A 56,865-nucleotide genomic window follows, 5' to 3' on the forward strand; every position below is an offset into this window, starting at 1 on the left:
CATTTTGGTATCGTGATGGTGTGTAGCTTATCGATCGGTTTCTCAACGCCACCATTGGGAGAGAACCTGTTTGTGGCCTCCGGTATATCGGATACACCGCTAGAAGAAGTGACGGCGAAAGCCATGCCGTTTGCCTTGGTGTCCACACTGGCGGTGATCGTGATTGCTTATGTGCCGCAAATAGCCCTGACTTTACCCAGTTTATTAGGTTATTAATCGGGTAGAAACAAAAACGCCCTGCTTGAAAGAACAGGGCGTTTTTAGCATATAGAGAACGCTGTAGAGTTAAATTGCTAGAGAGTTAAATTACTCCCAATTCCACCAAACGCTCGTGCAAATAGCTTTTTGCCGTGTGACGCTTTGACAAAACCACCTCGGGTTTAGGGTGCAAAAATAAGGGCAAAGAAATACGCGACTTGGTTTTGTCCGCGCCTTCTGGGTTAACCACTCGGTGAGACGTCGACGGAAAATAACCACCAGACGCTTCTTGTAGCATGTCGCCAATATTGACTACCAAGGTGCCAAAATCACAAGGCACGTCCATCCATGAGCCATCTTTGGCTTTGACTTGCAAACCTGGCTCGTTGGCTGAAGGTAAGATCGTCAATAAGTTGATGTCTTCATGGGCACCCGCACGAATCGCGCCTAATTCTTCATCGCCTTTTAATGGCGGATAATGCAATACGCGTAACAAGGTCTGATCGCTGCCGTCGACCATGCTACAAAGCGGCTGAGAATAATGCTGCGCCACATCGGCAGGAGAATGCTTTTCGACCCACGCGAGCAGTTCCAACGCTAAGGTATTGGCTTCGGCGTAGTATTGCGCCAATAAGGCTTTTTTGTCGGCGGGGCATTGTCCCCACGGGTAATAATGGAAGTATTCTTTGATGTCTTTTTTGGTGTGACCTTTGGCGGTTTCAGACACGTCGGGTGGGAAAAAGCCATCTTGAGTGCCCACGTTATAGCGATAATCGTACTTGGTCTCGCTATCAAAAAAAGTCTGCCATTCTTGGTAAATCGCCGACACCAGTTGCTTTTGAATGGGATGGTTTTTGAGTACCCCAAAGCCGGTGTCACGCAGAGATTGAACGAAATCTTCTTGGGCGGTTGGGCTGGTGTAATCGATTGCTTGTAATGTCATCTTGGTTTCCTGTGTTGGCAAAAAATGGTCGTTAAAAAAGTGTTAAATAAGAACGACAATGAAAACCTAGGAAGACCAACCACTGTGGAAAAAGTAACGTAGATCGACGGTTTCGGCTTGGTAATGCTGCTGCCATTGGGTCAAACGTCCGGCAGCAAGACGATCGAATAACGCGGACTGAACCGATTCGATGTGCTCGTGTTGCCATGACGTAAGGGGCATGCTGCATCCTCAATGAAACAGGGTGATGATCTCAATCGAGATCCTTGTTTAATGGGGTTAGTTTACGGGTTAGCTGCAGGATTTTGAAGAGAATCGGCAGAAAATCTGTTTTAGGGGTAGGTAATTTTTCATTTTTCCTTATACTAAAAACAGTCGGTTACGTTTATTGGCCGTCTTCTATGTGTTCTTCTCTACCGGTTTCCATCGCTCCGAGCGAGCGAGTTTTCTCAAGTTCAAGTGCTTTTTCTATCTTACATTGGCGCGCTCTATTTATGCGCTGTTATCCATTAAAGAGGGCTCATGACTATGAATACATTTTTCGATTCGTTTAAAAACCACTTCTTAATCTCTATGCCACATTTAAACGATCCTCATTTTGAACACACGGTGATCTATCTTTGTGAACACACCAAAGAAGGCGCCATGGGGATCATTATTAATCGTCCTGCCAATGTGGAATTCAGTGAATTGGCGACGCATCTTGATATGCAGATTGATCAACCACAAATCGCTGCAGAACCGATTTATAACGGCGGGCCGGTCGAAGCGGAGCGCGGGTTTATTTTGCACACATCGGACAAGGTATGGGACAACAGTTTACGCGTGACCGACGAGGTGTCTTTGTCGGCGTCTTTGGAAGCCTTGCAAGACATCGCCCAAGGCACAGGCCCAGAGGCGTTTCGCATCACATTAGGTTGCGCCGGCTGGGATGCAGGTCAGCTCGAAGCGGAAATTACCAGTAATGATTGGCTGGTATGTGAAGCCGATTTAGACGTATTATTCCACACCCCAAGCGACATGCAATTTACCGCCGCGACTCAGGTGTTGGGAATTGATATGGCGAGACTTTCACCGGACATAGGACATGGTTAATGAGCGCAACAGCGTCTTCGAATGATCAACAAAAGCCCAATACTGTTCGTTCAGTATTGGGCTTTGATTTTGGTACTACTCGCATGGGTGTGGCTGTTGGCCAAAGCATCACCGGCACCGCCCAGCCACTCGACCCATTAAAAGCCAAAGATGGCATTCCCAACTGGGATGACATCGCCAAAGTCGTCGCCGAATGGCAGCCAGATGCCTTTGTGGTCGGCTTACCTTTGGACATGGACGGCACCGAAAACGAGATGTGTCAACGAGCGCGCAAATTTGCCAAACGATTGCATGGACGTTTTAACCTTCCTTACCATATGATGGACGAAAGATTGTCGTCCTACGAAGCCAAAGGGCAGGTGATTGCCCGCGGTGGTAACCGTAATTTCAAAGACAATTCCGTGGATGGCTTAGCGGCGCAAATGATAGTAGAAAGCTGGTTCGCTGAGGCTTACTAGGCCGCTGTTTATACGACACCGTGTTTATGACACACCAACAGTAAGGTTTGAAACAGAATGACGTTAGATTTAGACAAGGCGCTTGCGTCCATGCGGGCACAGCTGAGCGCCTACTGTGAGCAAAAAAGCATTAACGACGCCATCGTGGTGGGTATTCATACCGGCGGCGTTTGGGTGGCTGAGCAGGTGATGTCCGCTGTGCCGACCACAGAGCCTCTCGCCACCCTAGACATTACTTTTTATCGCGACGATTTCACCAAAGCGGGCTTAAACCCTAAAGTGAACCAAACATTGTTGCCGGCCATTGAAGATCGCCATGTGATCTTGGTCGACGATGTGTTGATGTCGGGCCGTACGATTCGCGCCGCCATGAACGAAATTTTTGACTTTGGTCGTCCGGCCAGCATTACCTTGGCGATTTTGTATGACCTAGGTCAGCACGAATTGCCCATCGCCGCCGATATTGTGGGCGAGCGAGTAACGCTTAATACCGATCAAAGAGTGAAATTGACTGGGCCACAGCCACTGGGTGTCTCTATAATAGACACGCATTAATTTTTAAGTATGAAGAAGACCGAGCGTCTTTGCAGTTTGAGGAAAGCAAACCATGATGCGATCCGAGCCACGGGCATTACAGCTAAATGAACACGGGCAGCTTAAGCATTTTTTAACACTGGATGGGTTAGACAACACCATTCTGACAGAGATTTTAGACCGCGCCGATTCTTTCCTTTCTATGGGTGAGCAATCGGTCAAAAAAGTCCCTTTATTGCGCGGTAAAACCGTCGTCAATTTATTCTTTGAAAACTCCACAAGAACACGAACAACATTCGAATTAGCGGCCAAACGCTTGTCGGCTGACGTGATCAATTTAAACATTGAAACCTCAGCCACCTCAAAAGGCGAATCTTTACTCGACACCCTAAAAAACCTCGAAGCCATGCAAAGCGATATGTTCATTGTGCGTCATTCCGACAGTGGTGCGGCGCATTTTATCGCGGAACATTGCACGCCTAACGTCGCCATTATTAACGCAGGGGATGGTCGCCATGCGCACCCAACCCAAGCCATGTTAGATATGCTGACCATTCGTCGTCATAAAGGCAGCTTTGACGGTTTAAAAGTCGCCATTGTAGGGGATATTTTGCATTCCCGTGTGGCACGTTCTCAGCTGCAAGCGCTTACTACCCTAGGGGTCAGCGATGTGCGTTTAGTCGGACCAAAAACCCTCGTGCCGAGCTTTTTCGCAGAAATGGGCGCGACTATTTGTCACGACCTAGAAGCGGGCTTAAACGACGTAGACGTGATCGTCATGTTGCGCTTGCAAAAAGAACGTATGAAGGGTGCCTTGCTACCTAGTGAAAGTGAATTCTACCGCTTGTACGGTTTGACCGAAGAGACACTTGCCTGGGCGAAACCAGACGCCATTGTGATGCACCCAGGGCCGATTAATCGCGGTGTGGAAATTTCGTCGGAAGTGGCCGATGGCAAACAATCCGTTATTTTGGACCAGGTGACTAATGGCATCGCGGTGCGTATGGCGGTGCTGTCCATGGCGATGAGCGGTCAGCTGCAAAGTGAAGATGGATCGGCGACAGGGGATGAGAAATAATATGAAACTACGTATTCAAAACGGTCGTTTAATAGATCCGAGCCAAGACATTGATGCGATCGCAGAACTCTTTATCGACAACCAAAAGATAGTGGCCATTGGCGACGCGCCCGAAGGCTTTGACGACGTCGAGATTGTCGATGCCGCCGGTTTATGGGTGTTGCCAGGCTTGGTGGATTTAGCGGTGGCGTTGCGCGAACCTGGGATGACACAAAAAGGCAGCATTGCTACTGAAGGCCGTGCCGCCGTGTCTGGCGGTGTGACCACCTTGGTGTGTCCGCCAAACACGCGACCCATTGTGGACACGCCAGCCGTGGCGGCATTGATTCAAGACAAAGCCGACGAAGCAGGTATGGCAAACGTTTTCCCGTTAGGTGCTTTGACCCAAGGGTTAGAAGGCGCGCAACTGAGCAACATGGTGTCTTTGACCGACGCGGGCTGCATTGCTTTGTCGAATCACAGGCACCCCATGGCGAGCACCAAGGTGTTGTCTCGTGCATTAGAATACGCTGCAACGCACGATTTGCTGGTGGTGTTTCACCCCGATGAACCCAGCTTGTCCGAAGGCGGCTGTGCTCACGAAGGCTTGATGTCGACTATGCACGGTTTAGCGGGCATTCCTGAAGAAGCGGAAACCATCGCCTTGATGCGAGATTTACTGTTGGTGGAAAAAACCGGCGTACGTGCGCACTTCGCCCGTTTGTCTTGCGCCAAATCGGTGGAAATGATCGCCGATGCCAAAGCCTCTGGCTTGGATGTCACCGCTGATGTGGCGTTGCACAACTTACTTTTGAACGACCAAGTCTTGAGTCGCTTCGACGGGCATTATCATGTGTTGCCGCCGCTGCGCAGCGAAGACGACCGTTTGACGCTGATCGAAGGCATTAAAGCGGGTGTGATTACGGCCATTTGTTCCGATCACCAGCCCCATGAAAAAATGGCAAAAATTGCCCCCTTTGCGGCCACAGACCCCGGCATGGCGAATGTGGAAATCTTGTTGCCATTGGCCATGCAGTTAATGGATGAAGGAGATTTAGACTTTTCCACCGTGCTGCAAGCCTTAACCTCTGGCCCAGCGGCGTGCTTTGGCCTAGAAGCTGGCTCGTTAGCGGTAGGCAGTTTTGCCGACTTTATTTTGTTCGACAGCACAGCACGATGGACATGGGATTACGACAAACGCAAAACCAAAGGTCACAATTCACCGTACTTTGGCGACGAGTTTGTAGGGCGAGTCATGTCGACGTATATCTCGGGTCAACGGGTATATCAGACAGTGTGAATGTGTTTTTAAAATAAACAGTAAGATCAATCAAAAATTGACCGATTGGTCTTACTAATTCTTTACTTTTTATGTCATGCCGTTACTCTTGTTTTAATCACATTGCCAAGGTGCTCACGTCTTCATGTCTATTGACTCATCAAACACGCTGCTCTCAGAGCATCAAGTTTTGCGATCGCGTATCGCTTACCTTGAAAAAGAACGGGATTTCATAAAGAGCTTGTACGGTGATATGCCCCACATTATTCATGCCATCTCCAAGGGCTCTTTGTTGAGTACCCTGTTAGACGAGTTCAAACACAAGCTGGAAGCGCAATTACCCAACGCCTACTGCTTGTTTCTTGTGTGCGATAAAAGCTGTTTACATTGGGATGTGCAATACAAAGACGCGACGAACACCCCCTTATTGAGTTCCCAAAGTAAGCTACGAGCGGTGCCACAAGGGCTGATCACCTTCGCTGCCAGCCCGTCTTGCCCTACACGATTTGACGATCACATCGCTCAAGACGCTGATTGGCAACCGTGGGCGGAATTTATTGCCGACAATGGCTTTGTGGATGTGTCCATGTCCAGTGTGTCGGACGGCCAAGGCTCGATTTATTTAGCCGTGGTGTTTCAACCAGAAACCAGTCGCATTGAAAGTGACTTAGTAACACTGGCGCTAGAATGCTATGTGTCTTGGTTGCGGGCGATATTTGAGCGCGAAAAAGCGGACCAGTTGTTGCTTGAAGACAGCCATCGTGACCCGACTACGGGATTGTTACGTCGTTTCAGTTTTGAAAACAGTTTCAACATTGTACTGAAAGATTCCCGTCGTCACTTTTTGCGTGCGGCTTTATTGTCTCTGCGAATCCTGTCTAGCGCTAAAATTCAAGAGAAAGAGTTGGTGGAACTGGCAGAAGTGATGCGCAAAACAGTGCGAGACAATGATCTCATTGCTTATTTCGATGAGCACGAGTTAGTGATGGGGATTCGCATTCAACACTTAGAAGACGCCGAAGTGGTTGCCTCGAAGCTTTTTGCCTCATTGGGTTCTCCTAAGTTTGCCAATAACCGCCTAATACAAGATGGCTTGTCTATCGGTATTGCGTTTTATCCAGAGCATTCGTCTCTTGATGGGCTTTATCGAGCGGCCAATGCGGCAGCAGAAGTATTGAACCGCTCCACAGGGGTTCGGTTGGAGTTTCATGGCGAATACTACCAATCCAGTGCGGATTTTTACACACAGTAACCCTTGAGATGATTTTTCATATCTTGCGAAAAGGAGCCTGACGACACCATGTCAATTGCAGCAAACGGCCAAGAAGCAGACGATATTACCCGCAATTTGGCCCACACTTCTGAACAAATAGCACAACTTGCCCAAGAGTATCAGCGCGATGCTGGCAGTGTGCGTTTATTGGCTGTGAGTAAAACCAAGCCAGTGTCAGCCTTGGTGGCGGCATACGAAGCGGGGCAACGAGCGTTCGGCGAAAACTATGTACAAGAAGCGGTTGAAAAGCGCCAAGCGTTAGCTCACCTAGCTGACATTGAGTGGCACTTTATTGGCCCAATTCAATCGAATAAATCTCGCCTTATTGCCGAAAATATGGATTGGGTGCACTCGGTTGACCGCGAAAAAATCGCCCGTCGATTGAGTGAGCAACGCCCAGATGATTTGCCGCCACTGAATGTGTGCATTCAGGTTAACATCAGTGGCGAAGACAGCAAAGCCGGTGTGACGCTGGAGCAGTTGGACGATATGGTTACGTTAATCGTCAGCTTGCCGAATTTACGTCTAAGAGGCTTGATGGCCATTCCGGCGCCCCAAGACAGCCATGAGTCGCAATGTGCTGTGTACCAGCCATTAGCGCAGGCTTTTGCCGCTTTGGCGTCGAATGATCATCATGTGGATACCTTATCGATTGGCATGTCGGGTGATTTACCCGCTGCAATTGCTTCAGGTAGCACCATGGTTCGTGTCGGCACGGCTATTTTTGGTGCGCGAGACTACTCTTTAAAACAGTAAAAAGAACGTATAAAACATTAAAACGAACATCAATGCATTCAACAGTAGGATATAAAATGACACCAAGTATCGCCTTTATCGGCGTGGGCAACATGGCAAGTGCTATTTTTAGTGGCATGTTGGCGAATGGTTACCCAGCAACAAGCATTATGGGCACCTCAAGAACCGAACAAAAGCGCACCCATTATCACGACCAATTCGGCATCAGCATGTTAGCAGACAATCGTTCTGCGGTTAGCCAGGCAGATGTGATCGTTTTATGTGTCAAACCGGCACAAATGCAAGCTGTGATTGAAGCCTTTGCCGATCAGGTGCGTGATGATCAGTTGTTTATTTCGGTAGCGGCGGGTGTTGAGCTGGGGTCGTTATCTTATTGGTTAAACTCTCCTGTGGCGGTGGTACGTTGTATGCCAAATACGCCATCCCAAGTGGGAGCAGGTATGACCGGCCTGATCGCCAACGAACACACCAGCGCCGAGCAAAAAAACTGGGTGACGGAATTGTTTGCTGGCATTGGTGATTCAGTGTGGGTGGAAGACGAAGCCCACATGCATACGGTAACCAGTTTATCTGGTAGTGCGCCCGCGTATTTTTTCCGATTCCTTGAAGCCATGATCAAAGATGGCCAGCAACAAGGTTTGGATGAAGCCACTTGTCGTAAATTGGCCAGCTATACCATGCTAGGTGCGGCTCGCATGGCCACAGAACTTGATGAGCCTATTGCTCAATTGCGCAAAAACATTACCTCGCCCAATGGAACAACAGAGCAAGCCTTGTTGTCTTTTGAAGCGTCGAACATCGACAAAATAGTGGCCGATGCCATGACAGCGTGTGTTAATCGATCTAAAGAAATGTCGAATGATTTTTCTGCGAAGAAAACTGATTAAGGACCGAACCCAATGAATTCTGATCCATTTGTTATGCTCATAAAGGTTATTTGTAACCTTTATTTGTTCATTGTTTTGCTGCGTCTTGTGTTGCAATTGACGCGAGCGGATTTTTACAACCCGATTAGCCAAGGGATTGTGAAAGCTACAAGCCCTCTGGTGTTGCCTTTGCGCAAAGTGATCCCTGCGATTGGACGCCTTGATACCGCATCCCTGGTGTTGGCATTTTTAGTTCAATTTGTGACTGTTTTTTTGGTGGTGAGCATTAAAGGCGTTTCCGCGCCGCCAAGCATTTATGTTATTTATACGGTTGCCGGCACCTTGTATCATCTATTAGATCTGTATTTCTGGGCGATGTTGATATCAGTGATTTTGAGTTGGGTTGCACCTGGCGCGAATCACCCTGGCGCTATGCTGGTGGGACAAATTACGTCGCCCTTGTACCGCGCTTGTCAGCGGGTTATTCCTACTTTGGGTGGTCTGGATTTGTCGCCGATTTTCATCTTTTTGGCGATTTCGTTCTTGAAGCAAGTGTTAGCGCCTTATAGCCTCTAATACTATCTACCTATATGAATCTGCGGTGAGATCCTTATCATCGCATGCCAGTGAATTGAGAACAGGATCGTATTCCTATATGATGCGACCCTTAAACGGGCGTTAACTCGGACGAATGTCTTGTCTATCACCCGATTCGTTCTTCCTTATTAATTTTTTGGATGAAAGCTATGAGTACAATTGCGGTTTATCCGGGGACATTTGACCCGATTACAAACGGCCACACGGATTTGGTTGAGCGCGCATCAAAGCTGTTTCCTAAAGTGATTGTTGCGGTCGCTGCCAGCCCCAAAAAGCGTCCTGCGTTGTCCCATGACTTGCGTATATCCTTGGCAAAAGACGTGCTAGGGCATTTGCCTAATGTCGAGATCGTTGGCTTCAATAACTTGTTGACAGAGTTTACCCGCTCGGTAAATGGTCAGGTGGTGATTCGTGGCCTGCGTGCTGTGTCTGATTTTGAATACGAATTTCAGCTAGCCAACATGAACCGAGCCATTGCACCCGATGTAGAAAGCATCTTTTTAACGCCTTCTGAGAAACACTCTTACATTTCATCGACCTTGGTGCGTGAAATCGCGTCGCTAAACGGTGATTTTGGACAGTTTGTTCACCCAGAAGTCAAACGTGTTCTACAAGAGCATTATCAAACCAGCTAGAAGATCCTTTAGCTTAGTTTGTTTATCGAGTTAGCCCTAAAGTGATCTTGTCACCAACAAGGTCACTATTTTCTAGGAGAGCAGTATGTCTCTTATTATTACGGATGAATGCATCAACTGTGATGTATGTGAACCTGAGTGCCCCAATGAGGCCATTTCTCAGGGTGATGAAATTTATGTTATCGAACCTTCGAAATGTACTGAATGCGTGGGCCACTTTGATGAACCACAGTGTCAACAAGTGTGTCCTGTAGACTGCATTCCGTTAGATCCGAATCGTAAAGAAACGGAAGAACAGTTAATGGAAAAATACTTAACGCTAACAGGTCAACTCTAACCAATAGGTTGCCATACCATCGACACGAACGGATTTATTTTTTTAGCGGGAATTTTATTGCTTGTTAGTATTCTGGCAAGCTCTTTTACTGTGCGTGTTGGTTTACCTTTGTTGCTGGTGTTTCTTGGTATGGGAATGCTGGCAGGCGAAGAGGGCATTGGCGGCCTAGATTTCGATAATACCAATCTCTCCTTTTTTGTGGGTAACCTTGCTTTAGCCGTGATTCTTTTAGATGGCGGCATGCAAACCAAAACCAGCACTTTCCGCGTTGCTCTTTGGCCTTCCTTGTCTCTTGCGACCCTTGGCGTCGTCTTTACCACGGCATCGGTCGGCGCTTTTGCTGCTTGGTTATTAGACGTACCGCTTATTTACGGCTTATTGCTTGGCTCGATTGTCGGTTCTACCGATGCGGCGGCGGTGTTTAGTTTGCTGCGCAACAGTGGCGTCAAGCTCAACGAGCGGGTAGGCGGTACCTTAGAAATCGAATCGGGTGCCAATGACCCCATGGCCATCTTGTTGGTGGTGATGTTAACCGGTCTGATGCAAAGCGCTGACCCTCTGACGGTATGGGCTTTTCTAGGACAAATGGTACAGCAGTTTGCCATCGGCATAATATTGGGCTTGCTGGGCGGCAAGCTCTTATTGTTGGTGTTGCGCCGGGTGCCTTTGATCGAAGGTTTGTACGCCTTATTGATCATTTCCTTTGGTTTGGCGACATTCTCTGGCGTAAACATGATTGGTGGTAGCGGCTTTTTAGCGGTCTATCTGGTGGGTTTAACCGTTGGGAATGGTCGTATTAAACAGCTCGATGCGATTTCCCAGGTGATGGATGGATTGGCCTGGTTGGCACAAGCAGGCATGTTCTTATTGCTGGGCTTGTTGGTGACCCCATCAAGCTTGCTAACCCATGGTCTACAAGCCTTGGCCATTGCGGCGTTTTTGATTTTTATTGCTCGCCCCTTAGCGGTGTTTATTTGCCTCATACCGTTCGATTTTCGCTGGCCAGAACGTTTCTATATTAGCTGGGTGGGATTGCGAGGCGCGGTGCCCATTGTATTGGCTTTATATCCGGTGATTGCCGGTCTAACAAACGCCGAACTGCTGTTTGAAATTACTTTTACCGTGGTGCTGATTTCCCTGTTACTACAAGGTTCGACTGTGCCACACATGGCGCGTTGGTTGAACATCATCGTACCACCTGTGCCCGAGCCGATTACGCGATTTTCGTTGATTGACGATTTAGAATCGCATCATTCGTTGGAATTGTATGAATTCTTAGTGCAAGCCGAAGGGGTTCGGATTCCCTTGTCTATCGTGCAAAATGTGCCGAGCGCTACGGTATCAACGCCGCAGTTGGTGTCTTTGGTGCGAGAGGGTCAGCCGATTGTCGTAAATGCTGATACCTTATTAAAATCGGGTGATCGTATCTGGATGTTACTGCATCCTGGCGATGTGAACGACGTGGCGCAAATTTTCTCGCAAAAAGCGTCTGGGTCTTTCTTGTTACAGAATTTCTTTGGTGAGTTCGCCGTGCGTGGCGATGCCCCTCTGATCGACTTGGCAAAAGTGTATGGTGTGCCATTGGATGGGGTTGACCCACAAGAAACCGCTGCGCAACTGTTGCAGCGTCAACTGGGTAAAAATGTGGTGGTGGGTGATCGCGTGCGCTTTGGTAATATCCGGCTAACCGTCCGACAAATGGACGGCAACCAGATCGAGAGCATAGGGCTGAAGCTACAAAGCAAGTAGGCTCAAACCAGCAAGTTGCGCTCTATGTTTCGAAACTAATCAAACAGACGGCCAATTTCTTCTAATGAAGGCAGTTCTTGATCGTCGTTTATCAGCACAATCAAACCTTCTGTGTCTATGGTGGCGTAGGTCTGAGGATGAGTGACAATGTCGCCATTTTTATGCACGTAACCAAGCGCCGTGCCTATATCTTGTTGGATCAAGGTGGTGACTATGTGCGCCCATGACATGCCCTTTAAACGCACATCAAGACGTATGGTGTGATCTCCTTGGTGGCGAAATAAATCTTCCAATACTTGTTCCGTTCCTGGGGCGATTAAAGAACGTACCAGCATTTCGGGGTAGGCACGAACAGGGCGAATGACCGCAGTCGCACCAGCGGCTTTGAAGCGCTTTCGGTTGGAATCGTTAATGGCTTCAGCCATGATAAAAGCCGAGCTATTTAATACTTTAATCCTATGCAGTATGTCGAAAGTGATGCTATCAGAGTGATTGTCTTGGGCATCTGGGCACAACACAATGATGTACTTTGCTTTGTGGGTGTTAGCGGATTCCAACATGCCATCTTCTAACGCATCGCCAGTATGATGGACCACACCTTGAGATCGCAAATCAATGGGCAAACCATCAGGGAAGGCCGATGTTAAGATTTGAATAGGAATCTCTTCCAGTTCGGGTGTCTGGTTAATTTGGCTGATAAGCAACGCCAAGTAGCGTTCTGCATTGTATCTTGGGGTATTAATGATAAGTATGTGATCTTGCATATTGTCCCACTTCACGCGCCCTTTAATGCGCATTTCTTTGCGAATAAGCCTAATTTCAACATAGTCACTGGCGATCTGTGCGAGCAGCGTGATGCCCATGCCGTAAATTAAAACGATGGTGGCAAATTGCCCCCAAAAAGACGCCGCTGAAATGTCCCCATAACCTGTGGTACTGGCGGATGTCATGGTCAACCAAAAAGCTTGCCACCAATCAAGGTCTTCAAAGAAGACCATAGCCAAACTATGAAGACCAATGACACCAGCAAAAAAAACCAAGCGCTTACGTAAGTCGCTGGTTTCATGCAGATGAACCTTTTTACGAAACTGACGCCGGCTATTATTTCGCTTTAACAGCATACCAATTGCGTTCATGTTACCTCGGACGCTTTTTTATCATGATTCAGTGGGCGGCATGGCGTAATCAAGCTGACGCCAAGACTCGTATACCATCACCGCCACCGTATTAGACAGGTTAAGGCTGCGAGAGCTGGCCTGCATAGGCAAACGCAAGCGCTGGTCTAGCGGTAACGCATCGATAAACTCGGCGGGTAAGCCGCGGGTTTCTGGGCCGAACACCAGCACATCGTTTGCTTTAAAACGGGCTTCGCTGTGGGTGCGGCTGCCTTTTGTGGTGAGCGCGTACACAGTACTAATATCGTTCTGATCCACAAAGGCCTGAAAGTTTGGGTAACGTTTTAACCGAGTAAACTCGTGATAGTCCAAGCCAGCGCGGCGCAGCTTCTTATCTTCTAGCTCAAAGCCAAGCGGCTCGATGAGATGCAAGTGGAAGCCAGTATTGGCGCATAAGCGAATCACATTACCCGTATTGGGCGGTATCTCTGGTTGGTAAAGTACAATATGTAGCATAGGTTTATCTCCTTGATATGGTGGGATAATACCAGAGGAGAAAGAAAAACAGACTTTTTAATTTATTTTCAAAAAAAGTGTTGACCTTAAAAAAGGTTTCCCTATAATACGCACCACTTGCCCAGATAGCTCAGTCGGTAGAGCAGAGGATTGAAAATCCTCGTGTCGGCGGTTCGATTCCGTCTCTGGGCACCATGATTAAAGAAAACCTGCTTTTTAAGCAGGTTTTTTTTTGCCTGAAATTTGCCTCCGATACTGTTTCTCTTGTTTCTCCTGCTGCTTCTTTTTGTCTTTCGCGTAAATAGCGCCAAATACCCTCAATGATGGGGATTTGTCATATACTTATTGTCTATTCGATGGAGTAAGTAACTATGATCAGACCCATGGCGACTGTCGTTGCGATTACGTTAGGGTATTTTTTGCTGGGCGTATTAGGGCTGACGGTTGCTGTTTCTCCGGGCTATTCAACCATTATTTGGCCTGCGTCGGGTTTGGCGCTGGTGGCGGCTCTTTTTTATCCTAGACAAGCCTGGATTGGGGTTTTCTTAGGTTCTTTTCTGGTTAACGTCGGTGTGACCTGGCAAAACACGCAAACTCTTGTGTGGCTCTTGCCTATTTGTATTGGGTTTGGGGCGGCTCTGCAGTCTTTTGTTGGCGCCTACCTAATCCGTCGGTTTGTGGGGATTCCTTTTCGCTTTCATTGCACTCGTTTGGTGTTGCGCTTTATTGCTTTAGCAGCCGTTCTGTCGACGCTAATCAGCGCTACGATAGGTTCCTCGGCGTTATTACTGTTTGGCACAATTCAGCCCGAAGTGTTCATGCTTAGCTGGGTAACTTGGTGGGCGGGCGGCATGATAGGAGTGCTTGTATTGGTGCCCTGGATTGTGGTGATTTTTCCTAGGCTGTTTGGTAATGACTTTGAGCATCCTTGGCGATTACTGGCTGGTTTTTTATTTGTGTTGCTGGTGACCGCATTTTTGTCCTGGGGCAGTACTTATTCCGAATGGAACAAACAGAATAAAGAGTTTCGCTCCAATGCCCAGTTGCTCGAAGTGTTACTGAATAACCGCATTAAAAACAGCGTGGATATGTTGTATGGCTTTGTTGGCCTGGTTAACAGCAGTGAACATATCGAGGTAGACGAATTCAATATGTTCGCCGACAGCATCAGGCAGCGAGACGACTCCATTTTAACGGTTTCCCTAAATTTCGCGGTGACAGGGGACGATCTAGATCGTTTTGAAGCGAATATTCAACAAGAATACCCCAGTATCAAGTTTCAGGTCACCGAGAAAAACGCTCAAGGCGACTTAGTGCCCGTTACACCTCGTCCCAGACACACACCAGTCACCTACATAAGCCCAATGGCCGGTAACGAAGTGGTGTTAGGCTACGACATTTACTCTCAACCTGAACGTCGTTTTGCTGTTGATCAGGCGATTACAGGTCGACAGGTATACCCTACAGCGCCCCTTAAACTGGTGCAGAACGGTAATGGAGTGTTGTTATTTTTGCCTTTTTTCCACCAACAAAGCGATGCCTTTTTGGGCATGGCGACAGCGGTACTGGAGTTAGAGACCTTAACCGACACCATAGTTGAATACGGCTTGTTACCGAATACCGAGCTGTATTTAATCGATGACCACAATGCTACCTCTACTCCAATTATTGTGGCGAAAAGCAAGCAAGCGACCTTTTCTGCTGATGAGGTGATTCGCAAGTATCTCTCTGACGAGTTCAAGCACGCGGTTAGTTTTGACATTCAAGTGGGGGCAAAAACCTGGCGGTTGTTTCAAGTCAGCGAGAGTGACTTTTTTAAGCAACCGTGGGTAGTGAAATTTGTTTTGGCCTGTGGTTTCTTGTTCTCAGGGGTGTTTGGTTGGTTTTTATTAATAGTTAGCAGTCACTCTGCTGTCTTGGAACACAGAGTGGCATTAAGAACTCAGGATTTGTTACAGGCTAACGAAGAGTTAACAGCGTCGGAGTTGGCACAAAGTCAGGCTAAAGAACAAGCTCAACAAGCCAGTAAAGCCAAGAGTGCTTTTTTGGCCACCATGAGCCATGAAATTCGTACGCCACTAAACGGCACCATTGGCTGTCTATCGTTATTACTGAACACTAAATTGCAGCCAGAACAAGCCACCCTTGCAAAGTTGTCTCAGCAAAGTGCGGAGTCTTTATTAGACATTATTAATGACATTCTGGACTTATCGAAAATCGAAGTGGGGCGTTTTGAGCTAGAAAAACAGGCCTTTTCTCTACCGACGCTCATCGAAGAGGTGACCAACGTATTTGTTCTTAAAGCAGAGGAAAAAGGCATAGTACTGAATTCGCCAGCGGTTCCTGTGCCAGACATCAGCCTGCTCGGCGACCGGTTACGTATCAAACAAATTTTGGTTAACTTGCTGGGCAATGCGGTGAAATTTACTCAAGAAGGGGAAGTGTCCCTGTTTTTATCCGTAACCCCTTTGGACGAAGACAGTGTGGTGCTGAATATCCTTATCAAGGATACTGGCATTGGTATCTCCTCCGACAGTCAGACGCATTTGTTTCAGCGTTTCAATCAAGCGGACAGTTCAACAACGCGCCGTTTTGGTGGCACAGGTCTGGGTTTGGCCATCAGTAAAGAATTCATCGACGCCATGGAAGGGAGTATAGAATTAACATCTGACCAAGGGCAAGGTTCAACCTTTACAGTACGTATCCCACTGACGCAACTTACCCCCGCGACTGAACCCAAGAGTGTGTCTGCGGACGTACAGGTGGCGGTGCTTTATCAAAATGCCACAGGCCGTGCTTATCTCGGTGCTGTGCTAGATACTTTTGGGGTTCCTCATCACGACTTCGCTACCCTAGCACAAGCCTGTGATGCCTTATCTGGTATCAGCACAAACACAGATAAAACGCTGGTTGCGCTGGTGGACGAAGAGATAGTAGCCGCCGCGAGCAGAGCAGATTTGATTCAGTGGAACGCTGTAACAATAGAGACAAACACCAGATGTTTGATCTTACAAGGTCGTTCGCATTTGACCTATGATCAACAGGCCTATGTAACCTCCTTAACGAAACCTGTCTTTCAAGGGGCTTTATTGAAAGCGTTGGAGACAGTGTTGTTTCTTAAAAAGCCTTTTGAAGAAATATCTGAAACACAAATACAAACACAAAAAGAGCCCGTTATGATTCCAAACTCAGCTAACGCTGCTACCGCAGATCGTCCGACTTTTCACGGTAATGTCTTGTTAGTGGAAGACAATCTTACCAATCAGATCGTTGCTCGGGGCCTACTAAAATTATTTGGCGTTGAAGCCGCGGTGGCTAAAAATGGCCAAATAGCCGTCGATTTGGCTCGCGAAACGCGCTTCGATCTGATCTTTATGGATTGCCAAATGCCCGTTATGGACGGCTACGAAGCCACCCGTATTATTCGACAAAGCACCGAGGGGGCCACACCCAGCGATGTGCCTATTGTAGCTTTGAGCGCCAATGCGATGAAAGGCGATGAAGATGAATGCATCGCCGCCGGCATGAACGACCACATTGCCAAACCGATTTCACAAGACAAGCTGAGCGCTGTATTGAGTCAATGGCTTGCCTAGGCCCAATGATCGGTCTCGAGCGCTCAGTTTTCACTTGTTTTGTCCCATTCTCTTTGAGAAGCAATAGTAAGGTTTCATTTGAATAGAGTTTGTTTTTCAAATGAAACCTTACTATCATCAAACTGCAACATTTTATTTCTATAGTCGTTCTTTCTTTTCTAACAAAAACTCATTGTGAGGAACACGGAAATGCATCATTTGAAATTAGCGTCGGTTGTCGTTGGCTTATCGGTAGCCAGTTCAGGGTTTGCTGCCACAGAAGTGGAATGGTGGCACGCGATGGGCGGTGCCAATGGCGAAAAGGTGAATGAAATCGCCAAAGCGTTTAATGATTCTCAAGACGCTTACAGCGTTAAGCCTGTTTATAAAGGCAACTACACAGAAACCATGACCTCGGCGATTGCCGCGTTTCGTGCCAAGCAACAGCCTGCCATTGTACAAGTGTTCGAAGTGGGTACCGCCAGCATGATGGCGGCCAAAGGCGCGATTTACCCAGTTCATCAATTGATGCGTGAATCCGGACAGCCTTTTGACGAAAGCACCTATCTAAGCGCCGTTACCGGCTACTACACCGACCGCGATGGCAAAATGTTGTCCATGCCGTTTAACAGCTCCACGCCGGTTCTGTACTACAACAAAGATTTGTTCGCCAAAGCGGGCATCACTCAAGCGCCAAAAACTTGGCAAGATGTGGAAGCCGTGTCTAAAAAGCTGCAAGCGTCTGGTGTGAGCTGTGGTTTTACTACGGCGTGGCAATCTTGGGTGCAGCTGGAAAACCTAAGCGCTCGTCACAATGTGCCTTTCGCTACCATGGACAACGGCTTTGGCGGTTTGAAAACTGAGTTAGCGTTCAATGGCCCGCTGCAAGTGGCGCACGTGACCAAAATGGGCGAATGGCAAGAGAACGGCATTTTTAGTTATTCGGGCCGTACCAACGACGGCGCAGCGAAATTTTACAGCCAAGAATGTGGCATGTTCACCGAATCCTCAGCAGGTTACGCGGGTATCAAGCGCAACGCCACCTTCGACTTTGGCGTAGCCGAATTGCCTTATTGGGAAGGCAAGGTGAAGCAGCCGTCTAATACCATCATTGGTGGTGCGTCTTTGTGGGTGCTGCAAAGGCATTCTGAAGAAGAATACAAGGGCGTGGCGTCTTTCCTAAGCTACCTGTCTCGTGCTTCTGTGCAAGCCGATTGGCACCAATTTTCAGGTTACTTGCCTATCACCAAAGCGGCGTATGATTTGAGCAAAGGCCAAGAATTTTACGCCGCTAATCCAGGCACAGAAACCGGTGTGATGCAGATGACCACAGGCACACCAACGGGTAACACCAAAGGCTTGCGCTTGGGGAATTTCGTGCAAATTCGTGGTGTCATCGACGAAGCACTGGAGTCTGTGTGGAGTGGTGATGTAGACGCACAAACCGCGTTAAATACAGCGGTAGAGCGTGGCAACGCGCAACTACGTCGCTTCGAAAAAGCCAACGACTAACGAAACACCACGCCCTTATGACTTGTCTTATGATGCGGCCTATACCGTGTCATAAGGGCGTTTTTCTCTAGATCCCTTTTGTTTGGATTGTCTGATGACGGTTACCTTTCCCCAAAAAGGCCTGCCTTGGTTATTGTTGCTGCCGCAATTAGCGGTGACGGCGATATTCTTTCTGTGGCCTGCAGAACAAGCGTTAGAACAAGCGTTTTATCAAGAAGACGCCTTTGGTTTAAGCCGTGAATTTGTTGGCTTAGACAATTTTATGGATTTGTTCACCGATCCTTTGTACTACCAATCTATGTTAACCACCTTGGTGTTCAGTTTCTCAGTGGCGATTGGCGGCATGGCGGTGGCTTTATTGTTAGCTGTGATGGCGGATCGTATTATCCGCGGCAAGCTGGCGTATCAAACCCTATTGATTTGGCCGTACGCTGTGGCACCGGCTTTAGCCGGTGTATTGTGGTGGATTTTATTTGACCCCAGCATGGGGCCGATTGCCCTCTGGTTGGACAACATAGGCATTAATTGGAACCATTATTTGGATGGCAACCAAGCGATGATCTTGGTGGTGATTGCCGCCACATGGAAGCAAATCAGTTACAACTTTTTATTCTTTTTAGCCGGCCTGCAAGCGGTGCCGCGCTCGTTAATCGAAGCCGCCGCGATCGATGGTGCCAGCCCATTTAAACGCTTTTGGACCATTGTGTTTCCGCTGTTGTCGCCGACCACCTTTTTCTTATTGGTGGTGAATCTGGTGTATGCCTTCTTCGAAACTTTCGGTGTGATCGACGCAACAACAAAGGGCGGTCCAGGGCAAAGTACCACCACCTTGGTGTACAAGGTGTTTGACGATGGTTTTGTTGGGCTGGATTTAGGCGGTTCGGCGGCACAATCTGTGGTACTCATGGGGATTGTCGGCTTGATGACGGTGATTCAGTTTCGTTACATTGAGCGAAAGGTGCAGTACTCATGATTGAAAATCGACCTTGGTTAACTTTCGTCAGCCATGCCACCTTAATCGTCGGTATCGGCCTCGTCGCCTTACCCGTATGGATGGCGCTGGTGGCGTCAACGCACCCTGCGTCGGCGTTTGGTGTAGGTCACATTCCCCTGTGGTTTGGTGATGCGGGAGCCGAAACCTGGGGCAGTGTGTTGTTTGAAAAAGCCGGCAACGGTGTCGACACCCCTGTGTTTTGGATGATGCTGAACTCGCTGATCATGGCGCTTGGCATTACCTTTGGCAAAATCGCCATTTCTTTGTTGTCCGCCTACGCCATTGTGTTCTTTCGCTTTCCCTTTCGTAACCTGTGTTTTTGGATCATTTTCATGACCTTAATGCTGCCGGTGGAAGTGCGCATTGTGCCGACCTATGAAGTGATCGCGAACTTGGATTTGCTCAACAGCTACACAGGCTTAACCTTGCCGCTAATCGCCAGTGCGACGGCGACTTTTTTGTTTCGTCAGTGCTTTTTGAGTATTCCGGGCGAACTGGTGGAAGCCGCGCGAATCGACGGTGCTGGGCCGTGGCGCTTCTTTTTCGACATCTTATTGCCCTTGTCGCGCACCAATATCGCGGCGCTGTTTGTGATCTTGTTTATCTATGGCTGGAATCAATATTTATGGCCCTTGCTAATCACCACAGACGACGCTTATTACACCCTAGTGATGAGCATTAAACGCATGTTGTCAGTGACTGATGGCGACATTGCGTGGAACCAAATTATGGCAACCACTTTATTGGCCATGCTGCCCCCTGTTGCGGTGGTGATTGGCATGCAAAAGCTGTTTGTAAAAGGCTTAGTGGATTCGGAGAAATAGACATGACAGACGTGATTTTAGAAAAAGTAGGCAAAACCTACCCCAATGGCTATCACGCGATTCCGAGTGTGGATTTGTCCATCGAAGAAGGCGAATTCATCGTGCTGGTGGGTCCATCGGGTTGTGGTAAGTCGACCTTATTGCGCATGGTGGCGGGTTTAGAAAGTATTTCCACCGGCGAATTGCGCATTCGTGGCGAACGCATGAACGACAAAGAACCCGCTGAGCGCGACATCGCCATGGTGTTTCAAAACTACGCCTTGTACCCACACATGACGGTGTACAACAACATGGCCTACGGCTTGAAAAACCGTGGTGTGCCCAAGGATAAGATCGAAGAAAAAGTCACCGATGTAGCGCAGATGCTGGGCTTGACCGAGCTGTTACTGCGCCGGCCGGGGCAACTGTCGGGTGGTCAACGTCAACGGGTGGCCATGGGGCGCGCCATGGTGCGTGACCCGAAAGTCTTCTTGTTCGATGAACCCTTGTCCAACCTAGACGCCAAGTTACGCGTACAGATGCGGGTAGAAATTCGCCAGCTACAACGCAAGCTCGCCACCACCACCTTGTACGTCACCCATGACCAAGTGGAAGCCATGACGCTGGCCGATCGTTTGGTGGTATTAAACAAGGGCAAGGCCGAACAAATCGGTACGCCGATGGAACTGTACAACACGCCCGCGACGCCTTTTGTCGCGGCGTTTATTGGCTCGCCCTCGATGAACTTGATCGAGGCTACTCTCGGCGATAAGGGCATCGAACTGCCCGATGGTTTGATTTTGCCAATGGAGGTATCACACGCGCACCGCGGTGCCATCGTGTGGGGGATTCGTCCCGAGCATTTAGTGGTGGTCAGCGAGCAAGAAGCGGATTTCGCTTTGAATGTTCAAGCGGTAGAATCGTTAGGCGCTGAAACCTTGATTCATGGTGTAGTAGGCCGCGAGCCTATGGTGGTGCGATTGTCTGGGCCGCATTTGCCCGAGATCAACAGCACCTTGTGGCTTAGCGCCCCGAAACAACATTGGCATCTTTTTGATGCCAATACTCAGCAACGATTGTCATTGTAACTGTCATTGTGAATTAAATAGCGGCAAACCGAGTGAGAAAAAAGATGGAATTAAACACAAAAGTAATGGGTCATCGTGGCGCGGCGTTATTGGCACCGGAAAACACCTTGGCGTCGATTCGTGCGGCTGTGAGTGCTGGCGCGACCTGGGTGGAAATCGATGTGTATTTAATCGCCGAGGGCGGATTGGTTATTTTTCATGACGACCAGCTAGACCGCTGCACCAATGGCTCGGGCGTGACTCGAGAAGCACGACCCACTGACATCGCTGCATTAGACGCCGGCTCGCACTTTTCGGCCGACTTTGCGGGCGAAAAAGTTCCTACCTTGTTGGAAGCCCTAGAATGCATTCAGTCGTTGGGTTTGGGACTGAATTTAGAAATCAAACACGACACCGCCGACGTGGACACCATAGTGCCTGCGGTCATGGCCATGTTGCGCGACCATTGGCAAGACAACAACAAATTGATGATTTCCAGCTTTAATCTCGCGGCCTTGCAGCTGTGTTACGACATTGGCGATCAGCGTCATTTGGCGCCCTTGTACGAGTTCGTCCCCGAAGATTGGGCGGAACAGCTGGCCAGTATCAAGGCCTACAGCTTGAATTGCGATTATCTGAATTTGACTCAAGATCAGGCACAAGCCATAAAAGCCGCTGGCTATAAGTTGTTGTGTTATACCGCCAACGACCCAGATGCCGTAGCGGAGTATTGGGCATGGGGCATGGACGCGGTGATTACCGACGATCCGACGCGTTTTGCTTTTTTGTCGAATCAACAGTAAGGACGATGTGTGGGATTAAGCGAGCGACAAAACCAGATTTTAAACTGGGTGCAACAAGAAGACGCCTTGCTGGTGGAAGACATGGTGGCGCGCTTTGGCGTGTCGTCGCAAACGATTCGTAAAGACGTGAACTTGCTGGCCGAACGGCATTTGATTCGTCGGACTCATGGCGGCATTGCACCGGTGTCGAGTACGGAGAATTTGCCCTTTGACCATCGACAGTTTTTGAACAGCGACGCCAAAGCCAAGATCGCTGAGCAGGTCGCCAAGCTGATTCCCGATGGCGCTTCGGTGTTTTTGGGTATTGGCACCACGGTGGAATACGTCGCCAAGGCGTTGGTTTCCCATCACAATCTACAGGTGTTCACCAATAATCTCACCGTGGCGAGTATTTTTGGCCAGTATTCAGGCGTGCGTGTGCGAGTGTTGGCGGGCAAATTGCGCCATCAGCATTATGATTTGGTGGGTGAAGACACCCTAGCGGGTTTGCGTCAGTATTACTTTGATTACGGTGTGTTGGGCTGCGGTGGCATGGACGAGACGCAGGGTATTTTGGATTTCGACCCCGAAGAAGCCGCCGTCAGTCGTGTGCTGGTGGAGCAAAGTCGCCACAGCCTCTTGGTGGTGGATCGCCACAAATGGGGGCGTAAAGCCATGGCGCGAGTCACGCCGTTTGCGTCGATCGATTGGTTATTTAGCGATGCACTCACTGACGACCAAGCCCATTTACTCACCGCTCAGGGTGTTCACATTCAACTTTGTTCTTAGGACCATCATGTCGACAACAGATAGTACAGCCTTGCCGCTGACCGCGTTAGCTCCTTATCATTGCCAAGGGTTGCGTTTTATTTTAACGGACTTCGACGACACTCTTACCTGGGAAGGGCGGCTGCCGGTGGAAACTTTACAAGCCTTGGCGGCATTGAGTGCGAATGGCATTAAAGTGATCCCCGTCACCGGCGGTTGTGCGGGCTGGTCGGACATGATCGCTCGCTCTTTGCCCGTTGAAGGGGTAATTACCGAAGGTGGCGCCTGTTTTATTGGCAAGACCCCAGAGCAGCACCTCGAATATCGTTTTTGGCGCGATGAAGCACAGATGCGCGCGGAGCAAGCGAGTTTGTTGGAGCAGGTTCAGTCGGTGCTGCCGATGTTTCCCCGTTTGCGTTTGGCGCGGGATCAGTCCTATCGCTTAACCGACGTGGCGATTGATTACGCCCAAGATGTAAAACCCGCCGCCAACAAAGAAAAGGACGCTTGTCTGGCGGCCTTAATCAAGCGTGGGTTAAATGCCAAAGCCAGTTCGATTCACATCAATGTGTGTTCCCCAGGCTACGATAAATACGCCATGGCACAACGAGTGCTGCGCGACGAATACGGACTGAGTGACGCCGAACAAGCCGAGCAGGTGTTATATGTGGGAGACGCGCCGAACGACGAAAGCATGTTTGCGCGTTTTCCATTAAGCGTCGGCGTGGCCAACATCGCTCAGCATTTGTCATTCATGCGCCACAAGCCCAATTATCAAACCACGGAGCCTGGTGGTTTGGGGTTTGCCGAACTGGCGCATTGGGTATTATCTAAGCGGGCTTTTGCTTAGAATATGAATCACGATAACTGAGACAGTGACTATTGAAACAGTGCTATTGAAATAGCAATAGCCAAACAACGAGGACAAGTATGACAGCTTCTTTGCGCATCTGGCGTCGGATGACCATGCCAGACCCAGTACGAGTCCATCGTTATCAGAGTTTGCCGGAGCAAGGGCCAAAGGTGCTGTTTTTCAGTGGCGGTTCGGCGCTTAACAAAATCAGTCGAGTTTTTAAGCAATACTCCCATCATTCGGTTCATTTGGTGACGCCGTTCGACTCGGGCGGCAGTTCGGCACGTTTGCGGGCTGAGTTTGATATTCCTGCGGTGGGGGATTTGCGTAGCCGTTTGATGGCCTTGGCGGATGAAACTGTTATGGGCCAGCCAGAAGTGTACGACTTGTTCACCCATCGCTTGGCGCAAGATGCCGAGCCGCAGGTGTTAAAAGATCAGCTACAGCAGTTGGTGGTTGGAGAGCACCCTTTAATCAGCCAAATCCCCAACCCAATGAAAGCCCTGATTCAAACGCAATTGGGGGTGACGCAAACCCGTATCCACGATGAATTCGATTTACGTGGCGCCAGTATCGGCAACTTGATTATGGCCGGTGGTTACTTGAACAACCAGCAACAGCTTGATCCGATTGTGTTTTTGTTTTCACGCTTGATTAAAGCGCTGGGTGAGGTGAAAACCACCCTAGACGCCAGCTTGCACCTTGGGGTGGAACTAGACAGCGGTGAAATCGTACTCGGCCAGCATCGTATTACGGGCAAAGAAACCTGTGATTTGCCAAGCCCGATTAAGCGCATGTGGCTCAACCAAGGGTTGCGCAAGGTGAACCCAACCAATCGTCACATCGCCGACGACCGACAAGACGCCATCGAAAGCGCGGATTTGATTTGTTACCCACCAGGCAGTTTCTACAGCAGCTTATTGGCGAACCTATTGCCAGAAGGGGTAGGGCAAGCTATTTGTGCGAATCCCAACCCGAAAGTCTATTTACCCAACTTGGGGGTCGACCCTGAGCAGTTTGGTTTGTCACTGATGGAGCGCATTCGCCGTTTGATTATGACGGTGATGGCCGACGTGAAGACCACCCCAGTGCAAGGCGCGTCGGCGCTAGATTATGTTTTGTTAGATGATTCCTACGACTACGGTGAGCTGGACGAAATCGCCTTGGCTGAGTTGAACGTTACGCTTGTAAAAACCACCTTGATTACCGATAACGCCCACAAATACGATGAAAAATGTGTGGTGCAGGCTTTGTTGTCGTTTGTCTAGCAAGATCGGCGAGTTTCACTGCGTTTTATCAGGATTGTTGCAAATAAAGTCGCGGTAATATTAGAAAGCTTATCTCAAGTATCATAGTATGGACGTTATGCGCTTATAAAAAAGAGATGGGTAATGAGTACACGAGTACTAATTTGTGATGATTCTAAAATTGCACGCAAGCAATTAGCGAGAGTGCTACCAACGGACTGGTCGGTGGAGGTGGAATTTGCCGAACACGGCCAAGAAGCCTTAGACATTCTTTCTGCCACGCCGTTTGATATCTTGTTTTTAGACTTAAATATGCCGGTCAAAGACGGCTACGAAACCCTTGAAGCACTGCAAAGCTGTGAGGTTTCACCGGCGGTTATTGTGGTGTCGGGTGACGTGCAGTCGCAAGCCATTCAGCGGGTCAAAGACCTGGGAGCGATGGCCTTTCATAAAAAACCGGCATCAGCCGATGATCTGCGTAAGCTATTAGTCTCGTTGGGTCTGTTTACGCCAAGTAAAGAGGCTGCGCCATCTGGTGTCACCTCGAACGCGTTAACCGCAGCCGAGCAGTTCACTCTTAACGAATACCTGCAAGAAGTGGCCAACGTGGCCATGGGGCGGGCTGCTAGTGTGCTGGCCAACATGCTTAATGTGTTTGTTAAGTTGCCTGTGCCCAAGGTTAACGTATTAGAAGTGGGCGAATTGCAAATGGCGTTGGATTACAGTGTCAAAGAAGACAGCTGTTCGGCGGTGTCGCAGGGCTTTGTTGGCTCGGGTGTGGCGTTTGAAACCCTGCTGATCTTCAGTGATTCCAGTTTCCCTGACATGGCAAAATTGCTTAATGTGTCTGAAGCCATCGATCGAGTAGTGGAAGTTGAGTTGCTGATGGACGTGTCGTCTGTGCTGGTGGGGCCTTATATTGATGCCTTTGGCAAACAATTGAACATCGATTTTAGCCACAGTCACCCGGTTTTGATCGCTCAGCACGCTAAGGTGTCTGATTTGGTGAACGCAAAAAAAGCTAAGTGGAAGCGTACCTTGGCGGTGGAAATTGTCTACGAAGTAGAAAATTACCGTATTAATTGCGACCTCATGATGTTGTTTACCGAAGATTCAGTGCCTGTATTAGAAAATCTATTGTCCTATTTGGTTGAGGAAGAATAAAGCAATGAGCAGTACCGCAGAAGACATGATGGAACTGCACTGGCTATTCGATATGCTCCAGCATATTGATGTGGGCTTGGTCGTTTTAAATGAAAAATACGAAATCAAACTGTGGAACAGCTTTATGGAAAACCACAGTGGCATGAGTTCTTCTATCGCCAAAGAGCGTTCTTTGTTCGAGGTGTTTCCTAGTATCAACAGCGAATGGCTACAGCGAAAACTTGATAATGTGATCGCGTTGCGAACGCCGATTTTTGTGTCTTGGGAGCAGCGTCCGCATTTGTTTCCGTTCAAAAGCTATCGCCCGATCACTGGCATCGCCGATAAAATGTACCAAAATATTGCTTTGCGCCCCATTACTAACGCCGATGGCTCGGTTAAGTATGTGTGCATGGTGGTGTACGATGTGACCGACGTGGCGGTCAGTAAAGAGTCTTTATCGAGCGCCAATCGTAAGCTAGATCGACTCAGTAAAACCGATCCGCTAACGCAACTGCAAAACCGCGGCAGCTTAGATAAAACCATGGGCAGTGCGTTTCACTCCTTTCAAATCGATCACGGTTCCTATAGTTTGGTGATGGGCGATATCGACTTTTTCAAGAAAATTAACGATCAACACGGCCATCCAGTAGGCGATTTAGTATTGAAAAACGTGTCTAAATTGATTGCGTCGAGTATTCGTTCATCGGATTTTGTCGGTCGTTATGGGGGGGAAGAGTTTGTGATTCTACTGCCCAATACGGATGCAGACAGCGCCCTATTTTTCAGTGAGGTTTTACGTCGTAAAGTGGCCGACGCGAAGATTGCCACTGGGAATACTGAGATCTCTGTCACCATGAGTTTTGGTGTGTCGCAATTGAAACGAACAGATCATTCGGTATCGGACTGGCTCAATCGTGCAGACGGTGCTTTATACAAAGCGAAAGCGGAGGGTCGAAATCAATCGATTCTAGCTCGTTAAAACGTAATCCACCGAAAGGAGCAAATTATGCGTAAAGCCAGTGCTATCTTGTTATCTTTGCCTATCTTGACCAGCGTCTTGATGGGGTGTGCACACTCAGACAGGGCGATCGACCCTGTTGTGTCCATTCCTCATTTAGCGCCAGACGCTGTGTTGCCTGAAACCTTGTTTGCGCTTTTTTCAGACAACACATTACTCAAATTCAATGCTGCTCACCCAGATGTTCCACTTGCTAAGGTTTCTCTAGTGGGACTGAACCCTGATGAGTCGCTGTTGGGTATCGATTACCGCGTGGCTTATGGCGTCTTGTACAGCGTGTCTAATACCGGTCAGGTGTACACCATAAACACCGACTCTGGCCAGCTCACTGCCATTGGCGAGCCATCCCAAGGCGTAGCGATTGATGGCGAACGCTACGGTGTGGATTTTAACCCCGCAGCGGATCGTATTCGTCTGGTGACGGATGCGGGCACCAATATGCGAATGCACCCAGAAACCGGTCTTTTTGTTGACAATAACGCCGACGAAAGTGGTGTGCAGCTTGATGGCGCTTTGCAATACAGCTCGGGCGATGTGGCGTATGGTAAAGCGCCTCACCTGAGAGCCGCGGCGTACACCTACAACACGACCAACAGCAAGTTAACCACCAATTTTGCTATTGATGCCGTGCAAGGCACCTTAGTCACCCAAGGTAGCCGCGAAACCGACACGAATCCTGTGTCGCCCAATACCGGTCAACTTTACACGGTCGGTGCATTAGCAACTGGCCCTGTGAGCGATGCCCATTTTGATATTGCCGACGTGACCAATGCTGCTTATGTGGCCTTGGCCATGCCAGGCGATAAAAACTATACTTTTTATCAAATTAACTTAGACAACGCGGCTTTGTTGACGATCGGAGCATTAAACAATGCCGAGCTAGGAAGTGACACGCTAGTGGGGATTGCCATTGAACCTTAATCCAAAGCGTTTTCTTTCCGCGGCCTTGCTGGGCTGTTCGGCGTTGTTGGCGAGCGTGTTCATGTCATCCGCATGGAGCGCCACCTTAACGTTAGACGTGGCGTCAAGCGAAGGCGAGGTGCTGGATTACGCCGCCGTTTACCTTGAGCCTCTGTCGTTCGACGTAACGCCCTATGACGACACGCAACCGCCGGTTGTGATTGCGCAAAAAGGACAGGTCTTTTTGCCTGCGATTACGGTGTTGCAAACGGGTACTCGGGTCGAGTTTCCGAATTTGGACACAGTGCGACATCATGTGTATTCGTTTTCAGAGGCGAAAACCTTCGATATCAAGCTGTACCTAGGGCGCGCGCCATCGAGTGAATCTTTCGACAAGCCTGGCTTGGTGACACTGGGCTGCAACATTCACGATGCCATGATTGCGTGGGTAGTGGTGGTTGATACGCCGTATTTCGTTTTGACCGACGTGACAGGCAAAGCGACCTTAGAGGTGCCTGATGGCGAATATCGTGTCAAGGTTTGGGATAGACGCCAAGTGAACGCACAGAACGACGGACAAGTACTAACGGTGTCTGGCAATCAGGCCTTGGCCTTGTCTACGGACATTCTCGATTTCGACCCCTACACAGATTTATCCGCCGATTCTATGCAGCACGTACACCATTAAGAGTAAGCGCAGAGCGCTTACTCAGCAGCATAAAGCTCAAGCAGAGTGTTTTTATCCTGATCGCCCATAAGGCACATGCCTTGTGGATCGATCAGCACACGTCCCATCATGGCTTCGCGACCTAATAACATGCGATAGCCCATGGTATCGCGGTTGGTCAATGTGACTTCCACGTCCCATGTTATTCCCCCAAGTGTCAGTGGTACACGTATCACCGGACGACTTTCTTTGTCACCGCTTGAGCTTTTAATCACACGTTGATCCACCAGAGCCGCTTCGCAATGCACGGTAACCTTGCGATTTTTTTGCAGTGGATGTACATCAAAACGCACCCAGTGCGCTCCGTCACGATCAAAGCGTTCAATATTAATGGCGTGTATCGACGAGGTTTTGGCGCCTGAATCCACACGGGCCTTGATTGCAGGAAGGCCAAGCGTCAAAAAAGCGCACCATTCGTCGCTGCCTATAATACATTTTGAGTCGTTCTGTGGCGTCATGTTGATAACCTGATCGGTGGCATTATTTATGCTGTTTATGGAGCCTGTTTATAACGTAAAAGCCCGATCAGGTTAAGTCTTTATTGAACTGAATCGATGGTTTATATGAGGTTAAATCGTCAGTATAAACACAGACTATTGTAATCGTATTCTCTAAGGTTAATATGGGCGTACAAAATACGCTAATGGAGTGATAAATGGACGGCCGACTGATACAAGAGTTGGAAGTGCTAGGTGGTGAAATCCGCCCGGCAAGCTTGAAAAAATGCGATGAAATCATCATTGATCAGCCCGGATTTCGCGCCGTGATTGCGCTCTGGGGTGGGCATCTAGAAAGCTTTATTCCTACTGGTCAAGAGGACCTTTTATTTCAATCCAACAACGAAGGCGGCGAAGGTCGCTTTGGTCGTCGTCATTTTGGGGTGCCTGTTTGCTGGCCTTGGTTTGGCGCTAATGAGACACAGAGCGATTTTCCGGCCCATGGATTAGCGCGTTATTTCCGCTGGGAGTTTATTGAAGCGGGTCGCTTTAAAAATGGCGATGTGAAAATTGTGATTCGCCTCGCGTCGGAAGATCATCCCTTGATCGAAGAAATGTGGCCATTTGCGTTTGAACTTCGTCAGGTGTTTCGTTTTTCCAGTAAAGGTTTCAGAGTGAACTTTTCAGCCGCGAATTTATCCGACAAACCCATGCCGATCAGCGAAGCTTTACACACCTACTTTCATGTATCCGACAATCAAACCGCCGAAGTGCATGGCCTAGACGGCGTAACCTACGTGAATAAATTCGATGAAGGTCGCCAAGCCGAACAAAGCGGCATGGTGTCACCCTGCGACACCCTAGATCGTGTGTATTTGTCGGCACCCGAGCAGTGTGAAATTCACGATCCAGGTTTGCAACGTAAGCTGGTTATAGTGACCGAAGGCAGCCAGAGTACCGTGTTGTGGAATCCGGGTAAGAAACTCGCTGAGCAGCGTACCGACATGGAAGACGACGATTACCGTCACTTTGTGTGTGTGGAAGCCGCCAACGCCCTAAACAATACTTATGACATTCCCGCTGGTGGTATTCACCAACTAAAAATGAAAGTGAAGCACAAGCCATTGTCGGAAGAATAAACGAACATCTTGCTGCTTAGCCAATTGGACTACAAATATAACGCCCAATGAAAGGTCATTGGGCGTTTTTTAGGTTTGTCTGTCGAGTATTACGCTTAATCTATGTTGTATTCCATGATCAAGGGCGCATGGTCTGAAAAACGCTGGCCCTTATAAATGGTGCCACCTTGAATCAGATTCTTGATACCAGGTGTGGCGATCTGATAATCCAACCGACCCCCTTCATCCAGCTTCCAAGCTCGTTCATAATCCGGCCACCAAGTGTATTGCTTGTCCTGTTTATTGACCTGACGAAACGCATCTATGTATTCAAGCTCGTTGAAAATCTCGTTGATCCATTTGCGTTCTTCAGGCAAAAACCCCGAGTTTCTTTGATTCACAAACCAACTGCTGACATCAATAGGCGAACGCGCCACATTGGCCGTACCACAAAAGATAAACTCGCGGCGCTTGCGGCGGGTTTTGATTAAGTGGTTTTTAAAGCCTTCCATAAAGCGATATTTATGCTCTTGTAAGGCTTCTTCATGGTTTGAACCGTGGGGTGTTAGAAAAGCACCAATGCTGACTTTGTCGAAATCCGCTTGGATAAAGCGTCCTTCGAAGTCACATTCAGGAAAGCCCATGCCGGTCATAATCGCCTTCGGCATGGTTTTACTGTAAATAGCCACGCCTGCTTGTTCAGGGTTTTCCATAGAGTCAAAAAAGTAAGTATTGTACCCAGGTGGGAAAAATACGCTGTCGGTGAGTGTCCGTTCGTCGGCTTGTATGTCTTGTAGACACACTACATCTGGGTCCTGACGAACCATCCATTCAAAAAAGCCGCGATCTGCTGCTTGTCTTATACCGTTTACATTAAGGCTGATGACCTTCATTTCTGGTCCCTATCGTTCCTAGCCGTGTGTTATATTAGCGCCTATCCAATGTTGGCATGGCTGTGCTCGTTCTTGGCAGCGCTGTGTTGTGTATTATTTTATCTTTCTGGAGTCGGCATGAAACCTTACCAAAGAGACTTTATCGAATTCGCCATCGAACAAAACGTATTGCGATTCGGCGAATTTACGCTTAAATCTGGTCGCGTAAGCCCTTATTTTTTCAATGCTGGCTTGTTCAGTTCTGGCCAAGCCTTGGCAAAATTAGGACGCTTTTACGCGACCTCATTAATGGACGCTAACGTGCCATTTGATGTTTTGTTTGGCCCAGCCTACAAGGGCATTCCGTTGGCGACAACCACTGCTGTGGCGTTGTACGACCAACATCAAGTAGACACACCATACGTTTTCAACCGCAAAGAAGCAAAAACTCACGGCGAAGGCGGCTCTTTAGTGGGCGCGCCTTTGGCTGGCAAGGTCATGATCATTGACGATGTCATCACCGCTGGCACCGCCATTCGTGAAGTCATGACCATCATCCAGCAAGCCAACGCTACCCCAGCTGGGGTCTTGATCGCACTAGATCGCCAAGAGCGTGGTCAAGGCGAGTTGTCTGCCATTCAAGAAGTCGAACGCGACTTTGGCATGCCAGTGATCAGTATCGTGTCACTTAATGACATTATGACCTACCTAGAAGAGCAAGACTCTCCAGAGTTCGCTCAGCACCTAAGCGCCGTTAAAGCGTATCGTCTTCAGTACGGTATCTAACGCCGTTGGCATCGTTTTAAAGCTTATCCGTTAAGGTGTAAAGTCAGACTTTATGCTTTAACGGTTGAGCATCAAACCTTGAGCCAACACGCTCCATTGTTCCTGCCAAATGTCCATGGGCTTCACTTTAAAGCCGCTGCGCACATAATGGCGAATTTTCCCTTCGATCACCGCAATCAGAAAATTGGCGCAAGGCGTTACGCCCATAGCAGGGCGCAAACCTTGTTTCAAATCGGCTTCGCGGATCACTTGCTTTAACTGGGTTTCAATACGATCGAACACTTGCGTAATGCGCACGCGCAAACGCTCCGTTTCTCCCGCCAACGCGTCGGCGGTGAGCAAGCGGCACAGACCTGGGTTTTGCTCAGCAAAACCCAATACCAAGGTGATGATCATCTCGATCCGCGCTAACACATTACTTTCTTCTTGCACGATGCGATTGATACGAGAAAATAAGCTTTCTTCAATAAACTCGATCAAGCCTTCGAACATCTTGGCTTTACTGGGAAAATGGCGATACAAGGCCGCTTCCGAAACACCCACCTGCTTCGCCAGAGCCGCCGTGGTAATGCGTGCTCCGGGGCTGCTTTCTAGCATGTGAGCCAGGGCTTGCAATATTTCGGTACGGCGGTCGTTCTTTTTATTGCTCATTGTCGATTCCAGTCTCCAGTGTGTCGAAAGCGGCTCGTATTAACACGACGGCCTTATTCTGCCGTCTTGGTGTTCGATATTAGCGTACCCACGCCTGTGTCGGTGAAGATCTCCAACAGGGTGGCGTGAGGCACACGACCATCAATAATGTGGGCGCTGGTGACGCCAGAATTTACCGCCGACAAGGCACAACTGATTTTTGGCAGCATGCCGCCGTAAATGGTACCATCGGCGATTAAGGCGTCTACTTGTGCTGTGCTTAAGCCGGTTAATACTTTGCCTTGCTTGTCTTGCACGCCAGAAATATTGGTTAATAACATGAGTTTTTCTGCGCCGACTGCTTCTGCCACTTTGCCCGCCACAAGATCGGCATTGATATTGTAAGAATTACCCTGATCGTCCACCCCGATCGGTGCAATAACGGGGATCATGTCGCTGCTTTCGAAAAACTTCAAAAAGCCGGTATCCACGCTGGCCACTTCACCAACATGACCAATATCAACCTGTTCCGGCGCCGACATGCCTTCTGCTTGGTGTTTCACAAAGAGTTTTTTCGCTTTAATAAAACGGCTGTCTTTGCCCGTGATGCCAATGGCTTTACCGCCGGCTTCACAGATCAAATTTACGATTTCCTTGTTTACCTGACCACCCAGTACCATTTCCACCACGTCCATAGTCGCTGTGTCTGTCACGCGCATGCCGTTGATGAATTTGGATTCGATGTTCAGTTTTGTCAACATGTCACCAATTTGAGGCCCACCACCGTGAACGACAATCGGGTTAATGCCTATGGCTTTCATCAAAACGATGTCTCGTGCGAACCCAGCTTGCAAAGCTTCGTCTGTCATGGCATTGCCGCCGTATTTAATAACCAGCGTTTTACCGGCAAAGCGTTGAATATAAGGAAGTGATTCACTTAATACTTTTGCCACGTCTAGCGCAGATTCACGAGAAAAAGCCACGACTTATGTACTCCTTTAAACCAAAAAAATGAGGTGCTTATCAAAAACATACAAACCTGAAAGAGATTCGTATCTGTTTAGGGTGCAATAGTGGGGCTGCAGTGACAAAACCTTGGCAACCAAGGCTGAAAACGAGTGTAAGCAACCACTTAGGGTAGAAATAATAGCGTGATCTCAAGGGATACACTATAGAAAATTGTATGAAAATTACGAAGAATACGCAGATGAATGGTCGTTTTATTTGTGCAGCAAACGATCGGTGAAGGAATCGAGTAACAAAGAAAAAAAGGGTGAAATTAACTCACCCTTTTCGTGTGAATATTACTTAGTGCCCGTATGACCAAAACCGCCAGCGCCGCGTTCGGTGCTTTCAAATTCTGTCACAATGTTGAATTCCGCTTGTACCACAGGCAACAAAACCAACTGGGCAACTCGCTCACCAGGCTCAATGGTAAAGTGCGTATTGCCACGATTCCAACAAGACACCATCAATTCGCCTTGGTAATCCGAGTCGATCAAGCCCACTAAATTACCCAACACAATGCCGTGTTTATGGCCTAAACCAGAACGCGGCAAAATCGTCGCCGCTAGGTTTGGGTCTTGTATATAAATAGACAAACCGGTTGGCAACAGAGTGGTTTCACCAGGGGCTAACTCAATAGCTTGATCCAAACAGGCGCGTAAATCCAACCCAGCCGAGCCTTCGGTGGCGTAGGTGGGAAGGGGGATGTCTTTGCCGATTTTATCGCTCAGAATTTTCAACTGAATAGGGTGTTTCATGGGTTCTTCTCTCTGGGTGCGTAGGTGAATTGTAGGTAGCTGAATAATGTCAAAACTTGGCTGATATTGAGTACTGAACAATGGCCTCAACCAACTGAACCGCTAGCTCACTTTTGGCGGCTTTGTCCGGTGACCAGATTGTGTCTTTAGTGATGACGGTGACTTGGTTGCTATCATGATTAAAACCAATGTCGGTGCGAGATACGTCGTTAGCAATGATGATGTCGAGGCCTTTGCGTTCGAGTTTGCTTTTGGCGTATTCGATAACGTGTTGTGTCTCGGCGGCAAAGCCAACCATAATCTTAGCGCGTTTTTGCTGAGCCAACGTGGCGATAATATCGGGGTTTTTCACCAAGGTTAGGGTGATCTCATCGGCGTCAGACTGCTTTTTCATTTTCTGATCGCAAGCGGTTTTCATTTTAAAGTCGGCCACCGCCGCGGCACCAATAAACACATCGGCTTGTTTTGTCATGGCTTGTTCGCAGGTCGACAGCATGTCGTCGGCGCTTTTTACCGACACAAGCTCAACACCGTGGGGCGCAACGAGTTGCACCTGCCCACTGACAAGAGTAACGCGAGCACCGCGCTTTAGCGCCGCTTCGGCCAAAGCGTAGCCCATTTTCCCAGAGCTGTGATTGCTGATGTAACGCACTGGATCGATGGCTTCCATGGTCGGCCCCGCAGTGATCACCCAATGTTGCCCAAGCAAGTCTTGTTCAATTATAGAAGACTGAAAATACGATTGAATCGTCGCAAAAATGTCGGCAGGCTCACTCATTCGCCCTGTGCCCACATCGCCACAGGCTTGTGCGCCGTCAGCGGGGCCAATGTTCAATACGCCACGCTCTTTTAACAAAGTCGCATTGGCCTGAGTAGCAGGGTGTTTCCACATAGCCTGATTCATCGCTGGCGCCATCAGCACGGGTGATTCGGTAGCAAGGCAAAGCGTGGACAATAAATCGTTTGCCATGCCTTGGGCGTAGCGCGCCATAAAATCCGCCGAGGCGGGGGCGATGACGATCAAATCAGCCCATTTCGCCAGCTCGATATGCCCCATGCCCGCTTCGGCATTCACGTCTAATAAAGTGCTGCGAACAGGATGACCAGAAACCGCCTGCAAGGTCATTTCGGTCACGAAGGCTTTTGCACCGTCGGTCAACACTACCTGAACGTCCGCGCCGGCCTTAGTTAATAGCCGAACCAGCTCAATGCTTTTATAAGCCGCAATGCCGCCGGTGATGCCTAATAAAATGCGCTTTTGAGCGAGATCTAACATAAAAAACTTCTCAATTGGGTCTGTGATGGCTATGGTTAGCAGCAGGCAGGACGCCTTTCGTTTAATTCTTGTGTTCATGTTTTGATTTATTTCAATGAACGCAAGATTATCATGGATCAAGGAGCAGATCATGGGGATTAATCATTGGCCGGAACAAGACCGGCCGCGTGAAAAACTAATACACAAGGGCGCTGGTACACTGAGCGATTCGGAGCTACTGGCGATCTTTCTTCGCACCGGCACCCGAGGCATCAGCGCCGTTGAACTAGCTCGGCAAATCTTGGCGGAATTTGGTGGCTTGCGAGCGCTTTTATCCGCCAGTCGAGAAGACTTTTGCAAAAGTTTCGGCCTTGGTGATGCCAAATACACCCAACTGCAAGCGGTGCTGGAAATGTCCAAGCGCCATCTTCAGGAACACCTAGTACGTGAAACTGTTTTTACCAGCGCCGAGCAGGTTCGAAGTTATTTATCGTCACAACTTCGGCACGCCCAACGGGAAGTCTTCGCGGTGCTGTTTCTCGATTCCCAGCATCGCCTTATTCGTTATCAAGAACTGTTTTACGGCACCATAGACGCCGCCGCGGTTTACCCCAGAGAAGTGGTCAAATCGGCCTTGCAACACAACGCCGCGGCGTTAATTTTAGCGCACAACCACCCCAGCGGCATTGCCGAACCCAGTCAAGCGGACATTAATATCACCGACAAAATCAAAAAAGCCCTCGACCTCGTCGACGTGCGCCTGCTCGATCATTTTGTCGTTGGCGACGGTGACCCTGTGTCATTAGCTGAGCGGGGCTTGGTTTAAATGAAACGAGTGTATATTCTGCGTGGCGACATTTGTTGCGAGAATGGTCGGGATGACGAGCACTGTGCTATTCTTTCGTTATGCTGTACAACAAATAAACAGGTGGTCTTATGTTAGGGGTTCGATTGGACAAGCAGCTTGAAAGTCGCCTAACGGCTTTAGCAGCTAAAACACAGCGTTCTAAAAGCGTGTTGGCGAAAGAAGCCTTAACGCGCTACATCGAGGAAGAAGAAGCCAAGCAGCGTGAAAATCAGCTGGCTGAGTCGCGTTGGGAGGAATATCAAACATCAGGAGACACTGTGGACAATCAAACCATGGTGACTTGGATGGAGTCTTGGGGGACAGAGCAGGAAAAGCCATGTCCTGTGAAATAGTTTGGTTACCAAGTGCATCGAGAGATGTGTTTCGGCTTCGAGACTTCATTAAAGAGAACAACCCGATTGCTGCGCAGCGTGCAGCAAAACGGATTATTCATGGTGTGAATGTACTGCAAAACAACCCCGAAGCGGGTGTTCTTGTTGCAGATACTGATGGCTTTAGAGATTTGATGCTGCCTTTTGGCTCAGGTGAATACATTATTCGATATCGGCTGAACAGCAAAGGTCACGTTGTTATCGTACGAGTACGACACAGCAAAGAGGCGAACTAATCTCTGTGAAGTCAGTCGCCTTTGGAATCAGCCTCCATTCTAAATTGATCATTTTTTAACAAAAGAATTGCTCAAAGGGTAGGCTTATGGGATTATACGCGCCGCTATATCCTCGGTACGGGATTTTTTTGATTCATAAGGAATCATGCTCCGCCTGAGGAAGTGAAACACTTCCAATAATCTTCTGGATAGCAAAAGGTATTTAATTATGTCTCGCGTATGTCAAGTTACTGGGAAACGCCCTGTTACAGGTAATAACGTTTCTCACTCAAAACGCCGTACTAAGCGTCGTTTTCTTCCAAACCTTCATTGGCACCGTTTTTGGGTCGAAGGTGAAAATCGCTACATCCGTTTACGTGTATCTTCTAAAGGTATGCGTATTATCGATAAAAAGGGCATCGAAACAGTTCTTGTTGAAATGCGCGCTAACGGCGAAAAAGTATAAGGATCTGAATCATGGCTTCTAAAGGCGCTCGCGATTTAATTCGCATGGTATCTTCTGCTGGTACTGGTCACTTTTACACAACTGACAAGAACAAGCGAAATACTCCTGACAAACTTGAAATGAAAAAGTTTGATCCAGTCGTACGTAAGCACGTTATGTACAAAGAAGCGAAAATTAAATAATTTTCGACTCTTGTCAAAAGGAACCGACTCATTGAGTCGGTTTTTTTGTATCTAGTAAAAGCCAATCGTTTGTTTGCTCAGTATGATGTAAATCTGTTTAACCAGTATTGAGGTGCGCATGCCAGAATTACCCGAAGTGGAAACCACCCTGCGTGGCATAGAACCCAAGCTCATTGGTCGCTCGTTGGCCCGTGTTGATATTCGCCAGCCTAAGCTACGTTGGCCGATTACCCCCGAGTTGAGCACCGAGATGATCGGCGAAGCGATTACCCATTTGTCGCGCCGTGGTAAATACATTGGTGTGCACACCGCAAAGGGTACCTTGATTGTGCATCTGGGTATGTCGGGCAGTTTGTATTTTGTACCGGTGAATACACCGCCCATGTTTCACGATCATGTGGATTTCTGCTTTGCCGACGACGATGTGTGGCTCAGATACACAGACCCAAGGCGTTTTGGGGCGATTTTATGGACAAACGACGATTGGAACGAACATGAGTTGATCAGGAACCTTGGCCCTGAGCCCTTGTCCGAGGCTTTTAATGTAGATCAGTTATACGCTCGCGCCAAAGGGCGAAAAGTGCCAATCAAAACCTTTATTATGGACAGCAAGGTCGTGGTCGGTGTGGGCAATATTTACGCCAACGAAGCCTTGTTTCAAGCGGGCATTCGCCCTGATCGGTTAGCGGGGAAAATCAGTAAGGCGCGTTTGGCGCGACTTGTTGAATGCATCAAAGTGGTGCTGGCGGCTGCGATTAAACAGGGCGGCACCACCTTAAAAGACTTTGTTGGTGGTGACGGCAAGCCAGGTTACTTCAAACAAGAGCTGGCTGTGTATGGTCGAGCAGGCCAGCCCTGCGTCACCTGTAAAGCGCCTTTGACAGAAATTCGCCAAGCACAACGTAGTACTGTATTCTGTCGCCATTGCCAATCTTGACCAACTGTTTAGAATTAGGCATAAGAATTGCTGCTTGCCTTCATCCAAGGGCTAACGCGCGCTAATACGTGTAAGAATGTGGCGTAAAATGTGCAGATTACATTGCGATGTGGCTTTAATGGGTTTATTTTTGACCAGTTAGGCAGAGTTCATCGTTGCTTAGGTTAAATGCTCAGAGTAAATACAAAACAAGATTACTTATTATAAAAGAGGAATTGGAATGAAAGCTGTTTTTCTTGCGTCCATCACAGCCTTGGCTGTTTCATCCAGCTTGGCACAAGCGGCTGATCCTGCCGTGGTATACGATCAGGCGGGTAAATTTGATAAGTCCTTCAATGAAGGCGTTTTCAACGGTGTTAAGCAATACACGGCAGAAACCGGTATTCAGGTTCGTGAATTTGAACCGAAAAACGAAGCCCAGGTTGAGCAAGGCTTACGTCGTCTAGCAAAACGCGGTTATTCTCCTATCGTTACCGTGGGGTTCAACATGACCTCAGCGGTGGAAAAAGTAGCGAAAGATTTTCCTAACATCAATTTCACGCTTATTGACGGTGTGATTGAACTGCCAAACGTGCAATCTGTGGTGTTTAAAGAGCACGAAGGCTCCTTTATCGTTGGTGCCTTGGCGGCCATGGCGTCTAAAACCGACACAGTCGGCTTTGTTGGCGGTATGGATATTCCTTTGGTACGTAAATTCGGTTGTGGCTATGAGCAAGGCGTGAAATACACCACGTCCAATGCCACCGTATTGCAAAACATGACTGGCTCTACCGGCGCGGCGTTTAACGACCCAACTAAGGGCTCAGAATTGGCAAAAAGCCAGTTTTCTAAAGGCGCAGACGTCGTCTTCGCAGCCGCAGGCGGAACCGGTATCGGTGTCTACCAAGCCGCGAAAGACGAAGGTAAATTCGCCATCGGCGTAGACTCTAACCAAAACCATATCCAACCAGGCACCATGCTGACTTCTATGGTGAAGCGTGTTGACCAAGCGGCTTACAAAACCTACAAAGACGCGGCAGCAGGCACTTGGAAACCCGGTCTAGTGGTCTTGGGCTTAGCCGAAGGCGGTGTAGATTGGGCGCAAGATGAAAACAACGCTAGCCTTATTAGCGCCGATATGAAAGCGAAAATCAGCGACATCCGTGCGAAGATCATCAGTGGTGAGATTCAAGTGCACGACTACATGTCAGATAACACATGTAACTACTAACGTATTGAAAGAAACAGTTGTCGGCCTCGTGCTGGCAGCTGTTTTTTTTGCTTTAGTGCGTTCCATTATAAGCAGATAAAATGACTTGATATATGACGAATAAAACCATGCCATACGCAATCGAATTGCGAGACATCAGCAAACGTTTTGGTGCCGTACAGGCCAATAAAGACATTTGCTTACAAGTAGCCGCTGGCACCATTCACGGTATTATTGGTGAAAATGGTGCGGGCAAATCCACTCTGATGAGCATCATATATGGCTTTTACGAAGCTGATAGTGGGCACATCGAAGTAGACGGCCAGCGTGTGCAGATCCGCAGTTCAGAAGACGCGATTCAAGCCGGCATCGGTATGGTGCATCAGCACTTTATGTTGGTGGAAACCTTCACCGTGCTGGAAAACGTCATGTTGGGCGCCGAAGGCGGTGCGTTATTAAAACAAGGCATAGACGCCGCACGAATCGAATTGCAACGCTTGGCAGAAGAATACAGCCTCGACATCGACGTAGACGCCATTGTGGAAGAATTACCGGTCGGCTTGCAGCAGCGAGTCGAGATATTAAAAGCCCTGTACCGTGGCGCGCGGATCTTAATCCTCGACGAACCCACAGGTGTGCTCACTCCCCAAGAAGCGGACCATTTATTCCGCATTTTAAAAGCCCTAAAAGAACAGGGCGTGACCGTATTATTGATCACTCACAAACTGCGTGAAATCATGGCGTCTACCGACAATGTGTCGGTGATGCGCCAAGGGGAAATGGTCGCTCACCGCGAAACGGCTCACACCAGCAAAGAAGAATTAGCGGAGCTGATGGTCGGTAAAAAAGTCCGTCTTACCGTTAACAAAGACGAAGCCAAACCAAGCCAAGTATTGCTCTCAGCCAAGCATGTATCGCAATTCGACAGCCAAGGGGTGAAGCGCCTAAAAGACGTTAGTTTAGAACTGCGCGCTGGAGAAATCCTCGGCATTGCTGGCGTATCTGGCAATGGCCAAAGTGAACTGCTCAACGTGCTGTCTGGTATCACGACAATGGATGAAGGCGAGATCGAATTCGCCGGTGAAACCATCAGTGCAAAAACACCGAAAAACGCCGCTCAAATGCGCGATTTGAAAATGGCCCACGTACCAGAAGATCGCCACAAAATGGGCTTGGTGACGGGCTTTGAAGCGTACGAAGCCGCGGTACTGGGCTATCACAATTCCGCCGCTTATAACGGCAAAATCCTGATGAACCGCCAAGCCATGCTCGACGAATGCAAAACGCGCATGGCCGCATGGGACGTGCGTCCGCCCAATCCGCACCTGAAAACCGCGAATTTTTCCGGCGGTAATCAACAAAAAATTGTTATTGCACGGGAAGTAGAACAAAACCCCGATGTCTTGTTGATTGGCCAACCAACTCGCGGTGTGGACATTGGTGCGATCGAAAACATACATGAACAAATCGTAAAATTACGCGATTCCGGCAAAGCCATTTTGCTGGTGTCGGTAGAATTGGATGAAATTATGGCGTTAAGTGACCGCATTCTAGTGATGTTTGACGGGGCAGTGGTGGGTCAACTCGACGCGAAAGATGCCGACGAGCGTACCCTAGGTTTGATGATGGCAAACGCCTTCACCGATCCAGACAGTGAGCAAAGCAACGAAAAAGGAGCCGCGGTATGAGTCAGGCAAAAGTACCGGCGTGGGTCAATGTTGCCCTGATTCCGATTTTAAACATCTTGCTGGCGTTTTTGGTGTCTGGCTTGGTGATCCTTGCCATCGGCGAAAACCCTATTGAAGCCGCGGGCTACCTGATTTACGGCGCTTTTGGTTACGATGAAGGCATTGGCTACACCTTGTATTACGCCACCAACTTGATCTTCACGGGGCTGGCGGTGTCGGTTGCCTTTAAGGGCGGCTTGTTTAACATCGGCGGCGAAGGCCAAGCGTATATTGGTGGCTTGGGCGTGGGCTTAATTTGTTTGTCCCTCGATCACACCATGCCATTTTACGTGATTGCGCCCTTGGCGATCATAGGCGCGGCGGTGTTTGGTGCCGCTTGGGGTTACATTCCCGCGTATTTACAAGCTCGTCGTGGCAGTCACATTGTTATTACCACCATCATGTTCAACTTTATTGCCTCGTCCTTGATGGTTTACCTGATCGTCAATTGGTTAAAAGAAGACGGCCGCATGGCACCGAACAGCCGAACCTTTGAAGAAAACGCTTGGCTGCCGTATTTGCACGAACTCTTATCCCCATTGGGCATTGATATCGGCGATTCGCCACTGAACTTGGCGTTCATCTGGGCACTCTTGTGCTGTGTGTTTGTCTGGGGCTTGGTGTGGCACACCCGCTGGGGTTACCAGCTTCGTACTTTGGGCACCAACCCAACGGCGGCCCGTTACGCCGGTATCGACACGGCAAAAGTCACCATCTGGGCCATGCTCATTTCTGGTGGTTTAGCGGGGTTTGTGGGCTTAAACGAGATCATGGGCGTGAACCACAACTTGCTGCTGAACTTCACCGCAGGTTACGGCTTTGCCGGAATTGCCGTGGCGCTGATGGGACGAAATAGCCCGATTGGTATTATTCTGGCAGCGATTTTGTTTGGTGCTTTGTACCAAGGCGGCGCTGAGCTGGCGTTTGAAATTCCAACCATCACACCGGAAATTGTCGTGGTGATTCAAGGTTTGGTTATCTTGTTCTCTGGTGCGCTTGAACATATGTTTAAAGATCGTATCGAAGGCTTTTTTATTCGCAGAGCGGTCGCGTAGGGGAAAAATATGTTTGAAACATTGGTACTCATGTTAGACGCGACCATGCGTGTGTCTACGCCGTTGATTTTAGCGGCCTTGGCGGGTTTGTACTCAGAACGTGCGGGCATTGTGGACATCGGCTTGGAAGGCAAAATATTGGGCAGCGCTTTTGCCGCCGCGGCGGCCGCGGCGGTGTTTGGTTCCGCGTGGATCGGCCTAGTGTTCGGCATTCTGGCGTCGGTGTCCTTGGCGATGATTCACGGCTTTGCTTGTATTACCCACCGGGGCGATCACATCGTCTCGGGCGTGGCGATCAACACCATAGTGGCGGGCTTAACGGTGACCTTGTCGATGCATTGGTTCGGCATGGGCGGACAAACGCCTGCGTTATCGGGCGATGCGCGCTTCTTAGAAATTACCTTCCCATTCGCCGACGCTTTGCGCGATGTACCGGTTCTGGGGCTGATTTATTCCGACTTATTGAGCGGCCATAATATCTTGGTGTATCTGGCTTTCTTAATGGTGCCAGTGACCTACTGGGTTATCTACAAAACGCGCTTCGGTCTGCGCCTTCGTGCGGTGGGTGAAAACCCTCATGCGGTGGACACAGCGGGGATCTCTGTGGCTTTTATTCGTTACCGCGCCTTGATCGTGTGTGGCATCTTATGTGGCTTAGCGGGGGCATATTTGTCCACCGCGCACAACGCGGGCTTCTTAAAAGACATGAGCGCGGGTAAGGGCTACATGGCCTTGGCGGCCTTGATCTTTGGTAAATGGCGTCCTGTGCCTGTGTTGTTCGCCTGCTTGTTGTTTGGCTTCCTAGACGCTGTTGCGATTCGCATGCAGGGTGTGGTGATTCCAGGCATTGGTGAAGTACCAGTGCAAGCGATCGAAGTCTTACCATACGTGCTAACTGTTTTACTGTTGGCGGGCTTTATCGGCAAAGCGGTTGGGCCAAAAGCCATTGGCCGACCCTATGTGAAAGAGCGAGCTTGATATGACCAATAAAGTATTGCTTACTTTTGCCAATGCCGCGATGAATAAGGCCTATGTGCCTTATTCCCGCTTTCAAGTGGGCGCGGCGATTGAAACCAGCTCCGGTGAAATCTACTCCGGTTGTAACGTGGAAAACGCCGCCTATCCAGAAGGCACTTGCGCCGAGGCGGGGGCCATCGCCGCCATGGTGCTCGGCGGCGACACGCAAATCAAACACATTTATGTGATGGGAAAGGGTGAGAATCTCGTCACTCCCTGTGGTGGCTGTCGCCAAAAAATTCGTGAGTTTTCCAGCCTCGATACCCAGATTCACATCTGTGACGAAAACGGCGTACGCAAAACCCTCACCATGGAAGAACTATTGCCGTTTTCTTTTGGGCCAGAAAACCTCTCACCTGAAAACTAAGTGCCTGAAACTAAGTGCCTGAAACTGAGTGTTTGAGACTTAGTTTCTTGAGCATTTCTCCAATAGCGAAGGCGTGAGTTTGATGGTGGCGATGACTTGGCCGAAGTCGTCTTCGTCCCGTTTGATACTAAAACCTAGGTGTTTGCAGAAGTCGATCATATGTTTGTTTTCTGCCAGCACCACGCCTTTCATCACCTTGATGCCTTTGTCGGCAGCGACCAAAAACAGTTGTCGCATTAGGTAAGAAGCCAAGCCCATGCCTTGGTATTCGTCCCCCAGTACTACCGCAAATTCACAGCTTTGATCATCGAAGTTATCCACATAGCGCGCGGTGCCGATCAGCAGGTTTTCATCGTCTTTGTTGATAATCGCCAGTAGTGCCATTTCTCGATCGTAATCAATGTGCGACATGCTCGATAACATGCGCGGGGTTAATTCTTCGATGTTAGAAATAAAGCGAAAGTAGCGCGTTTCGTGGGACATGCTGCGGACAAAATCCGCCAGAATACCCGAATCTCTCGGTAAAACAGGTCTAACGGTGGCGATATCGCCGTTTTTTAACGGACGCTCCGATACCCACTGGCGCGGGTAAGGGTGAATCGCTAAATGTTCATAGCGACGCCAATTCTTGCACGAACGCAATTGTGCAGTAACATCGGCATACACACTGCCGCTGTCGTGAATTCGCACGTCGGCCAGCTCTAAATTCTCGATTTCTGGCAATTCGCACACCATTGTGGATAAGTTGCGCAGCAGACTTTCTAGCTCAAACGACTCTTCTCCCGGAAACGCCCGCTGAATCAAATCTTTTGCCAAAATAGTGTTCAGGGGCGGCAGAGCCACGGCTTCTACTTGCTTGTGTTGTTGTGCCCCTTCTAATGACAAACCAATAGCGGGGCCAAATACCGCATCTTGAAACACCCGCAAATGAATCGGCGCGAACAACTGATGGGACGCCTGACGACGAGTGATAATACGAATTTGAAACAGCTCGAAAATGTCCCGTAAAGCGTCGATTTGTGGTGTTTTTTGGCCGTCTTTATACAGTTGTGCCAAGGTATTAGTGGCTTCGGATACGTCGATTTTAAAGCGAAAGGCGTGGCTGTCAGGGGACTGCTTCGCCAGCAATTGATTGCGCTGAAACCGAACTAAAAACTGAAAGCCCTCGATGGCGGTTTCTGGTGTTCGCGAGGTCGGAATACCCGCTTCGTTGATGCGAGTGCGCATGTTGGTCATGTTGTCACCGCCGAGCAAACACACCATAACGAGTTTTTTCTGGGTACGATGCAGCTTGGTGATCAAGTTATACAAGGAGCCAATGTCGATCAATGCCGTCGGGCTGAGCGTCAACAAGACGGCGCCACATTCTGGGCTGCTCAGGGCATCCGCCGCTAAGTCAATAAACAAATCCGTCGCGCAACTTGCCCACACGGTGGTTACTGGCCCGATGCCACCACGGCCAGCCATAGTCGCTTCGAGTTTGTCGCGCAGCTCGCCTTCTGGGTTGAGCAAGTCGATGTTCAGTTCCATAGCCCGTTGTGCGGCCAATTCCCCCGGCCCTGCGCCGTTGCCTATGATCAGTAAGGAACCGTCTTTGACGCGGCGGGCGTTGGTCATTACCGACGCCGCGGCGATTAGGTCGTTCAGGCGTCGGCCACGTACGGCGCCCGTTCGACTGAGTGCCGCGTCGAGCACCCGTTCGTCGGCGCCAATAGCGTGTTCTGTGACCACGGCAACGGGTTTGCTGCGGCCTGTGGCGCGTAAACTGCTGAGGAAACGGGTGGGTTTGCCGATCTTTTGCAGATACATCAAGATGGCTTGGCTGTCGAAATCGTTGGACAAATAATCCAGCACTTGTGAGGGCATCACATCGACCGGGCTGCCCATGGACACCACCTGAGAAAAGCCGATGCCTTGCCACGTGGCCCAATCGACCAAGGCGCTGGCCACGGTGCCCGATTGTGACATGAGCGCCAATCGTCCGGGTAACGGCTGAGCTAACCCCAGCCACGCAAACACCCCTTGTTTCGGCCGACACACCCCAAAGCTGTTGGGGCCAAGCAAGCGCACATTGTGCTGGCGTAAAAGCGCTATCAAGGTGTCTTGCGGCTCGCCCGTCCAAGACAGCATCAACAAAGAGCCAATCCCCGCGGCACCGCAATCTCGGATAATGTCTTCCATGCTGCGCTCAGAATGCGTGCCAACCAGCACGGCTAAATCTGGGCTTTTGGGCAAATCGGCAAGGCGCGCTACCTTACAAAACCCTTCTACGGATAAGCTCTCAGACGACGCAGGAACCACCCCCGCGATGAACATAGGGCAAGGCTTTTTGGCGTGTGACAAAGACGCCAGCAACGCCAGCATAAGAGGGTCATGGGCATCGTCGCCGGTCAGCACCACCAAAGATTTGGGGGCGAGTAGAGATTGCAAGGCATGTTGACTCACTGGGCTGCTCCTGATGCGTAATAAACATCCTATGACAGTAGCACGGATTTTAAAAAAGCGAATGATAGACGATAGTAGGGTAGATTGTCTGCGTGCCTTATGGCTTGATATGAAGCACTTAAGGATCAAACAATAAGAAACGAATTGGAAACACAGAGATGACCACGGCCTACATTACACACACATCTTGCGAACTCCACAACATGGGCGACGATCACCCCGAATCGCCCCAGCGGTTAGGTGCCATTCAAAACCGACTGATCATGGGGCAGCTGATGGATTTTTTACGTCGTCTAGAAGCCACCCCCGCGACGCGTGAGCAGTTGCTGCAAACCCACGATGACACCTACGTGAATGCCATGTTTGCCCGCGCGCCAGAAGAAGGTCACATCGAACTGGAACCAGAAACCCTAATGATGCCGCAAACCCTCGAGGCTGCCTTGTATGCCGCCGGTTCCGTGATCACCGCGGTGGATGTGGTGATGTCCGGTGAGATGGACAATGCCTTTTGTGGCATTCGCCCACCAGGGCATCATGCGGAATACGACAAAGCCATGGGCTTTTGTTTGTTCAATAACATCGCCGTGGGCACGCGTTATGCCATAGAGCAATACGGGTTAGAGCGCGTTGCCATTGTGGATTTCGACGCCCACCACGGCAATGGCACCGAAGACATCTTTAAATCCGACAGCCGCGTATTGTACGCTTCCAGTTATCAGCATCCGTTTTACCCCTACAGTGACCCAGGCGCGTCCCACGATAATATTCTGCACATGCCGCTCGAAGCAGGCTCGGGCAGCGAGGCTTTTCAAACCATCATGACGGAACAGCTGGTGCCGGCGTTAGACGCGTTTAAACCGCAACTTATTATGATCTCAGCGGGGTTCGACGCCCACAAAGAAGACCCTATGGCGCAACTTAGGCTCAGCGAATCTGACTTTACTTGGATCACCGACTTGCTTATGGACATGGCCGACCGTCATTGCGATGGCAAAATTGTCTCGGTCTTAGAAGGCGGCTACAACACCGACGCCCTAGGCCGTGCGGCGTTTTGCCACATCAAAAGTCTGATGAAGTTGTAACAAAAGACTTGTTCGCACGAGACGACAGATACCTTAAACAGATAGCTTAAACAGAGAGCTTATGGGAGACCGCTACACAGCCTGAGACAAACGACGTGTTTCCGTAGGCGATTGCCCAAAAAAACGATGATAGGTGCGGCTAAAATGAGCGGAACTGATAAAACCGCAAGCAATAGACACTTCAAAAACACTCAAGTTAGACTGCTGCAACAGTTGTCGGGCGTGGGTCAAACGGTGCTCAAGGTAATAACGTGCTGGCGTAACGCCCACGTTGACTTTAAATAAGCGCTCAATTTGCCGACGAGAAATACCGACCAACTTGGCCAGCTCGTCGATGCTTAACAAATCCTCTAAATTGTTTTCCATCAGCGTGATCGAATCTTTCACCGCATTGGGAATATGTAACTCAGAGCGCAAAAAGTGCTTGGTGATCTTGGTGCTGGTGGCGCTGTTTCTGTCTGAGCCAATCACCTCGGCCACGGCTTGGGAATAATCCGAGCCGTAAGCACTGACAATGTAATGCAACATCATATCGAGAGCGCTATTCGGCCCAGAACAAGTGAGCAAGGTGCTGTCTTGGGTGAGAGCGTGGGTGAAATTCGATGTCGACAAGTTCAGGTCAGGAAAGTGCTCTTCCATGATGGCTTTGTTGTCTTGGTGAATGGAAATCGCCTGACCGATGGGGATTTTGCTGTCGGCAATGTAAAAACTGCCGTTCCACAAGCCCATAATAGTGACATGGTATTGGGTCGCCTTGACCAATAAAGCATTGAGGCGTGGTTCGGACTTCAGCATGCTACGAAACCCACCACAGATCACCAAGATGGCGCCTTTTTCCAGCTTGATGTCTTGGATATTGCCGTTGGTGGGGATTTCGATGGAAATATCCGACAAGGCTTTACAGTCTTGCAGGCTGTACGTTTGGCAGTCGTAAATCGGCTGGTCGTGCACCATGTTAAGGGTCACCAAGGTGTCTAACACGACCGAAAAGCACGACATGGAAAAGTGATCAAGCAACACGAAATAGGCTTTTTTCGGCGGCGCTTGCTGGCTTTTCGCGGCATTTGAGTGAGAAAACAGCAAGTTAGCGCGCTTCAAATGACTCTGAAAGTGCGAGGTGTTCAGTTTATCGCCAGCGTCAACCATCTTTGTTCCTTATTGTATTTTTTCACACCATATCGCATATTTAACGCAAAATAAATGCCAAAATCAGGCGCTATACACCAATAAGAAAGTATTTTCCTTTACCAGTGCAATGGCGTGGGTTGAGCAAGATCATCGGCGAAAAAATACCCCGCTTTTGGGGTCACAAAAACGGTCTGGCCTTTTTCATAGCCATGCTGATCGAAGGCCTTATGAGGCAAATCGATTTCCCAAATGTCTTTGCTTTGCCAGCCAATAGGAGACAATTCAAGGCGAACTTCCGCCCCGATCGGGTTAATGGCGACCACTTTGAGGGGCAAATTCGCCTGCTCGGTGGGCGCGTCCGACACGAAAAACTCATGGGAGCGAACATACAACTGACCATCTTGCTGTTCAATGCCCTTTGGTAATTGCAGGCTGGCCTGCTGGTTTAGCCATTTCCCCTGATCGGCCTTGCCTTCAAAGACGTTGGCGTTGCCCAAAAAATCAAACACAAAACGGCTGTTGGGCGAAGCGTATAAATCGCCAGGTTTGTCTACTTGTTCGATGTAGCCGTTGCTCATCACCACCACACGATCCGATAATTCCAGCGCTTCTTCTTGGTCGTGGGTCACGAACACACTGGTAAAGCCCAATTCTTCGTGTAAGCCACGCAACCAGCGGCGCAATTCTTTGCGCACCTTGGCGTCTAGAGCGCCAAAGGGTTCGTCGAGCAGCAAGACTTCCGGCTGAGTCGCCAAGGCGCGCGCCAAGGCAATACGTTGTTTTTGACCACCGGACAGCTGCGACGGGAAGCGGTTTGCCAAATGCGCCAGTTGCACCATGTCCAATAAATGCATGACACGTTTTTTGATCTCGCTTGGGCTAGGGCGTTCTTTGCGCGGCAATACATCTAGGCCAAACGCCACGTTGTCGGCCACGGTCATATGGCGAAATAGGGCGTAGTTTTGGAACACAAAACCGACGCGACGATCGCGCACGTGCAAGTTGGTCACATCGCGGTCGCCAAATTGAATACGACCCGTGTCGGCGCCTTCCAGCCCAGCAATAATACGCAGCAAGGTGGTTTTACCGGAACCAGACGGCCCTAGCAAACCGATCATTTCGCCTTCTTGAATGTCTAACGACAAGGGCGACAAGGCCTGAAACTGGCCGAAAGTTTTAGAAATGTGTTCAATCAAAATACTCATAGAGTCGCTTCCTGTCGTTCTTGGCGCCATTCGATAAAGGCTTTAAATAGCAAGGTCAGTAGGGCAATAAAAGCCAGTAGCGAAGCACTGGCAAAGGCCGCGGCGGCTTGGTAATCCTCGTATTGCAACTGCACATGTAGGGGCAGGGTGTTGGTTTCACCACGAATATTCCCCGACACCACAGACACGGCACCAAACTCACCAACGGCACGGGCGTTGGTCAAAATCACCCCATAAATCAGCGCCCACTTGATATTGGGCAAGGTCACGCGGCGAAACAATTGCCAGCCAGAGGCGCCCAGAATCACCGCGGCTTCTTCGTCTTCGCGGCCTTGTTGTTGCATTAAAGGGATCAATTCGCGGGCGACAAAGGGGCAGGTCACAAACACGGTGACCATCACAATGCCCGGCCAAGCAAACATCAGTTGAATGTCTTGTTCGTACAGCCAAGCACCGATCCAACCGTTGTTGCCGTACAGCAGCAAATACAACAAGCCCGCCACCACGGGGGATACGGCAAAGGGGATGTCCATAAGCGTCATTAATAGCTTGCGACCGGGGAACTCAAAGCGGGTGACCGACCACGCCAGCATCACGCCAAACACCAAATTCACCGGCACGGTGAGCGCCGCCACCAAGAGGGTTAAACCAATGGCGTGCAGGGTATCGGCTTCCAGCAAGCTATTGAAATAATGCGCCGCGCCTTCCACAAAGGCCTGCTGGAAAATCGCGATTAAGGGCACGACCAATAAAATTGCGGTCAAGAATAAGGTTAAGCCAACCAACAGCCACTTCACTAGCGGGTTGTCGCCGACTCTGAGTTGGCTGGAAGCCTGTTTTTTAGAAGACATAAGGGTTCCCTGTAAATAGTCCTAGTTGCGACCATGAAGACGACGCAAATAACGCGCCTGCCAAATATTAATCGCGAACAAGAGAATCAGCGACGCCATCAACACCACAGACGCAATGGCGCTGGCGGCAGGAAAGTCAAACTCTTGCAAGCTGACGAAAATCATCAAAGAGGTGATTTCACTCACATAAGGCATGTTGCCGGCGATAAAAATCACCGCACCAAATTCCCCCAAGCTGCGAGTAAAGGACAGAGCAATGCCCGTCATCAAAGCGGGCCATAAGGCGGGGAAAATAACGCGACGAAACACCGACCAGTCCGACGCACCCAAGGTCATGCCGGCTTCTTCTTCCTCGGGGGAGAGTTCTTCCAACACCGGTTGTACAGTGCGTACCACAAAGGGAATGCTGGTAAACGCCATGGCCAGCACTATGCCCCAAGGCGTGTAGGCGATCTTGAGACCTAGGCTACTCAGAATGTCGCCATACCAGCCGTTTTGCGCATATAGGGTGGCCAAGGTAATGCCCGCCACCGCGGTGGGTAAGGCAAAGGGCAAATCCACCAAGGCATCGAGAATACGTCGCCCCCAAAAGTCATAGCGCACCAAGACCCAAGCCAATAACAAGCCAAAAAAGCCATTAAACACAGACGCGATCAAGGCCGCCCACAAGGTAACCTTATAACTGGCGACCACACGCTCATCGCTGATCACTTCCCAGTAACGCGCCCAACCCATATCCACCGACTGCATAATCAAGCCCGTCATCGGCAATAGAAGAATCAAGCTGATAAACAGCAAGGAGGTACCCAAGCTCAAACTGAGTCCGGGTAAGACACGTTTGTGACGAGGACGAATAGGGGCGGCGCTTAAGTGTGTTGCCATGGGGGTTGCCTATGTATTTTGCTTGTGTGTTTTGCTTATAAGTCTTGCTTTGCATTAAGTACTGTATTGCCAACAATGTGCTGCTGAGTACAGAAAAAGCCGAACACAGGGTGCTCGGCTTTATTGTGCGTTTTAGCGCTTAACGACGTTGTAATTGATCAAGCTTGCCGCCATTTTTAAAGATCTCTTGGGTGGCTTTTGGCCAGCCACCGGCGATTTCTTCGACGGTCAACAAGGTCACTTCTGGGAACTGCTCAGCAAACTCGGCTTTTACCACGTCGTTATGAACACGATAGTTAAATCCGGCGAGCAAACGCTGAGACGCTTCGCTGTATAAGTAATTTAAGTATTCGTGGGACACGGCTTCGGAGTCGTTACGCTTGGCGTTTTTTTCAACCACGGCCACAGGAAATTCCGCCAAAATAGAGGTTTTTGGCACCACGACTTGGTATTCGTCCGCGCCGTATTGGTTACGGATGTTATTCACCTCTGATTCAAAAGTGATCAACACATCGCCAATGCCACGCTCTACGAAGGTTGTTGTGGCGCCACGGCCGCCGGTGTCAAACACAGCAACGTTTTTCAAGAAGGTTTTCAAGAAGTCATTCACCGCGGTTTCTTGGTCTTTGCCGAACGTTTTCTGTGCGTAACCTTGCGCGGCTAGATAGGTGTAGCGACCGTTGCCAGAGGTTTTTGGGTTCGGGAACACAAGGGCCACATCGTCACGAACAAGATCGCCCCAGCTTTGAATGTTCTTTGGATTGCCTTTGCGCACCAAAAACGCGGTGGTGGAGTAGTAAGGTGAGCTGTCGTTCGGGAAGGCTTTTTTCCAATCCGCTGGGATCATCTTAGCTTTGTCGTGCAACACTTGCACATCGGTCACCTGATTGAAGGTCACCACATCGGCTGACAAACCGTTCATGATGGCGTTGGCTTGTTTAGACGAGCCTGCGTGAGACTGCTTGATCTCGATGGTTTTGCCTGTGGTCTCCAACCAATGTTTTTCGAACGTTGGGTTGTAGGTGGCAAACAACTCACGAGCAATGTCGTAAGAAGTGTTTAAAATGGTTTGATCAGCCGCGGAGGCATGAACCGCACCGCTTAATAATACAGTGCCAAGAACAGATTTAATGGAGCGGGATGTGACTTTCATAACGACCTCAATACAAAGCGGTGGTAACAAATAACTAGGATGCCGAGAAGATTAAAGTAAACTTTTTGTTATTACAAATGTTTCAATTAGAACTTTTTGGAATATTAATAAGACCTTCTTTAAACACCTTCTTAAACACTTTATTTAAAAACCACCTTAAACACCTTTTGATTGGGTTTTGGTGTTTTTACTGAATTGTTGCGTATTCGATGTGGTGAGAAAGCAGGGATATGGGTCATAATACGCACACTGTTTGTACTGATAATTGTTCTCGTGTGTTCTTGTCCCTTTTCTGGTGGAGGCGTATATGGTGTTATCCGAGTTACTTAAAGGCCATGTGGCGGTTATTCGCGACGTTTCTCACCCTCAAAAGGACATGCAGCAGCAATTATTGGCGCTGGGGTTTGACCCTGGCGAAACCATACAACTGATGACAAAAGCCCCTTTTGGCCAGTCTTTGCAAGTCAAAGTCGGTGCCACCTTGGTGGCGATCCATGCGAGCGATGCCCACCATGTGCATCTTTGTGATTAAGCCCTGCTGGGTGTTTTTAGCGTCTTTTTTTCACAGTTTGAAGTTTTTCATAGTTTGAAGCTTTCATAGCCTGAAGCTTAAGTATTCTTTCCCATACAAGAGACCGTCGTACTCATGACCTTTCACACCACCTTGGTCGGTAATCCGAACACAGGAAAGACCACCTTATTTAATAAATTGGCTGGTACTCGCCAAAAAGTCGGTAATTGGGCGGGCGTCACCGTTGATTGCAAAACCGGCGTATTTGTCAGCGCTGGCGAACGTGTCGACATGACAGACCTGCCAGGCATTTACAGTTTAAACAACCAAACCGGTGGCATGGACGAAGTGGTCGCGCGACGCTTTTTGACCGAAAGCGATTACGACGTGATTGTCAACGTGGTAGACGCGACGAACTTAAAGCGAAATTTGAAGCTTACTCAAGAGCTGGTGGCACTGGGTCGACCTATGGTCATTGTGCTGACCATGACGGATTTGGCGCGCAAATTAAACGTGATGCCAGATGTGGAGCGCTTGTCGAAAAACATCGGCGTGCCCGTTATCGATGGCTACGAATTGTCCATGGCAGACCTGCAAGCCAAGTTATTGGCTTTATTTTATGCGCTGCCTACGGCGTTAGACAGCTTGCTAAAAAACACCGCATCAGCGCCCACAAAAGTGCCCGAGGTATCGACTTGGCTGCACAATGTTCAGTCGGGTACAGGTCGAGTGCAAGCCAAAAACATCACCGATAAGATAGACCAAATTGTTCTGCACCCTTGGTTCGGGATTCCTATTTTCTTGTTGGCCATGTACGCCATGTTTGCCGTGGCGATTGGTGTGGGCACCTTGTTTATCGACCCGATCGATAGTTTTGCTGGCTATTGGTTTGTCACCTTTCCAAGTTATTGGATGGCGCAAATCGGTGTGCCTCATTGGGTGATAGTGTTATTAGCGAATGGCTTAGGCGGCGGTGTACAGCTGGTGGCGAGTTTCATCCCTGTGATCGGTTTTTTGTACCTGTGTTTGAGTATCTTAGAAGACAGTGGTTACATGGCGCGGGCGGCGTTTATTGTTGATCGTATTATGTCGTCGATTGGTTTGCCGGGTCAGGCGTTTATTCCCTTGTTGCTGGGCTTTGGTTGTAATGTCCCTTCTATTATGGCGACCCGCAGTCTCACTAATGTTAGGCAACGCATGCTCACCATGGCGATGGCGCCTTTTATGTCCTGTGGGGCGCGCTTGGCGGTGTACGTGATGTTTGTGTCGGTGTTTTTTCGGGAGAACGGCGGCGTGTTGGTGTTTGGGTTGTATCTGTTGGGCATCGTCATGGCGGTGGGCACCGCGTGGATTTTTCGCAAGCAGCTGTTTCGCAATGTGCGGGTCAGCGTGTTAATGGAAATGCCCCATTACCATCGTCCTCGTTGGAGCAATGTTGGCTTGTCGAGCTGGCATAAGGTGCGAGGCTTTATTCTGCGAGCCGGCAAAACCATTGTGTTGGTGTCGGCGGTACTGACGATATTAAACGCCGTGCCGCCTTGGCAAACGAGTGACGACAGCGAAGCATCGTCTGCGCCTTCGGCCTTGGCACAGATCGGACAAGTGATCACGCCGATGTTTTCCCCGATTGGCATGGGCGAAGAAAACTGGCCCGCTGCGGTGGGCATTTTCACCGGCATTCTAGCCAAAGAAGCCGTAGTCGGCACCATGGACACCCTTTATAGCAGTTTGAACAGCAAAGAGAGCGGCGACCTTGGTGGCACGGCAGCAGACTACGAATCGCCTTTGAGTAACCTAGTGAGCGTAGTGACGCTATTGGGTTCCAACTTGGCCGGCGTGGTGACCACCTTGACCGACCCATTGGGCTTAACCAGCGTCAGTGAGGCAAAAAGCCAAGCCATGACACCAGGGCACAGCAACATGATCGCCTTGTTCGATGGTTGGAAAGGTGCGTTTTCGTACTTGGTTTTCGTGCTGTTATACACCCCTTGTGCCGCGACCATAGGCGCCTTGATGAAAGAGGGCGGATTACTCTGGACAAGTGTTGTCGTCGCCTGGAGCACCTCCGTGGCGTACGTTACCGCCGTGTTCAGCTTTCAGTTGCTAACCTTTACGGAACACCCAGTAAGCGCCAGCATCACCATTGGCCTCGCCGGCCTGTGGCTCATCCTCTTCATCATTGCACTGAAAAAATGGGTCAAACCCAAAATAGACAACAATATTATTGCCGTGGGGTGAGAGTGGGCTCAGTACTTGTAGGTCGGGCTTTAGCCCGAATGCCACAAAACCTGCAACATCGATAAAACAAGACATTAACGCTAAACCTCATGTTTGTTTTTCAATAGAAGCATCACAACAAGCATAAGATCTTCGGTAATCGGCCTAAAGGCACGACCTACAAGGTCGGTCTTTCGTTTGGCTAGTTCTGGTTCGGTCTTTGGTACCAAGGCGAGACCATGTCGGTGATTTCAAAGAGTTCATTACGCTTGTCTAGCTTCTGGCCACCATCTCGGGTAATAGGCTGCCAGCTGATGTCCGCTCGGCTGTTGTTTGGTCTGAGGGAAATGGTGTCGAACGGAATGGACATGTAAAAGCCCTTAGTAAAACTGCCTTCACCAAATTCTTCCGCAGACATGTCTGTTTTACTGGCATAGGCGCCGATAATGACACCGCTTTTATACTGCTTCGAGACGTCGAGTCGTGCACCAACATCCGAGGCGAGGAATTGCCCTACATCAAGTTGAATCAGGAAGTCTTCCATAAAAGAAAAATCAGTTTGGTAATACAGCGAAAGGTGGCCAGTTGTTCCTTGAGAAAGCACTTTCGTGTCGGAGCCATAGGCATCATCGCTGCCAAATAGACCGAATACACTGCTTGGATCCCGCTGAGATATGGCATTCACATCTAGGCCGACAGCCCAGTTAGAATGGGGGCGACGATATAGAATTTCAGAACCAACACCGGCAAACATGGTTTCTAGGTAACCACCGTATATCTGTTGATACCAGTTCTTTCCATAGTTCCCGAACCACGTCAGTTGTAAATTATCCATGTACGCGTCGTTATCGTGAATGTAAGCACGGATTAATGTTCTGACTCGATAGTTATTCGTGCCATCTTCGAGTAGAGAGCTGTTTAATTGATCTAAGTTGTCTAAGAGGTTAAGTGAAACTGAGCTGGACAGTTCAAGATTGGAGCTAAGCCAATAAGAAGCGTCGCCTTCAAGGGTGATGCTGTATAGATAAAAACTTTCAGGGTTGCCGATGGATTGTGTTAAATCGGGGCTGATATTGTAGTTAAAAGGCTTAAATTGGTCATAAATTGGCTCGTTATCCAGTATGTCGTAAGGATCGTCATTAGGGAGCTCAAGTAAGGCGTCTTTAATGTTTGGATTAAAGTATTGAACAGTGGCGATGTCTCGGTAGCCTTGAGCTGAGATTTCTGTGTATTTAACGGGAATGTTTTTTTGCGTCTCAATTACTTGATATTGAGTGACTGAACTAGGCAGATGGTTGGCCAATACAGCCGCGGCACGCTCAGCAGCAAGCTCACG

The 56,865-nt window shown here is 49.2% G+C and carries 59 protein-coding genes and 1 tRNA gene (1 of these 60 only partly in view); 43 read left to right on the forward strand and 17 right to left on the reverse strand.

Annotation, left to right across the window (positions count from 1 at the left end; all coding sequences use genetic code 11):
• On the forward strand, positions 1-216 hold a 216-nt coding region (locus J9B83_RS09850; RefSeq protein WP_211536591.1), incomplete at its 5' end, for a TRAP transporter large permease subunit.
• A gap of 85 nt (positions 217-301) precedes the next feature.
• Here the strand turns inward: J9B83_RS09850 and J9B83_RS09855 are convergent.
• Together J9B83_RS09855 and J9B83_RS09860 are read right to left on the reverse strand one after the other, a co-directional pair.
• Positions 302-1,141 (reverse strand): isopenicillin N synthase family oxygenase, encoded by an 840-nt coding sequence (locus J9B83_RS09855; protein ID WP_211536592.1) that lies wholly within the window; start codon positions 1,139-1,141, stop codon positions 302-304.
• Between the two features lie 66 nt (positions 1,142-1,207).
• Positions 1,208-1,363 carry a hypothetical protein gene (locus J9B83_RS09860; protein ID WP_211536593.1) on the reverse strand — a complete coding sequence of 52 codons (156 nt, stop codon included), beginning with the start codon at positions 1,361-1,363 and terminating at the stop codon, positions 1,208-1,210.
• Between the two features lie 300 nt (positions 1,364-1,663).
• On the opposite strand from J9B83_RS09860, the gene J9B83_RS09865 reads away from it, so the two are divergent.
• The 12 genes from J9B83_RS09865 to J9B83_RS09920 all read left to right on the forward strand — a co-directional run bounded on the left by J9B83_RS09865 (position 1,664) and on the right by J9B83_RS09920 (position 11,777).
• Positions 1,664-2,236, forward strand: coding sequence for a YqgE/AlgH family protein (locus J9B83_RS09865; RefSeq protein ID WP_236037241.1), 573 nt, complete (start codon positions 1,664-1,666; stop codon positions 2,234-2,236).
• Positions 2,236-2,694, forward strand: coding sequence for a Holliday junction resolvase RuvX (gene ruvX, locus J9B83_RS09870; RefSeq protein WP_211536594.1), 459 nt, complete (start codon positions 2,236-2,238; stop codon positions 2,692-2,694). Before J9B83_RS09865 ends, ruvX begins: the two co-directional genes overlap by 1 nt.
• Before the next feature lie 57 nt (positions 2,695-2,751).
• Complete coding sequence (pyrR, locus tag J9B83_RS09875; protein ID WP_211536595.1) at positions 2,752-3,249, forward strand: bifunctional pyr operon transcriptional regulator/uracil phosphoribosyltransferase PyrR; 498 nt, start codon at positions 2,752-2,754, stop codon at positions 3,247-3,249.
• Between the two features lie 52 nt (positions 3,250-3,301).
• Entirely contained in the window at positions 3,302-4,306 is a 1,005-nt protein-coding gene (locus tag J9B83_RS09880; RefSeq protein ID WP_211536596.1) for an aspartate carbamoyltransferase catalytic subunit, read from the forward strand.
• A 1-nt stretch (position 4,307) separates the two neighbouring features.
• A complete protein-coding gene (locus J9B83_RS09885; protein ID WP_211536597.1) occupies positions 4,308-5,585 on the forward strand; it encodes a dihydroorotase in 1,278 nt (425 codons plus the stop codon).
• Positions 5,586-5,709: 124 nt separating this feature from the next.
• Positions 5,710-6,816, forward strand: coding sequence for a GGDEF domain-containing protein (locus tag J9B83_RS09890; protein ID WP_211536598.1), 1,107 nt, complete (start codon positions 5,710-5,712; stop codon positions 6,814-6,816).
• A 48-nt stretch (positions 6,817-6,864) separates the two neighbouring features.
• Positions 6,865-7,593: a YggS family pyridoxal phosphate-dependent enzyme gene (locus J9B83_RS09895; RefSeq protein ID WP_211536599.1), complete on the forward strand. Its 729-nt coding sequence runs from the start codon at positions 6,865-6,867 to the stop codon at positions 7,591-7,593.
• Between the two features lie 56 nt (positions 7,594-7,649).
• Complete coding sequence (gene proC, locus J9B83_RS09900) at positions 7,650-8,480, forward strand: pyrroline-5-carboxylate reductase (RefSeq protein WP_211536600.1); 831 nt, start codon at positions 7,650-7,652, stop codon at positions 8,478-8,480.
• A gap of 12 nt (positions 8,481-8,492) precedes the next feature.
• Positions 8,493-9,035 (forward strand): YggT family protein, encoded by a 543-nt coding sequence (locus J9B83_RS09905; protein ID WP_211536601.1) that lies wholly within the window; start codon positions 8,493-8,495, stop codon positions 9,033-9,035.
• A gap of 170 nt (positions 9,036-9,205) precedes the next feature.
• Entirely contained in the window at positions 9,206-9,691 is a 486-nt protein-coding gene (coaD, locus tag J9B83_RS09910; RefSeq protein WP_211536602.1) for a pantetheine-phosphate adenylyltransferase, read from the forward strand.
• Positions 9,692-9,776: 85 nt separating this feature from the next.
• A complete protein-coding gene (locus tag J9B83_RS09915; protein WP_148834327.1) occupies positions 9,777-10,028 on the forward strand; it encodes a YfhL family 4Fe-4S dicluster ferredoxin in 252 nt (83 codons plus the stop codon).
• Positions 10,029-10,064: 36 nt separating this feature from the next.
• Positions 10,065-11,777 carry a potassium/proton antiporter gene (locus J9B83_RS09920; RefSeq protein ID WP_328797729.1) on the forward strand — a complete coding sequence of 571 codons (1,713 nt, stop codon included), beginning with the start codon at positions 10,065-10,067 and terminating at the stop codon, positions 11,775-11,777.
• 35 nt (positions 11,778-11,812) lie between these two features.
• On the opposite strand, the gene J9B83_RS09925 is transcribed toward J9B83_RS09920, so the two are convergent.
• Positions 11,813-12,913, reverse strand: a complete 1,101-nt coding sequence (locus tag J9B83_RS09925) for a potassium channel protein (RefSeq protein ID WP_211536604.1) — start codon at positions 12,911-12,913, stop codon at positions 11,813-11,815.
• A 21-nt stretch (positions 12,914-12,934) separates the two neighbouring features.
• Entirely contained in the window at positions 12,935-13,408 is a 474-nt protein-coding gene (gene trmL, locus J9B83_RS09930; protein WP_211536605.1) for a tRNA (uridine(34)/cytosine(34)/5-carboxymethylaminomethyluridine(34)-2'-O)-methyltransferase TrmL, read from the reverse strand.
• 119 nt (positions 13,409-13,527) lie between these two features.
• Here trmL and J9B83_RS09935 point away from each other — a divergent pair.
• From J9B83_RS09935 to J9B83_RS10000, 14 genes are all read left to right on the forward strand, one after another.
• Positions 13,528-13,603: transfer RNA gene (locus tag J9B83_RS09935), tRNA-Phe, on the forward strand.
• Positions 13,604-13,791: 188 nt separating this feature from the next.
• Entirely contained in the window at positions 13,792-17,004 is a 3,213-nt protein-coding gene (locus J9B83_RS09940) for a CHASE domain-containing protein (protein WP_236037242.1), read from the forward strand.
• 189 nt (positions 17,005-17,193) lie between these two features.
• Positions 17,194-18,495: a sn-glycerol-3-phosphate ABC transporter substrate-binding protein UgpB gene (gene ugpB, locus J9B83_RS09945; protein WP_211536607.1), complete on the forward strand. Its 1,302-nt coding sequence runs from the start codon at positions 17,194-17,196 to the stop codon at positions 18,493-18,495.
• A 94-nt stretch (positions 18,496-18,589) separates the two neighbouring features.
• Positions 18,590-19,468: a sn-glycerol-3-phosphate ABC transporter permease UgpA gene (gene ugpA, locus J9B83_RS09950; RefSeq protein ID WP_211536608.1), complete on the forward strand. Its 879-nt coding sequence runs from the start codon at positions 18,590-18,592 to the stop codon at positions 19,466-19,468.
• Positions 19,465-20,313 (forward strand): sn-glycerol-3-phosphate ABC transporter permease UgpE, encoded by an 849-nt coding sequence (gene ugpE / locus J9B83_RS09955; protein ID WP_211536609.1) that lies wholly within the window; start codon positions 19,465-19,467, stop codon positions 20,311-20,313. The genes ugpA and ugpE overlap by 4 nt, the downstream gene beginning before the upstream one ends.
• Before the next feature lie 2 nt (positions 20,314-20,315).
• Positions 20,316-21,380 (forward strand): sn-glycerol-3-phosphate import ATP-binding protein UgpC, encoded by a 1,065-nt coding sequence (locus J9B83_RS09960; RefSeq protein WP_211536610.1) that lies wholly within the window; start codon positions 20,316-20,318, stop codon positions 21,378-21,380.
• A gap of 44 nt (positions 21,381-21,424) precedes the next feature.
• On the forward strand, positions 21,425-22,162 hold the full coding sequence (locus J9B83_RS09965) for a glycerophosphoryl diester phosphodiesterase (RefSeq protein ID WP_211536611.1): 738 nt from the start codon (positions 21,425-21,427) through the stop codon (positions 22,160-22,162).
• A 9-nt stretch (positions 22,163-22,171) separates the two neighbouring features.
• Positions 22,172-22,930, forward strand: a complete 759-nt coding sequence (locus tag J9B83_RS09970) for a DeoR/GlpR family DNA-binding transcription regulator (protein ID WP_211536612.1) — start codon at positions 22,172-22,174, stop codon at positions 22,928-22,930.
• 7 nt (positions 22,931-22,937) lie between these two features.
• A complete protein-coding gene (locus J9B83_RS09975) occupies positions 22,938-23,759 on the forward strand; it encodes an HAD-IIB family hydrolase (protein WP_211536613.1) in 822 nt (273 codons plus the stop codon).
• Between the two features lie 80 nt (positions 23,760-23,839).
• The gene (locus tag J9B83_RS09980) at positions 23,840-25,030 is read left to right on the forward strand and encodes a GAK system CofD-like protein (RefSeq protein ID WP_211536614.1); all 1,191 of its coding nucleotides are present in this window, start codon (positions 23,840-23,842) and stop codon (positions 25,028-25,030) included.
• A 123-nt stretch (positions 25,031-25,153) separates the two neighbouring features.
• A complete protein-coding gene (locus J9B83_RS09985) occupies positions 25,154-26,173 on the forward strand; it encodes a response regulator (protein ID WP_211536615.1) in 1,020 nt (339 codons plus the stop codon).
• 4 nt (positions 26,174-26,177) lie between these two features.
• Positions 26,178-27,134 carry a GGDEF domain-containing protein gene (locus J9B83_RS09990; RefSeq protein ID WP_211536616.1) on the forward strand — a complete coding sequence of 319 codons (957 nt, stop codon included), beginning with the start codon at positions 26,178-26,180 and terminating at the stop codon, positions 27,132-27,134.
• Between the two features lie 27 nt (positions 27,135-27,161).
• On the forward strand, positions 27,162-28,094 hold the full coding sequence (locus J9B83_RS09995; protein WP_211536617.1) for a DUF4394 domain-containing protein: 933 nt from the start codon (positions 27,162-27,164) through the stop codon (positions 28,092-28,094).
• The gene (locus J9B83_RS10000) at positions 28,084-28,761 is read left to right on the forward strand and encodes a methylamine utilization protein (protein ID WP_211536618.1); all 678 of its coding nucleotides are present in this window, start codon (positions 28,084-28,086) and stop codon (positions 28,759-28,761) included. Before J9B83_RS09995 ends, J9B83_RS10000 begins: the two co-directional genes overlap by 11 nt.
• A gap of 17 nt (positions 28,762-28,778) precedes the next feature.
• On the opposite strand, the gene J9B83_RS10005 is transcribed toward J9B83_RS10000, so the two are convergent.
• Entirely contained in the window at positions 28,779-29,258 is a 480-nt protein-coding gene (locus tag J9B83_RS10005) for an ATP-dependent zinc protease family protein (protein WP_211536619.1), read from the reverse strand.
• A 197-nt stretch (positions 29,259-29,455) separates the two neighbouring features.
• Here J9B83_RS10005 and J9B83_RS10010 point away from each other — a divergent pair, with 197 nt between their 5' ends.
• Positions 29,456-30,376, forward strand: coding sequence for a D-hexose-6-phosphate mutarotase (locus J9B83_RS10010; protein WP_211536620.1), 921 nt, complete (start codon positions 29,456-29,458; stop codon positions 30,374-30,376).
• A gap of 95 nt (positions 30,377-30,471) precedes the next feature.
• Here J9B83_RS10010 and J9B83_RS10015 read toward each other — a convergent pair whose 3' ends face one another.
• Positions 30,472-31,248, reverse strand: a complete 777-nt coding sequence (locus J9B83_RS10015; protein WP_211536621.1) for an exodeoxyribonuclease III — start codon at positions 31,246-31,248, stop codon at positions 30,472-30,474.
• A 117-nt stretch (positions 31,249-31,365) separates the two neighbouring features.
• On the opposite strand from J9B83_RS10015, the gene pyrE reads away from it, so the two are divergent.
• Complete coding sequence (gene pyrE / locus J9B83_RS10020; protein WP_211536622.1) at positions 31,366-32,013, forward strand: orotate phosphoribosyltransferase; 648 nt, start codon at positions 31,366-31,368, stop codon at positions 32,011-32,013.
• A gap of 57 nt (positions 32,014-32,070) precedes the next feature.
• Here the strand turns inward: pyrE and slmA are convergent, their stop codons facing one another.
• The 4 genes from slmA to coaBC all read right to left on the reverse strand — a co-directional run bounded on the left by slmA (position 32,071) and on the right by coaBC (position 35,682).
• On the reverse strand, positions 32,071-32,664 hold the full coding sequence (gene slmA / locus J9B83_RS10025) for a nucleoid occlusion factor SlmA (RefSeq protein WP_211536623.1): 594 nt from the start codon (positions 32,662-32,664) through the stop codon (positions 32,071-32,073).
• A gap of 53 nt (positions 32,665-32,717) precedes the next feature.
• Positions 32,718-33,626, reverse strand: coding sequence for an acetylglutamate kinase (gene argB, locus J9B83_RS10030; RefSeq protein ID WP_211536624.1), 909 nt, complete (start codon positions 33,624-33,626; stop codon positions 32,718-32,720).
• Positions 33,627-33,947: 321 nt separating this feature from the next.
• Entirely contained in the window at positions 33,948-34,406 is a 459-nt protein-coding gene (gene dut / locus J9B83_RS10035; RefSeq protein WP_211536625.1) for a dUTP diphosphatase, read from the reverse strand.
• A gap of 49 nt (positions 34,407-34,455) precedes the next feature.
• Complete coding sequence (coaBC, locus tag J9B83_RS10040; RefSeq protein WP_211536626.1) at positions 34,456-35,682, reverse strand: bifunctional phosphopantothenoylcysteine decarboxylase/phosphopantothenate--cysteine ligase CoaBC; 1,227 nt, start codon at positions 35,680-35,682, stop codon at positions 34,456-34,458.
• Between the two features lie 130 nt (positions 35,683-35,812).
• Here coaBC and radC point away from each other — a divergent pair, with 130 nt between their 5' ends.
• The 11 genes from radC (at position 35,813) to cdd (ending at position 44,055) form a co-directional block, all read left to right on the forward strand.
• Entirely contained in the window at positions 35,813-36,487 is a 675-nt protein-coding gene (gene radC, locus J9B83_RS10045) for a RadC family protein (RefSeq protein WP_211536627.1), read from the forward strand.
• Between the two features lie 110 nt (positions 36,488-36,597).
• The gene (locus J9B83_RS10050) at positions 36,598-36,861 is read left to right on the forward strand and encodes a ribbon-helix-helix protein, CopG family (protein WP_211536628.1); all 264 of its coding nucleotides are present in this window, start codon (positions 36,598-36,600) and stop codon (positions 36,859-36,861) included.
• A complete protein-coding gene (locus J9B83_RS10055; RefSeq protein WP_211536629.1) occupies positions 36,846-37,136 on the forward strand; it encodes a type II toxin-antitoxin system RelE/ParE family toxin in 291 nt (96 codons plus the stop codon). Before J9B83_RS10050 ends, J9B83_RS10055 begins: the two co-directional genes overlap by 16 nt.
• A gap of 208 nt (positions 37,137-37,344) precedes the next feature.
• Positions 37,345-37,581: a 50S ribosomal protein L28 gene (gene rpmB / locus J9B83_RS10060; RefSeq protein ID WP_072838851.1), complete on the forward strand. Its 237-nt coding sequence runs from the start codon at positions 37,345-37,347 to the stop codon at positions 37,579-37,581.
• 11 nt (positions 37,582-37,592) lie between these two features.
• Entirely contained in the window at positions 37,593-37,763 is a 171-nt protein-coding gene (rpmG, locus tag J9B83_RS10065; protein ID WP_011978459.1) for a 50S ribosomal protein L33, read from the forward strand.
• A gap of 118 nt (positions 37,764-37,881) precedes the next feature.
• Complete coding sequence (mutM, locus tag J9B83_RS10070; protein WP_211536630.1) at positions 37,882-38,700, forward strand: bifunctional DNA-formamidopyrimidine glycosylase/DNA-(apurinic or apyrimidinic site) lyase; 819 nt, start codon at positions 37,882-37,884, stop codon at positions 38,698-38,700.
• Positions 38,701-38,920: 220 nt separating this feature from the next.
• Positions 38,921-39,910 carry a BMP family lipoprotein gene (locus J9B83_RS10075; RefSeq protein ID WP_211536631.1) on the forward strand — a complete coding sequence of 330 codons (990 nt, stop codon included), beginning with the start codon at positions 38,921-38,923 and terminating at the stop codon, positions 39,908-39,910.
• 92 nt (positions 39,911-40,002) lie between these two features.
• A complete protein-coding gene (locus J9B83_RS10080; protein WP_211536632.1) occupies positions 40,003-41,577 on the forward strand; it encodes an ABC transporter ATP-binding protein in 1,575 nt (524 codons plus the stop codon).
• Entirely contained in the window at positions 41,574-42,671 is a 1,098-nt protein-coding gene (locus J9B83_RS10085) for an ABC transporter permease (RefSeq protein WP_211536633.1), read from the forward strand. The genes J9B83_RS10080 and J9B83_RS10085 overlap by 4 nt, the downstream gene beginning before the upstream one ends.
• Before the next feature lie 9 nt (positions 42,672-42,680).
• Complete coding sequence (locus J9B83_RS10090) at positions 42,681-43,649, forward strand: ABC transporter permease (protein WP_211536634.1); 969 nt, start codon at positions 42,681-42,683, stop codon at positions 43,647-43,649.
• A 1-nt stretch (position 43,650) separates the two neighbouring features.
• Entirely contained in the window at positions 43,651-44,055 is a 405-nt protein-coding gene (gene cdd / locus J9B83_RS10095; RefSeq protein WP_211536635.1) for a cytidine deaminase, read from the forward strand.
• Positions 44,056-44,094: 39 nt separating this feature from the next.
• Here cdd and J9B83_RS10100 read toward each other — a convergent pair whose 3' ends face one another.
• Positions 44,095-46,500: a bifunctional acetate--CoA ligase family protein/GNAT family N-acetyltransferase gene (locus tag J9B83_RS10100; protein ID WP_211536636.1), complete on the reverse strand. Its 2,406-nt coding sequence runs from the start codon at positions 46,498-46,500 to the stop codon at positions 44,095-44,097.
• Between the two features lie 158 nt (positions 46,501-46,658).
• Here J9B83_RS10100 and J9B83_RS10105 point away from each other — a divergent pair, with 158 nt between their 5' ends.
• The gene (locus J9B83_RS10105; protein WP_211536637.1) at positions 46,659-47,582 is read left to right on the forward strand and encodes a histone deacetylase family protein; all 924 of its coding nucleotides are present in this window, start codon (positions 46,659-46,661) and stop codon (positions 47,580-47,582) included.
• Positions 47,583-47,654: 72 nt separating this feature from the next.
• On the opposite strand, the gene J9B83_RS10110 is transcribed toward J9B83_RS10105, so the two are convergent.
• From J9B83_RS10110 to cysP, 5 genes are all read right to left on the reverse strand, one after another.
• The gene (locus J9B83_RS10110; protein WP_211536638.1) at positions 47,655-48,728 is read right to left on the reverse strand and encodes a GlxA family transcriptional regulator; all 1,074 of its coding nucleotides are present in this window, start codon (positions 48,726-48,728) and stop codon (positions 47,655-47,657) included.
• A gap of 98 nt (positions 48,729-48,826) precedes the next feature.
• Positions 48,827-49,915, reverse strand: coding sequence for a sulfate/molybdate ABC transporter ATP-binding protein (locus J9B83_RS10115; RefSeq protein WP_211536639.1), 1,089 nt, complete (start codon positions 49,913-49,915; stop codon positions 48,827-48,829).
• Complete coding sequence (gene cysW / locus J9B83_RS10120) at positions 49,912-50,766, reverse strand: sulfate ABC transporter permease subunit CysW (protein WP_211536640.1); 855 nt, start codon at positions 50,764-50,766, stop codon at positions 49,912-49,914. The genes J9B83_RS10115 and cysW overlap by 4 nt, the downstream gene beginning before the upstream one ends.
• A gap of 21 nt (positions 50,767-50,787) precedes the next feature.
• The gene (gene cysT, locus J9B83_RS10125; protein WP_211536641.1) at positions 50,788-51,648 is read right to left on the reverse strand and encodes a sulfate/thiosulfate ABC transporter permease CysT; all 861 of its coding nucleotides are present in this window, start codon (positions 51,646-51,648) and stop codon (positions 50,788-50,790) included.
• Positions 51,649-51,787: 139 nt separating this feature from the next.
• Positions 51,788-52,801 (reverse strand): thiosulfate ABC transporter substrate-binding protein CysP, encoded by a 1,014-nt coding sequence (gene cysP / locus J9B83_RS10130; protein ID WP_211536642.1) that lies wholly within the window; start codon positions 52,799-52,801, stop codon positions 51,788-51,790.
• A gap of 307 nt (positions 52,802-53,108) precedes the next feature.
• Between cysP and J9B83_RS10135 the strand changes: the two genes are divergently transcribed.
• Both J9B83_RS10135 and feoB read left to right on the forward strand, forming a co-directional pair.
• Positions 53,109-53,333: a FeoA family protein gene (locus J9B83_RS10135; protein WP_211536643.1), complete on the forward strand. Its 225-nt coding sequence runs from the start codon at positions 53,109-53,111 to the stop codon at positions 53,331-53,333.
• A gap of 114 nt (positions 53,334-53,447) precedes the next feature.
• On the forward strand, positions 53,448-55,550 hold the full coding sequence (feoB, locus tag J9B83_RS10140) for a ferrous iron transport protein B (protein WP_211536644.1): 2,103 nt from the start codon (positions 53,448-53,450) through the stop codon (positions 55,548-55,550).
• Between the two features lie 181 nt (positions 55,551-55,731).
• Here the strand turns inward: feoB and J9B83_RS10145 are convergent, their stop codons facing one another.
• Positions 55,732-56,865: the 3' portion of a YjbH domain-containing protein gene (locus J9B83_RS10145; RefSeq protein ID WP_236037243.1), read on the reverse strand. 1,170 nt of this gene lie beyond the right edge of the window; only the last 1,134 of its 2,304 coding nucleotides appear in the window; its start codon lies off the right edge, out of view; the stop codon is at positions 55,732-55,734.

Source organism: Marinomonas vulgaris (assembly GCF_018145875.1).
Classification (GTDB): Bacteria; Pseudomonadota; Gammaproteobacteria; order Pseudomonadales; family Marinomonadaceae; genus Marinomonas; species Marinomonas vulgaris.

Excerpts from the sequence above, each read along its gene's own strand:
- rpmB (WP_072838851.1), top strand. The coding sequence starts at position 37,345 with ATGTCTCGCGTATGTCAAGTTACTGGGAAACGCCCTGTTACAGGTAAT.
- cysT (WP_211536641.1), bottom strand. The coding sequence starts at position 51,648 with ATGGCAACACACTTAAGCGCCGCCCCTATTCGTCCTCGTCACAAACGT.
- J9B83_RS10015 (WP_211536621.1), bottom strand. The coding sequence starts at position 31,248 with ATGAAGGTCATCAGCCTTAATGTAAACGGTATAAGACAAGCAGCAGAT.
- J9B83_RS09880 (WP_211536596.1), top strand. The coding sequence starts at position 3,302 with ATGATGCGATCCGAGCCACGGGCATTACAGCTAAATGAACACGGGCAG.
- cdd (WP_211536635.1), top strand. The coding sequence starts at position 43,651 with ATGACCAATAAAGTATTGCTTACTTTTGCCAATGCCGCGATGAATAAG.
- J9B83_RS09985 (WP_211536615.1), top strand. The coding sequence starts at position 25,154 with ATGAGTACACGAGTACTAATTTGTGATGATTCTAAAATTGCACGCAAG.
- ruvX (WP_211536594.1), top strand. The coding sequence starts at position 2,236 with ATGAGCGCAACAGCGTCTTCGAATGATCAACAAAAGCCCAATACTGTT.
- J9B83_RS10050 (WP_211536628.1), top strand. The coding sequence starts at position 36,598 with ATGTTAGGGGTTCGATTGGACAAGCAGCTTGAAAGTCGCCTAACGGCT.
- cysP (WP_211536642.1), bottom strand. The coding sequence starts at position 52,801 with ATGAAAGTCACATCCCGCTCCATTAAATCTGTTCTTGGCACTGTATTA.
- J9B83_RS09865 (WP_236037241.1), top strand. The coding sequence starts at position 1,664 with ATGACTATGAATACATTTTTCGATTCGTTTAAAAACCACTTCTTAATC.
- J9B83_RS09890 (WP_211536598.1), top strand. The coding sequence starts at position 5,710 with ATGTCTATTGACTCATCAAACACGCTGCTCTCAGAGCATCAAGTTTTG.
- J9B83_RS09995 (WP_211536617.1), top strand. The coding sequence starts at position 27,162 with ATGCGTAAAGCCAGTGCTATCTTGTTATCTTTGCCTATCTTGACCAGC.
- dut (WP_211536625.1), bottom strand. The coding sequence starts at position 34,406 with ATGAAACACCCTATTCAGTTGAAAATTCTGAGCGATAAAATCGGCAAA.
- J9B83_RS10135 (WP_211536643.1), top strand. The coding sequence starts at position 53,109 with ATGGTGTTATCCGAGTTACTTAAAGGCCATGTGGCGGTTATTCGCGAC.
- radC (WP_211536627.1), top strand. The coding sequence starts at position 35,813 with ATGGGGATTAATCATTGGCCGGAACAAGACCGGCCGCGTGAAAAACTA.
- feoB (WP_211536644.1), top strand. The coding sequence starts at position 53,448 with ATGACCTTTCACACCACCTTGGTCGGTAATCCGAACACAGGAAAGACC.
- trmL (WP_211536605.1), bottom strand. The coding sequence starts at position 13,408 with ATGCTACATATTGTACTTTACCAACCAGAGATACCGCCCAATACGGGT.
- J9B83_RS09980 (WP_211536614.1), top strand. The coding sequence starts at position 23,840 with ATGACAGCTTCTTTGCGCATCTGGCGTCGGATGACCATGCCAGACCCA.
- J9B83_RS10090 (WP_211536634.1), top strand. The coding sequence starts at position 42,681 with ATGTTTGAAACATTGGTACTCATGTTAGACGCGACCATGCGTGTGTCT.
- J9B83_RS09895 (WP_211536599.1), top strand. The coding sequence starts at position 6,865 with ATGTCAATTGCAGCAAACGGCCAAGAAGCAGACGATATTACCCGCAAT.
- J9B83_RS09915 (WP_148834327.1), top strand. The coding sequence starts at position 9,777 with ATGTCTCTTATTATTACGGATGAATGCATCAACTGTGATGTATGTGAA.
- J9B83_RS10105 (WP_211536637.1), top strand. The coding sequence starts at position 46,659 with ATGACCACGGCCTACATTACACACACATCTTGCGAACTCCACAACATG.
- coaD (WP_211536602.1), top strand. The coding sequence starts at position 9,206 with ATGAGTACAATTGCGGTTTATCCGGGGACATTTGACCCGATTACAAAC.
- J9B83_RS09940 (WP_236037242.1), top strand. The coding sequence starts at position 13,792 with ATGGCGACTGTCGTTGCGATTACGTTAGGGTATTTTTTGCTGGGCGTA.
- J9B83_RS09855 (WP_211536592.1), bottom strand. The coding sequence starts at position 1,141 with ATGACATTACAAGCAATCGATTACACCAGCCCAACCGCCCAAGAAGAT.
- pyrR (WP_211536595.1), top strand. The coding sequence starts at position 2,752 with ATGACGTTAGATTTAGACAAGGCGCTTGCGTCCATGCGGGCACAGCTG.
- J9B83_RS10010 (WP_211536620.1), top strand. The coding sequence starts at position 29,456 with ATGGACGGCCGACTGATACAAGAGTTGGAAGTGCTAGGTGGTGAAATC.
- pyrE (WP_211536622.1), top strand. The coding sequence starts at position 31,366 with ATGAAACCTTACCAAAGAGACTTTATCGAATTCGCCATCGAACAAAAC.
- J9B83_RS09925 (WP_211536604.1), bottom strand. The coding sequence starts at position 12,913 with ATGAACGCAATTGGTATGCTGTTAAAGCGAAATAATAGCCGGCGTCAG.
- J9B83_RS09960 (WP_211536610.1), top strand. The coding sequence starts at position 20,316 with ATGACAGACGTGATTTTAGAAAAAGTAGGCAAAACCTACCCCAATGGC.
- proC (WP_211536600.1), top strand. The coding sequence starts at position 7,650 with ATGACACCAAGTATCGCCTTTATCGGCGTGGGCAACATGGCAAGTGCT.
- J9B83_RS10110 (WP_211536638.1), bottom strand. The coding sequence starts at position 48,728 with ATGGTTGACGCTGGCGATAAACTGAACACCTCGCACTTTCAGAGTCAT.
- ugpE (WP_211536609.1), top strand. The coding sequence starts at position 19,465 with ATGATTGAAAATCGACCTTGGTTAACTTTCGTCAGCCATGCCACCTTA.
- J9B83_RS09965 (WP_211536611.1), top strand. The coding sequence starts at position 21,425 with ATGGAATTAAACACAAAAGTAATGGGTCATCGTGGCGCGGCGTTATTG.
- J9B83_RS10080 (WP_211536632.1), top strand. The coding sequence starts at position 40,003 with ATGACGAATAAAACCATGCCATACGCAATCGAATTGCGAGACATCAGC.
- coaBC (WP_211536626.1), bottom strand. The coding sequence starts at position 35,682 with ATGTTAGATCTCGCTCAAAAGCGCATTTTATTAGGCATCACCGGCGGC.
- J9B83_RS09975 (WP_211536613.1), top strand. The coding sequence starts at position 22,938 with ATGTCGACAACAGATAGTACAGCCTTGCCGCTGACCGCGTTAGCTCCT.
- J9B83_RS10075 (WP_211536631.1), top strand. The coding sequence starts at position 38,921 with ATGAAAGCTGTTTTTCTTGCGTCCATCACAGCCTTGGCTGTTTCATCC.
- ugpA (WP_211536608.1), top strand. The coding sequence starts at position 18,590 with ATGACGGTTACCTTTCCCCAAAAAGGCCTGCCTTGGTTATTGTTGCTG.
- J9B83_RS10115 (WP_211536639.1), bottom strand. The coding sequence starts at position 49,915 with ATGAGTATTTTGATTGAACACATTTCTAAAACTTTCGGCCAGTTTCAG.
- J9B83_RS09905 (WP_211536601.1), top strand. The coding sequence starts at position 8,493 with ATGAATTCTGATCCATTTGTTATGCTCATAAAGGTTATTTGTAACCTT.
- slmA (WP_211536623.1), bottom strand. The coding sequence starts at position 32,664 with ATGAGCAATAAAAAGAACGACCGCCGTACCGAAATATTGCAAGCCCTG.
- ugpB (WP_211536607.1), top strand. The coding sequence starts at position 17,194 with ATGCATCATTTGAAATTAGCGTCGGTTGTCGTTGGCTTATCGGTAGCC.
- J9B83_RS10055 (WP_211536629.1), top strand. The coding sequence starts at position 36,846 with ATGTCCTGTGAAATAGTTTGGTTACCAAGTGCATCGAGAGATGTGTTT.
- J9B83_RS09860 (WP_211536593.1), bottom strand. The coding sequence starts at position 1,363 with ATGCCCCTTACGTCATGGCAACACGAGCACATCGAATCGGTTCAGTCC.
- J9B83_RS09885 (WP_211536597.1), top strand. The coding sequence starts at position 4,308 with ATGAAACTACGTATTCAAAACGGTCGTTTAATAGATCCGAGCCAAGAC.
- J9B83_RS10085 (WP_211536633.1), top strand. The coding sequence starts at position 41,574 with ATGAGTCAGGCAAAAGTACCGGCGTGGGTCAATGTTGCCCTGATTCCG.
- J9B83_RS09990 (WP_211536616.1), top strand. The coding sequence starts at position 26,178 with ATGAGCAGTACCGCAGAAGACATGATGGAACTGCACTGGCTATTCGAT.
- J9B83_RS10005 (WP_211536619.1), bottom strand. The coding sequence starts at position 29,258 with ATGACGCCACAGAACGACTCAAAATGTATTATAGGCAGCGACGAATGG.
- rpmG (WP_011978459.1), top strand. The coding sequence starts at position 37,593 with ATGGCTTCTAAAGGCGCTCGCGATTTAATTCGCATGGTATCTTCTGCT.
- mutM (WP_211536630.1), top strand. The coding sequence starts at position 37,882 with ATGCCAGAATTACCCGAAGTGGAAACCACCCTGCGTGGCATAGAACCC.
- cysW (WP_211536640.1), bottom strand. The coding sequence starts at position 50,766 with ATGTCTTCTAAAAAACAGGCTTCCAGCCAACTCAGAGTCGGCGACAAC.